The following is a 56,293-nucleotide window of genomic DNA, read 5'->3' as shown; positions in this document are numbered from 1 at the left end:
CCGTGCCGGCGCCCTTCGCCGGGCGTCAGCCGGCCGTCACCCGGTTCACGAAGGCGTCCAGGTTGCCCATCATCCGGTCGACCTGCTCGTCGACGGTCAGGGACTCCTCGTGGCGCCGGCCGCGCAGCTTCGGCTGCCGCTTGCCGCGCGCGTAGAGCGGGCAGGCGAGGTCGGCGCAGATGTACGTCCCCACCGTGTTGCCCTCACGTCCGCGCGGGCCGGCCAGGGGCGCGACCAGCAGGGTCACGCCAGAGGAGGCGTGCGCGGTCAGACAGAGCTGGCACATGCTGGACTTCGTCGCGCTCGTGCGGCCGACGGCCGGCACGCGCAGCGTGATGCCGACCGGCCCCCCGGGGCGCGGCACGACGAGGTGGGCGCGCAGCGGTGCGCCCGGATCGACCCAGCCGAGGAAGTCCAGGTCCTCCCACGGCAGCTCGGCGAAGTCGAGCGGGAGCTTCATCCGGGCCGCGTCACCCTTCGTGCAGTTCACGAAGGACGCGCGGATCTCTTTGTCGGTCAGTGGTTCCACCCGGTCGACCGTACACAAGGGCCGTTGCCCCGGGCATCCGATTATCGGTGCGCGGGGCTGTCGGTGCGCGCCGGCCGGGGCGCGGGCCCGTGGCCCGGCGTGCGCCCGGGCCGGGGCGGGGCGCGGCGGGCGCGGTGGCCCTCAGGCCACCCAGTCCGGCAGCCCGGGGTCGGCGATCCGGGCCGGCGCGCCCTCCAGGGCCGCCGCGAGCCGTTCGGCCGCCGTCTCGTACACCTCGCCCGGCAGGGCGAAGGGGATCCGCAGCCGGTGCTCATGGGTGCCCGGGTCCACCCCGAACCGGGCCCCGCCCTCCACCCGTACGCCGTGTCGCAGGGCGCGCGCCGCGAGCTGCGAGGCGATGGGCCGGCCGAGGTCGATCCAGAGGCACAGCCCGCCCGGCGGCAGCGTCCACTGCCACTCCGGCACGTGCCGGGCGAGGGCCGTCGCCAAGGCCTCCCGGCGCCGCCGCAGCTCCGCCGCCCGGCCCGGGAGCAGCGGGTCGATCCGGTCCATCAGGGCGACGGCCAGCAGCTGGTCGAGGACCGATCCCGCGAGGTCGTGGGTGATCCGCACCCGGGCCAGCTCCGTCACCATGCGCGAGGAGGCCCGTGCCCAGCCGACCCGCAGCCCGCCCCAGCAGCTCTTGCTGAGCGAGCCGACGCTGATGACCTGCTCGCCCGCGCCGGGACCGGCCGAGGCCGCGAAGGGCCGGGGGGCCGGCACGTCCAGGGCGATGTCGGACAGCGTCTCGTCCACCAGCAGCCAGGTCCCGGTGGTCCGCGCCGCCCGGGCGATCTCCCGGCGCTGCTCGTCCGGCATGAGCCGGCCGGTCGGATTGTGGAAGTCGGGGATCAGGTAGGCGAGCCGCGGCGCGGTCTGGCGCAGCGCCGCGTCGATCAGACCGCTGTCCCAGCCGGCGTCGGTCACCGGGACGGGCGTGATGCGCATCCGGTGGCCGCGCATGGCGTCCAGGGCGTTGGTGTACGAGGGGTTCTCGGCCAGCACCCGGTCACCGGGCCCGCCGAGCAGCGCGAGGGCGAGGGCGAGCGCCTGCTGGGCGCCCGTGGTCACGAGGATCTGCTCGGGGCGGGTCGGCAGGCCGCGCGCGGTGTACCGGTCGGCGACGGCCGCCCGCAGCTCGGGCAGCCCGTACGGGTGGTAGCCCTGCGACGCCGCGTACCGGGGCAGTTCGGCGGACGCGGTCGCGAGCGCCTCGGCCAGCAGCCCCGCGGGCGCCTCGGGGGCGGCGAGCGCCAGGTCGATCACGGACTCGCCGTCCCCGTGGATCGCGGCGGGACCGATCGGGGTCTGTCCCTCGGGCAGCGTGGTCCAGGTCCCGGCGCCCTGCCTGCTGTGCGCGTATCCGCTCTCCCGCAGCAGGTCGTAGGCGGCGGTGACGGTCGTCCGGCTCACCGCGAGCGCCCCCGCCAGCTCGCGCTCGGCGGGCAGGCGCATCCGCAGCGCGACCCGCCCGTCGAGCAGCGTCTCCCGGACCGCCCGGGCCAGCTCGCGATAGCCGAAGCGGCCGTGTTCCGGCGGGGTGAGCAGTGCCGCCAGCTGCCGACCGCTCACCGTGCGATCCGACACGGCGACCACGGTGCGGACCACTCGACCCTCTGCCATGCCAATCACTCCTCATTGGCTCTGCTGTCCAGGCCAATAAGGCTACAGACTCCGCGTCAGTGGCCTGGTAGGTCCAGAGGAGAGGGGTGGGGAGCATGTCCGGTGACGTCACCGATCGCGACGAGAGGGCGTGGCAGCGGCGCGCGGAGGAGCGGATCGCGCCGCCGTGGGGCCTCGGACGCCGGCTCCGGCGCCTGCGGGCGGGAATCCGGGCGCTGCGCCGCCGCACGCGGGTGCGCCGCGAGCCGATGCCCGCCGCGGGGCATCGGCTCCGGGACGCCGGACGGCGGATTCCGCAGTGCTGACGCGACCCCACCGCCCCGCCGCCGCATCCCCGACGGGGGAGTGCGAAGGCGGGGGCGGTGGGGTCGTGGGGCCCGGCAGTGCCCTGCCCGGGGTGCTCAGGCCAGGGGGTGAGCACCGGGCGCCGCCGGGGCGGGCGGCGAGCCGATGAGGGCGGGGTCCGACGACGTCGAGCCGGCGGACTGGTTCGCCGGCTGGTCGGCCGACCCGCTCGCGGGCGGGGTGAGGGTGGCCGGCTGCGACTCCGGGCCCGAGGACGGGGCGGACGGCGCCGACGAGGACGGCGTCACCGTGGAGGGCGTCACCGTGGACGGGGTCACGGTGGACGGGGTCGCCGAGGAGCTCGACGTCGAGGGGGCCGGCGAGCTCGTCGAGGTGACCGGCAGGGGGCACGGCGAGGGCGTCACGCCGTTGCTGGGCGTGGGGGTCTGCGTACCCGTGACCGTCACGCACGGCACCGGCGACGTCGAGGGGGACCTCGACGGCTGCGGCGGGGGCGTCGTGTGCTTGTCGTGGTGGCCCGTGTCGCCCGACTGGCGGGCGATCCAGCGGTCGTCGTGCACGTCGTAGATCACGAAGACGTTGATGACCGTCACGGACGGCTTCACGACCACGACGTTGCTGCTCCGGTAGCCCGGCCACGCGGCGCCGACCTGCTTCGGCGCCTTCTGCGCGACCGGCGGGGTCAGCGGATTGCCGCAGGCACAGCGCACCCGGGGCACCCCGTGGTCGTCGACCAGGACCGCCGTGCCCGCCTGGAGCACCGACTGGAACGGCGCGGCGGAGCCGCCGCGGAAGCCGTGGTTGGTCACCCGCGTGTCCACCCGCAGCTGCAAGGGCGTCAGGGAGCGCAGGTAGCCCGGCACTTCGGTGGCCTTGATGCCGATCACCGAGGCGAAGGCGGCGTTCTTGGCGGGCTCCTCCGCGAGGAAGCGGACCTGGGCCTCGACGTCGCAGCTCGCGACGCGGTGCGTACCGCCGTACAGGCCGGGTGCCGAACCCGACACGCTGCGCGTCGCGTTGGCGTCCGTGGCGGTCACGCTGGGCAGCGGGGGCGGCGCGACGCTCTCGCCGCTCGTCCGCGCGGTGGAGCGGGTGAAGGGATCGGGCCCGCTCGCGGAGGTGTTCTGCAGGAACACCTCACCGCCTCCGGAGCCTGCCTGGTTCGCACCGCCGCCGCTGTCGCGCTGGGTGAGCACGACGACGAGCGCGACGGCCGCCACCAGGACCGCGGTCAGCGAGGCCACCTTGGGGACGGAGCGCCACCACGGGCCCTGACCGCCGCCGCCGGCGGCTCCGCCGCCCGATCGGCCGCCGGAGCCGCCGCCTCCGCCGCCACCCCCTCCGCCGCCACCGCGGCCGCCCCCGCCCGAACCGTCGTGCGGAGGGCCGGTGGGTGGTGGGGGCGCGGTCTGGCCGGGGCGCGTGCTGGGACCCGAGAGGGGACCCGAGGGCGGGCCGGTGGGAGGTACCGAGGGCCGGTCGGACGGCGGGTGGGAAGTCACGTTTTTCCCTTTCTTCCGTTCCGCGCCCATTGTGTGCGCGGAACGGGTGTCGCCCGCAAGCGGACCGCACCCGCCGGCATTAGCGTGGGCAGGGTGAGCACTCGGCTCCCCACCCCATCCGGCCGCACCGCGCCCGACGACGCCCCGGGGCATCTCGCCCGCGGCGTCGCGGCCGGTCTCGCCGCCGTCGTCGCCGGTTACCTCGCGATGGGCGTCACCGCCGCCCTCGGCCTGTGGGCCGCGGGCGCGGCCGACCTGCCGGGCGGATCAGGCGCCTTCGTCGCCGTCCTCGCCGCTGTCGTCGTCATGGCCTGCGGCGGACAGGTCGGCCTCTCCGGCGACGCCGGATCCCTCGCGGGCACCCAGGCCGACCTGACCGCCATGCCCCTCACCGTCACCCTGGTGGGCGCACTCGTCACCGGGACCCTCTTCCTGCGTCCGCTGCGCCACCACGCCGTCGCGCGGGTCCGAGACCTCCTCGGACTCGCCGTACCCACGGTCGTGCTCTGGATCGCCGCGCTCGGCGGACTGTGCGCGCTCGCCCGCCACGACTTCCCCGTCAGCCTCGGCGGCGGCACCGAGGAGGCAGGCGACCTGGGCGACCTCTTCAAGGACCTCCTCGACGCCACGAACCCCAGCGTCGGCTTCACCACCGACGTCGCCCCCACGCTCTTCTACGGCCTGCTGTGGATCCTCGGCGTCCTCGTCGTCGCCCTGCTCGTCTCCCGCCGCGCCCCGCTGCCCGCCCGCCTGGTCCGTCACCACCAGGCGGTCCGCCCCGCCGCCTCCGCGCTGCTGCTCCTCGTCCTCGCGTACGTGGCCATCGGCCTCGTCATCGGCCTGGTCGTCGCCGCCACCAAGGGGCACGCCGCCGAGACCTTCGCCGTCCTGCTGCTCGGCCTGCCCAACGTCAGCTGGCTCGCCCTCGTCGTCGGCATCGGCGGCTCCTACGACGGCCGGGTCGACGGCCCGTTCGGGCTGCCCATGCCGGAGATCCTCGACGCGGTGCTGCGCGGCGGCGACGGCAAGCAGCTGAAGACCGTCGACCTGTCCTCGCTCGCCGCCTACGACGGACGCGCCTGGTGGCTGCTGCCGGTCGCGGCCGTGCTCGTCCTCGGCGCCGCGTTCGTCATGGCCACCCGCTCACCGGCCCGGATCCGCCCGTGGCGGCACGCCTTGCACCTCGGGATCGGCTTCGCCGTCACCATGCTGGTGATCACCCCGCTCACCCTCGTCGAGGCCCGCTTCGGCCTGTCGATCCTCGGGATCGGCGACCTGGAGGCGCTCGGCGCCGAGGTCGTGCTCCGCCCGCACGTCTGGCAGACCGTCGGCCTCGCCCTCCTCTGGGGGCTGGTGGCCGGATTCCTCGGCGGACTCCTCGCCACCCGCGTCCGTCGCCGCGGGGAGATCGAGACCCCGCCCGCCGACGTCGAAGCCCCCTGAACGGCCCCGGTCCAGCTCCCTCAACACCGGCCGGTCTCCGTTGCCTGAAGACCGGCCGGTCCCAGCTCCCTCAACGCCGGCCGGTCACAGCTCCCTGAACACCGGCCGTGCCCACGCCGGCGGCTGCGGCGGCGGGCCCTCCGGCCACCGGCCGGTGTCCTCCCGCGGATGCCTTCCGACCCGGGCGCCCCGCTCCAGGACCGCCCGCAGCTCCGCCACGAACTCCAGGCACGTCCCGTACCGCTCCTCCGGAGCCTTCGCGAGAGCCCGCGCGAACACCGCGTCCGCCGCCTCCGGCAGACCCGCCCGCTCCTCCGACAGCGGGGGCGGCGGATCGTACTGGTGCGCCCAGAGCAGCGCCATGTCGTCGTCCCTGCGGAACGGCGGCACCCCGGCCAGCGTCTCGAAGACCACGCACGCCAGGCTGTAGACGTCGCAGCGGCCGTCCACCGGCTTCCCGGAGATCTGCTCGGGCGCCACGTAGTCGAGGGTCCCCACGAACTGTCCCACCGTGGTGAAACCGGTCAGCGACAGGGACTTCTTCGTCAGACCGAAGTCGGTCAGATAGACGTGCTCGGGATGGTCCCGGTCGGTGCCCTCGGCCACCAGGATGTTGCCGGGCTTCACGTCCCGGTGCACCAGGTCGTGCGCGTGCGCCGCGTCCAGGGCCGACGCCACCTGCACCGCGATCCGCCCCGCCGTGACCGGGTCCAGGGGCCCCTCCCGGTCCAGCAGCGCCCGCAGGTCCTGGCCCGGTACGAAGCGCATCGCGATGTACAGCACGCCCTCGGTCTCGCCCGCCTCGAAGACCGGCACGATGTGCGGGTGGTCGATGGCCGCAGCGACCCGCGACTCGTGCGCGAAGCGCTTGCGGAAGGTGTCGTTGCGGGCCAGCTCGGGGGCGAGCAGCTTCAGTGCCACGATCCGGTCCAGTCGCAGGTCACGGGCCCGGTAGACCACCGCCATGCCGCCCCGCCCGATCTCCTCCTCGACGAGGTATCCGGCGATCCGCTTGCCCAGGAGCCCCGAGTCCCGGCCCGCGGGAAGACCGGGGTCCGCGCCGGAGCTGCCCGGGCCCTCGGTCATGCGTCCTCACCCGGCTCGTCGCCGCGTCCGGCCCGCCCCGGGGGGCCCGCCGCCCCGTCCACGACCTGGGTGGCCCCGGGACCCCCCTCCTGCAGCAGCTGGGGCACCACCTGTGTCGGCTCGTGCACCGGCTCCCGGTCGGCGGGCGCGGGCGAGGCCGCCGACGGACGGGCCGAGGCGGCGTAGGTGCTCAGACCGGTGCCGTCGCAGTACACCCACCGCTCGTGCTCCGCGTCGTACAGCCACACCGACTCGCCGTCCACGACCATCCCGACCCGCAGCCCCCGGGTGCGCCGCCGGAACGTCTCGCCGTCCGCCCGGCCCGCCGAGAGCTCCTCGGCGGCCCGCCGGTAGCGGCCCAGGGCGTCCTCCGCGCGGGCGATCAGCGGGCGCGGGTCGGCGGTCCTGGCCAGGGAGCGTCCCGCGGCGGGCGGATCGGCCGGAACGGTCACCAGCAGGCGGGCGTCGACCCAGGCGGACCAGCCGTTCGAGCAGAGCACCTGCCCCCAGTCACCGACCCGGTCGAGCAGCTGCACCGGCAGGAACGCGTCCAGCGGCTCCGTCGGCAGCGCGGGGTCGGGCGCCTCCCACGCGGGCAGGCCCTCGCGCGGCACGACGTGCGTGGGCCGGAAGTCCGGTGCGAAGTCCGGCATGTAGTCGGTGGACACCAAGGGTTCCTACCTCCGCATCACGACCGGCTCGTGCCGGCGCAGCAGCCGGGCCACCACGAGCCCGAGGACGACACTCAGCACCACCAGCATCCCCATGTCGACGAGCCACGCGCTCACCGTGTGGTCCATCAGCGGGTCGGCGGTCTTCTCGCCCGGCACCGTGGCCTGGATGTCGATGGTCGCGCCCATCGCCGCGAACGCCCACCGGGACGGCACCAGCCAGGCCAGCTGCTCCAGCACCGGTGTGCCGCGCACGTTCAGGAGTGCGCCGCAGAACACCACCTGGACGATGGCGAGGAGGACGAGCAGCGGCATCGTCACCTCCTCCTTGCGCACCAGGGCGGAGACGAACAGGCCGAGCATCATGGCCGTGAACGAGAGCAGGGCGACGGCCAGGGTGATCTCCAGCAGCGGCGGCATCAGCACACCCTTGCCGTCGGGCGCCCCGAGCGGGACGCCGATCAGCGCGACCAGGGTGAGGACCACCGCCTGCACGACCGTGATCAGGCCCAGGACGACCACCTTGGACATCAGATACGCCGAACGGGACAGGCCGACGGCTCTCTCCCGCCGGTAGATGGTCCGCTCCTTCACCAGCTCGCGCACCGCGTTGGCCGCGCCCGTCAGCACCCCGCCGACGCACAGGATCAGCAGGACGTTCAGGGTCGACTCGGGATTGAGCCTGCCCTCCGACAGGGCGCGGGCCATCGCACCCATGACGAACGGCAGCGCCACCATGATCGCGAGGAAGGTCCGGTCGGCGGACAGGGCCGCCGCGTACCGCCGGACGAGCGTACGCAGCTGGGCCCACCAGCTCTGCGCCTTCGGCGGCGGCGCCGGCTCGGGCGGGGTCCCCGCCTGGGGCAGGCCCGGGCGCTCCGTCGCCTCGTCGATGTACTGCCGGTGGAAGCGCGAGCCGCGGTACTGGCCCGCCCAGTCCCGGTCGCGGTCGTTCTCGAAGGCCTCGAACGCCTCCGGCCACTGCGGGAAGCCGAAGAAGTCCAGCGTGTCGCCCGGCGGACCGTAGTAGGCCACCCGGCCGCCCGGCGCGAGGACGAGCAGCCGGTCGCACACGTCCAGGCTGAGCACGCTGTGGGTGACGACGATGACGGTGCGCCCGTCGTCGGCCAGTCCGCGCAGCATGTGCATCACGGAGCGGTCCATGCCCGGGTCGAGCCCGGAGGTGGGCTCGTCGAGGAAGAGCAGCGACGGCTTGGTCAGCAGCTCCAGGGCCACGCTCACCCGTTTGCGCTGGCCGCCGGAGAGGCTGTGGATCGGCTGTCCGGCCCGTTCCACCAGACCGAGTTCGCGGATCACCTCGTCCACCCGGGCCCGCCGCTCCTCGGCGGCGGTGTCCTCGGGGAAGCGCAGCTCGGCGGCGTAGCCGAGGGCCCGCCGGACGGTGAGCTGGAGGTGCAGGATGTCGTCCTGCGGGACGAGACCGATGCGCTGGCGCAGCTCGGCGTAGTCCCGGTAGAGGTCGCGGCCGTCGTAGAGGACCGTGCCCCGGTCGGCGGGCCGCTGCCCCGTGAGCGCGCCGAGGAGCGTCGACTTGCCCGCGCCGGACGGGCCCACGACGGCGAGCAGGCACTTCTGCCCCACGGGGAAGGAGACGCCGTCCAGGAGCGTCTTGCGCCCGTGGTCGACGGTGACGGCCAGTTCCTGCACGTCGAGCGAGACCTCGCCGGTGTCGGTGAACTCGACCAGGTTTCCGCCGATGAGGCAGAACGCGCAGTGCCCGATGCCCACGATGTCCTCGGGCCCCACGCGCGCCTCCGTGACGGGGCGCCCGTTGAGGAAGGTGCCGTTGTGGCTGCCGAGGTCGTGGATCCAGTACGTGCCGTCCGGCGCGGCCCGCAGCTCGGCGTGCCGGCGTGAGACGGTCAGGTCGTCGACGACCAGGTCGTTGTCGGCCGCCCGGCCGATCCGGACCGCGTGCGCGGGCAGCGGCCGCACGGAGGTCGGCTGCCGGAAGGTCCCGGTCAGGGCGGGGTACGCGACGGACGACGGACGGGGCGGCGGCGCCGGGGGTGCGGGGGAGCCGAGCCCCGGTGGCACGGGGGAGCCGAAGTCCGGAGGTGCGGCGGAGCCGAGATCTGCGGGGGCGTGGGAGCCGAAGTCCGGCGGTGGTGCGGAGCCGGGGGCCGCGGGGGGCTCGGGAGCGGCGGGCTCGGCGGCCGGACGGTCGACGGCCGCGGGCTCGGCGGCCGGAGGCGAGGGCGGCGGAGGCGCGGGAGCCGCGGCCGCGGGGGGCCGCACGGGCTCGGGCGGCACGGGTTCGGGCGCGGCGGGCGGCAGGGGGCCGGCCGGCTCTCCCCGTACGGGATCCGGCGGCCGGTCCGGCTCCGCCCGTACGGGATCCGGGGGCGCCGAACCGGCGGGCGGGGCGCCCGGGGGCGGCCGGAGCACCGCTCTCGGCCCTTCCGAAGGATGGCCGAAGCGCATGACGGTGCCCTCGCCGACCACGCTCAGGTGCACCCGGCGGTCGTCGGCGTAGGTGCCGTTCGTGCTGTCGGCGTCCTCGAGGGTCCAGTGGTCGCCGTCCGCCCGCAGCACCGCGTGGTGCCAGGACGTCCGGGCGTCGCCGAGGACGAAGTCGCTGGTGGGGTCGCGCCCGATGCGATAGACGCGGCCCGGGTGCACCGGGTTCGCGTCCCCGTCGATCTCGAGGACCAGTTCGGGTGCGGCGGGCGCAACGGGCCGCTCTCCCATGCGTGAATCTTAACGTCGACGGCGGGTCCGTGCCCGGCCGGGCCGCCGGTATCGTGGGCGCCGACCCGCCCCGTGAGGGGCCGCCCACCCGCACCCCGAGGGGGAGCGACCCACCCCGTGGAGGGGACGCGAAGGAGGAGCCGCCCGTGCCGAAAGGTGTCACCAAGCGCCGCCCCCGCACCCGTGCGGCATTGTTGAAGGCGGCCCTGGAGACCTTCGCCGAGCACGGCTTCCACGCCGCGTCGATCGAGCAGATCTGCGAGCGCGCCGGATTCACGCGAGGCGCCTACTACTCGAACTTCGCGAGCAAGGAGGAGCTCTTCCTCGCCCTGTTCGACGAGCACGGCGAGCGGGTCGTGAGCCGCCTCGCCGAGGCGATCGACGCGCTCGCCCCCGCGGAGTGCACCCTGGAGCGGCTGGCCCGGCTCGCCTCGCGCGTCGAGCCGGACGAGCGCGACTGGTACCTGGTCAGTACGGAGTTCACCCTGCACGCCATCCGTGACCCGCAGGCGGCGTGGGTGCTCGCCCGGCACGACGCCCGGCTGCGCGCCGAGATCGCCCGCGGCCTGGAGCTGGTCCTGGACCGGGCGGGCCTCGAACTCACCGTGGACGCCGACCGGTTCGCCCGGCTGATCGTCGCCCTGCGCGAGGGCGGGCTGGGGCAGAGCTACGTCGAGCCGGACGCCCTGCCCCCGGGCAGCCTCGAACGCGACTTCCTGGCACCGCTGTTGGCGGCCTCCACGCGTCCGGTGGGACGGGAGCCGCAGCCGCCGGCTCCCGCACACTCACCGGCTCCGCCTCCCGAGCAGGCTCTCTCCCGGACCCGGCCCCCGTCTCGGTCGAAGAGGCCCGGGTCCGAGGCCGCGATCTGATCCCACAGCGGCCGGGCCTGGAACCAGCCGGCGAGGGACGTCCCGATCCGTCCGTTCAGGCCCCGGGCGCCCCGAACCTGGCCAGCAGATGCCACACCCGCTTCACGTCCTGCCGGTCGTGACGGCCCGACTCGGCCGCCTCCTGCACGATCCGGGGATCCAGCCACCCGTCCACGGCGATCGCGGCGCCCAGCTCCACGAACTCCGGCCCCCGGAAGTCCGGCCGCCGCCGCAACTCCTCGACCGACAGCCGGAAACCGCCGTGCCACTCCACGGGGCACGGCAGCGCGCGGGCCGCGGCCTCCACCTCCGTACCGCGGAAGGACGGGTCCAGGACGAGTGCCTCCACGTCCCGGGCGATCTCCACGGGGCCGTGGACCTGCGCCTCGATGTAGTCGTCGAGCGCGTCCCGGTCGTCGGCCGACGCGAGCGCGATCAGCGCCGCCGCCCGCTCCGCGACGCCGAAGTCGGCCGGCTCCAGGACGCTGTCCGGATAGCAGAAGGTCGTACGGGACAGGGCGGGCGCGGCGAGCCGGAGATGCGCGGACCCGAAGCGGGGCGCCGCCCCGTAGGGCCGGCGGCGGTGGTCGAGCGCGCCGTACACCGGCCGCTCGTGCGCCGGGGCGTCGTCGTACGCACCCCCGAAGATCCGGCTCTCCCAGCGCCACCGGTCGCCGCCCGGGTGGGCGGTGAGCCCGCCGTTGCTGGTGCCGGTGACGAACTGCGAGCGGTAGACGCCCTCCTCGGCGAGCCGTCCGAGGAAGGTGGGATGGAAGTTCAGGGTCACCCGCAGGGCGGGGGCGAGCGGGCCGCCCGTGGACCGGGCGGAGACGTGGGCGAGGGCGCGACGCGATCGGGTCAGGAGTTCCATCGGCGCAGTCTGGCGCAGACAAAGCCCTTGCGGCAGCGGGATTTCGCTGGCTACGGTCGGCGGGAAAGCGCTTGCCCCCGACGAGGACGCACGCGCGCCGGACCAGGGAAGAGCAGGGGCGTACGGCACGTGGCGAGCAGCACGGCGAGGGACGTCCTCGTCTACACCCGTACCACCGGCTATCGCCACGACTCCATCCCCGCCGGCGCCGCCGCCCTGGCCGGGCTCGCCGCCGAGGCCGGATTCGGCGCCGAGGTCTCCGAGGACCCCGCCGTCCTCACCCCGCACCGGCTCGCCCGCTGCGCCGCCGTCGTGCTGCTCTCGACCACCGGCACCGTCCTCACCGACGCGGGCCGCGCCGCCTTCGAGGCGTACGTCCGGGGCGGCGGCGGCCTTCTCGCCGTCCACGCGGCGGCCAACGCCGAACCCGACTGGCCCTTCTACGGCGAGCTCCTCGGCACCCGCTTCGACGGACACCCCGAGCTCCAGCCCGGCGCCGTGTGCGTCGACGCGCCCGACCACCCGGCGACCGCGGCGCTGCCCGGCCGCTGGGAGTGGACCGACGAGTGGTACAACTTCACCGCCAACCCCCGGGCCACCGGCGTCCGGGTGCTGGCCCGCGTCGACGAGCGCAGCTACCGGGGCGGCACCCTGGGCGCCGACCACCCCCTGGTGTGGTGCCGGGACGCCACTCCCGACCGGGGCCGGGTCCTGTTCACCGCGCTCGGCCACGCCCCCGAGGCGTACACTCACCCCGTCTTCCGCGCCCACCTGGCCGGTGCGCTCCGCTGGGTCACGGGCGGCTGAGTCCGGCCGGTGTCACCCCACCGCCCCGCCCCGATTTGCGGGCGGGCCCGGGCCGCGGAAGGTTGACGGTGGGGGCGGAGGCCAGGAGGAGACGACATGGGCATCGCCACCGTGAACCCGGCGACGGGCGAGACGCTGCGCACGTACGAGGCGCACGGGCCGGACGAGGTCGAACGCCGCATCGACGCCGCCCACGAGGCGTTCCGCCAGTACCGCACCACCCCCTTCGCCGATCGCGCCCGGCTGATGCGCGCGGCGGCGGCCCTCCTGGACGAGGACACCGAGGACATCGCCCGCACGATGACCACGGAGATGGGCAAGCCGATCGTGGCGGCCCGCGCCGAGGCCGCCAAGTGCGCCAAGACCATGCGCTGGTACGCCGAGCACGCCGAGGCCCTGCTCGCCGACGAGCACCCCAGCGAGCACGACGTGCAGGACGCGGGCGCCGACCTCGCGCGCGTCCACTACCGGCCGCTCGGCCCGGTCCTCGCGGTGATGCCGTGGAACTTCCCGCTCTGGCAGGTGATCCGCTTCGCCGCGCCCGCGCTCATGGCCGGCAACACCGGCCTGCTCAAGCACGCCTCCAACGTGCCCCAGACCGCTCTCTACCTCGGCGAGCTGTTCCGCCGCGCCGGTTTCCCCGAGGGCTGTTTCCAGACCCTCCTCATCGGCTCCGGCGCCGTCGAGGGCGTGCTGCGCGACCGCCGCGTCGTGGCCGCCACCCTCACGGGCAGCGAGCCGGCCGGCCGCTCGGTGGCCTCGATCGCGGGGGACGAGGTCAAGAAGACCGTCCTGGAGCTCGGCGGCAGCGACCCCTACATCGTCATGCCCTCCGCCGACCTGCCCCGGGCCGTGAAGACCGCCGTCACCGCGCGCGTCCAGAACAACGGGCAGTCCTGCATCGCGGCCAAGCGCTTCATCGTCCACCGGGACGTCTACGACGACTTCGCCGAGCGCTTCACGGCCGCCATGAACGCCCTCGCCGTCGGAGATCCCCTCGACGACGACACCGACGTCGGCCCGCTCGCCACCGAGCAGGGGCGCGCAGACCTGGAGGCCCTGGTCGACGACGCGGTCGACGCCGGCGCGACCGTCCTGTGCGGCGGCGCCCGGCCGCCCGCGTTCCCGCGCGGCTGGTTCTACCAGCCGACCGTCCTCACCGGCATCACCCCGGCCATGCGCATCCACCGGGAGGAGACCTTCGGTCCGGTCGCCACCCTCTATCCGGTGGCCGACATCGAGGAAGCCGTCACCGTCGCCAACGACTCGCCCTTCGGCCTGAGCGCGAACGTCTGGACCCGCAGGGAGGAGGACGTCGCCTTCTTCGTCCGGGACCTGGAGGCCGGCGGCGTCTTCGTCAACGGCATGACCGCCTCTCACCCCGCCCTTCCCTTCGGCGGCGTGAAGCGCTCCGGTTACGGCCGCGAGCTCTCGGGCCACGGCATCCGCGAGTTCTGCAACGCCACCACGGTCTGGCAGCGCGCCTGAGCATCGCCCCCGGAGCGCCGACGACCCCCGGGCGGGCGGGCCGTGAGCCCGCGGCGCCGGGTCCTGGGGCCGTGGCGCCGGTCCCCGGCCCGGAGGCGGCCGGGGCGCCCGGCGGCACGCCCGGGGCGCACGTCAGGCCCTGGTCCAGGCGAGCAGGTCCTCGGCGGACCGGGTGTTGATCACCCGGTCGGCCGGGACCCCGCACTCCTCCGCCCGCGCGCAGCCGAAGATCTGCCACTCCAACTGGCCCGGGGCGTGCGCGTCGGTGTCCACCGCGAAGTGCACCCCGGCGTCCACCGCGAGCCGGAGCAGCCGGCGCGGCGGGTCCAGACGCTCCGGGCGGCTGTTGATCTCGACGGCCGTGCCGGACTCGGCGCAGGCGGCGAAGACGCGTTCGGCGTCGAACTCCGACTCCGGGCGCAGCCGTCCGCCGCTCACCAGGCGGCCCGTGCAGTGACCGAGCACGTCCATCAGGGGATTGCGGACCGCCCGCTCCATGCGGCGGGTCATCGACCGCGCGTCCATGCGCAGCTTCGAGTGCACCGAACCCACCACCAGGTCGAGCCGGTCGAGGAGTTCGGGCTCCTGGTCGAGGGAGCCGTCCTCCAGGATGTCGCACTCGATGCCGGTGAGCAGCCGGAAGGGCGCCCACTCCGCGTTGAGCCCCGCCACGACGTCCAGTTGCTCCCGCAGCCGGTCGGGGGACAGGCCGCGGGCTACCTTTAGGCTCGGTGAGTGGTCCGTCAGGACCGCCCACTCGTGGCCCAGTTGGGCCGCGGTCCGGCCCATGTCCTCGATGGTGCTGCCGCCGTCCGACCAGTCCGAGTGGAGGTGGCAGTCGCCGCGCAGCGCGGCCCGCAGGGCGTCGCCGCCCTGCGCCTGCGGCACCGGGATCTCCCGCTCCAGGCGCTCCAGGTATTCCGGCACCCGCCCGGCCAGGGCCTCGCTCACCACGGCGGCCGTCTTCGGGCCGATGCCCTTCACCTTCTCCAGGGTCCCGCCCGCCGCCCGCCGCGCCACCTCGTCGGCGCCGAGCGCGCTCACCGCGGCCGAGGCCGTACGGAAGGCGCGGACCCGGTAGGTGGGGGCCTGCGAGCGCTCCAGGAGGAACGCGATCCGCTCCAGCGCCGCCACCGGATCCATTCCTGTACCGCCTTTCGCTCTTCCGCTCAGCGCGCCGGCCGGCCCGGATCGCCGAAGTCACCCAGGTCGTCCGGGTCGCCCAGGTCACCCGGGCCGCCCAGGCCGCCCGGGCCGCGCAGGGGCGCCGGCCCGCCGGGGTACGCCGTGCCGCCGCGGGACGCCGTACCGGCAGCCGCGCCGGCGTCGCGGGACGCCGTACCGGCAGCCGCGCCGGCGTCGCGGGACGCCGTTCCTCCCGTGCCGTTCACCGACCCGTTCGACTCGACGGTGCCGATCTCGCACCACACGGCCTTGCCCTCGCCACGTGGCTCCACGCCCCACCGCGAGGCGATGGCGTCCATCAGGAGCAGTCCACGCCCCGAGGTGGCCGCCTCGCCCGGGGTGCGCCGCCGGGGCCAGGCGCTCGACCGGTCCTGGACCGAGAGCCGCACCCGCCGCACCGGCTCCGGCAGCACCTCCAGGGTGAGCACCGCGCCGCCCTCGGTGTGCAGCAGCACGTTGACCAGCAGTTCGCCCGTCAACAGCTCGGCGTCGTCGGCGAGTTCGGGCATACCCCAGTCCACGAGGGCCTGTCCCACCGCCGCCCGCGCGTCGGAGAGCCCCTGGGGATCGGCCTGGTGGATGTACTGGTGGATGCGCGGGGCCCGTGGCGTGCCCGGGTCGGGGCTGCGCCGCAGGACGAGCAGGGCCACGTCGTCGCCCGACCCCCATCGCTCCCACAGCGTCTCCGACAGGTGGTCCGCGAGCGCCTCCGCCTGCGGCGGGCCGCTGCTCACCGCGTCGGCGAGCGCCGCGAGCCCCGTCTCGATGTCCGTGCCCGGCTGTTCGACCAGGCCGTCCGTGCACAGCACGAGCGTCTCGCCGGGCACGAGGTCGAGCCGGGTCTCGGGGAACTCCTCCTCCCCGAAGACCGTCGCGAGTCCCAGCGGCAGACCGCCGCGCAGTTTCGGCCGGCCCACGCGCCCGTCCGTATGGCGGATCAGCGGCCCCAGATGCCCCGCCCGCACCCCGCGCACCGTGCCCCCGGCCAGATCGACCTGGGCGTACGTGCAGGTCGCGAAGCGGTTGGTGTCCAGCTCGGCGAGGAAACGCGAGGCCCGGGCGAGCACCGTCGACGGGGCGTGACCCTCGCCCGCGTACGCCCGCAGCGCGATCCGCAGCTGGCCCATGATCGCGGCGGCGTGCGTGTCGTGCCCCTGGACGTCCCCCACAACGACCCCGACCCGCCCGCGCGGCAGCGGGATCACGTCGTACCAGTCGCCGCCGACCTGCCGCCCGCTCCACGCCGCGTGGTAGCGGACGGCGATCTCGCCCCCGGTGATCACGGGGATCCGCCGCGGCAGCATCGTCGCCTGCAGCCCGGTGGCCAGCTCCCGCTCCTCGTCGAAGAGGATCGCCCGCTGCAGCGACTGCGCGACGATCGCCGCCAGGCCGAGCAGCAGATTGCGCTCGTCCGACTTGAAGGTGCTCGGCCGCCGGTAGAACAGCGCCATCCCGCCGAGCGCGCGGGCCTGCGCGACCAGCGGTAGGTAGCAGGCCGACCTGAACGGCATCCGGCTCACGTAGTCCGTGAGCTGGGGGAAGTCCTGCCCGAGCGTGGGGAACGAGTTCACGAAGCGGGGCCGCCCGCTCAGCACGGCCTCCGCGAGCGGCAGCCCGCGGTCCAGACGGCGGCTGCGGAAGTCGTCGAAGACCTCCATGGACTCACCGCTCAGCGCGATGATGTTGAGGGAGCCGTTCTCCACGAGGCCCAGCGCGAGTCCCTCCGCGCCCAGCCGCGCCAGCCCGCCCGGCCCGGTCAGCGCCGCCGTCACGTCGTCCACGGTCACCGCCCGCGACAGCGCGTGCGTCGTCCGCTCCACGATCGAGGTCTGCACCTCGCGCCGCTTCTCCAGGTCGAGCACGAACGCCGAGTGCGTCACCTCGGTCGTCGCGTCCCGCACGATCCCCACGATCCGGTGCGCCATCCCGCCGTCCCGGCGCAGGATCCGCGCCTGCACGTGCGTCCATTGGGGGGTGCCGTCGGGGCGTTCGCCCCGCACGTGCGCCGTGTACGAGCTCTCGCCGCTCGTGATGGCCTGCCGGATGACCCCTTCGAGCCGCGTCCGCTCCCCGGGGTCGAGTCCGCGCACGAGCGTCGCGGGCCGCCCGTCGAAGTCGCCCGGGGCAAGCCCGAAGACCAGCAGCCCCGCGTCGTCGACATCGATGGTGCCCGTGTCGAGATCCCAGTCGAAGCTGCCGGTGCGGTTCATGGCGAGGCGCTCGGTCGGCCCGATCTCGCCGCCGCGCGTGCTCCGCTCGTCATCGGTCATCCTCCCCATTGTCGAACCGGCACCCCCCGGACGCCATGGCGGCGACACCGCCACACGGGCGATTCGGCAGAATGGGCCGGTGCAGCCGCCCTACCGCATCCTCGGACCCGCCCAGGCCCTTCTCGCCGACGGGGGCGAGGCCGTCCTGGGCGGCGCCCGGCTGCGGGCCCTGCTCACCGCGCTCGCCGCCGCGGGCGGACGTCCGGTCCGCACCGACGCCCTGATCGCCCAGGTGTGGGCCGAGGACACCGCCGACGCCCGCGTGGCGGCCCTCCAGGCGCTCGTGGGCCGGCTCCGCCGTGCCCTCGGGCCCGCCGCGGTCGCCTCCGAACCCGGGGGGTACCGGCTGGCCGCCGCACCCGAGGCCGTCGACCTGTTCCGCTTCGAGGACCTCGCCGAGCAGGGCGCCCGGGAGCTGGCCGCCGGCCGGCCCGGGCAGGCCGCCGGCCTCCTCGACGAGGCCCTCGCCCTGTGGCGCGGCCCCGCCCTGGCCGACCTGCCCGGGCACGACACCGACCCGCTGGCCGTCCGGGCCGAGCAGCGCCGCCTGCGCGCCCGGCGCGACCGGCTCGCCGCCGCGGTCGCCCTCGGCAGGGCCCAGGACGCCCTCGGCCCGCTTGCCGCGCTATGTGCGGAGCACCCCTTGGACGAGCCGCTGCAGGCGCTGCGGATCCGTGCCCTGCGCGCCGCGGGGCGCCCGGCGGAGGGCCTCGACGCGTGCGAGACCGTGCGCCGCGTCCTCGCGGACCGCCTGGGCGCCGAACCAGGTCGCGAACTCCGCACCTTGTACGCGGAGTTGCTGGCCGGCGAGGAGTCGCGAGCCGTCCGCGGGACGCTGCCTGCCCCGCTCACCTCCTTCCTGGGCAGGGACGCGGAACTGTGCGACGTCGCGGCCGAGTTGCGGTCCCAGCGGCTCCTCACCCTCGTCGGTCCCGGCGGCGTGGGCAAGACCCGGCTCGCGCTGGAGGCCGCTGCGGGCGGGGACCTGGAGGCCTGGCTCGTCGAACTCGCCTCGGTGCGCGCCGAGGCCGATGTCCCGGCCGCCGTCCTCACCGGCCTCGGGGCGCGCGAGACGCACCTCTGGGGCGGCACGGCCCTCGCCGACCCGGGCGCCCGCGACGCCGTCACCGCCCTCGTGGAGCACTGCGCACGGCGCCGGATGCTGCTGGTGCTGGACAACTGTGAGCATGTGGTGGGTGCGGCGGCGGAGTTGGTGGAGGTGTTGCTGGCGCGGTGTCCGGGGGTGACGGTGCTGGCGACGAGTCGTGAGCCGTTGGGGGTGCCGGGGGAGGTGGTGCGGCCGTTGGGTCCGTTGCCGTGGGCGACGGCGGTGCGGCTGTTCGGTGAGCGGGGGGCGGCGGCGCGGCCGGGTTTCGACGTGGCGGAGGACGCGGAGGCGGCGGCGGAGATCGTGCGGCGGCTGGACGGTCTGCCGCTGGCGATCGAGCTGGCGGCGGCCCGGTTGCGGATGCTGGGGGTGCGGCAGATCGCGGAGCGGTTGGACGACCGTTTCCGGTTGCTGACGTCGGGGGAGCGGCTGCGGGAGGCGCGGCGCGGCGGACGGCTGCTCGCCCTCGCCTGCGAGGGTGGCGAGGGTGCCACCGCGTTCGAGCGCCCCGAGAGCCGCGCCCGGCTCGACGCGATCATCGCCGCGTACCGCCCCGGCCTCCCGCAGGTCGCGCGCCACCCCGGCACCATGTGGTTCTTCGCGCAGCTGATGACCGGGCGGTTCGGGAGCCTCGACGAGACCCTGGCCGCGCTGGTGGCCGCCGCGCGCGCCCACGGCGACGGCTGGGACCTCGCCTTCGGGCTGCTGCTGCGCGCCAAGCTCCTCGGCGGCCGGGCCCGGGACGCCGAGGAGGCGCTGGCGCTCTTCGAGGCCGCCGGGGACGCCTGGGGGATCGCCGAGTCGCTCGCCGCACGCGGCGAGACCTTCGAACGGGCCGGGCGCACCGCCGAGGCCGCCGCGGACTTCGCCCGGGCCGTGGACGCCGTCGCGCGGCTCGGCGCCCGCTCCCAGATCCCGGTGTTCAAGGCGCTGCTCGCCGCCGTCCGGCTCCGTAACCCCCGCCGTGGCCGACGACCCGGAGGCGCGGGCGGAGGCGGAGCGCCTGCTGGTCGACGCCGCCGAGGAGTCCGGCGAGTCCGGCATCGAGGCGGTGAGCACACCGCGTCTGCTGCTCGCCCAGCACTACGGCAACACCGGCCGCACCTCCCTGGCCCGGGCCCAGCTCGATCTGATGCGGGAGGAGCTCGGCGACCTCACCCCGGGCCTCTTCCACGGCATGCTCGACGGGCTCGGCGGCTGGCTCGACTGCCTGGACGGCGCCTTCGAGGAGGCCGCCGGCCGGCTCGCCCGGGCGGTGGGCGCGATGGAGACTCTGGCCCATCTGGTCGCTCCCTATCTGATCGTCACCCAGCTCGCGGCCGCCGCCTGGGTGCGCGCGGAGACCGGAGAGCCCGAGGAGGGCGCCCGCCTCCTCGGCGCCTACGACGCCCACCGCGGCACCCCGGGCGGCGCGGGCATCCGCCCCCTGACCTCCCGCACCGAGGCCCTGCTGCGCGCCCGGGCCGAGCAGGCCCTGCGCGCCGCCCTCGTCCCGGACGTCCTCACCGCCCGGCACGCCGAGGGCGGCGAGCTCACGGTGCGGGAGGCGGCGGCGCTGGTGCGGGGCTGAGCCCGACGCGACCGCTCCCGCCGGGGTCGGCCGCGAGCGGGTCCGCGCGGCCGGGGCGAGCGCGGTCGCGTGCTGCGGGCCGGTCGCGGACGAGGCGTCCACCAGGGACGCGTCGCCGAGGGTGATCAGGATCACGCGCGGGGTGAGCGGCTGCGCGCCGGTGCCCCGGGACCGGCGCGAGCGGAGGGCGGGCAGGGCCCCGGGGAACGCGGCGGCGCCCGGATGCGGGACGGGGTGCCGGACACGAGAATGGCGAGTGCCTGCAGAAGTCTGCAGAAACAGGAGGCCGCGGCATGAACGGTGACACCGACAAGACGTCCCGGGGGGTCCCGGGGGACATTCCGACGCCCGACCGGCTGCTGCACGCCGGCTCCGAGGGTGAGTACACGGCCGAGGACGTGGTCCTCGCCTCGGGCCGTGACGTGAACCCGAAGAGCCTTGCCTGGGCCGAACGACGCATGGCGGAGAAGGGGCGCGCCTGCATGGACGAGCTGCTCCCCTGAGGGACGCGGGGAACGGGCCCGTACGCCACCGGCCGGCGCACGGGCCTTCCCCATTTGTGGAACACGTTCTACCGTGGCGCCGCACCGCGCGGAGCACCGAGCCACGGGAGACGCCATGCATCTCGAGTACACCCCCGCCCAGCACCGGCTGCGCGCCGAACTGCGTGCGTACTTCGCCGAGCTCGTGCCCGAGGACGTCCACGCCCGGTACGCCGATCCCGCCGCCCAGAAGCGCTTCTACCGCGAGACCGTGCGCCGCCTCGGCGCGGACGGCTGGCTGGGGGTGGGCTGGCCCGAGGAGTACGGAGGGCGCGGTCTCTCGCCGATGGAGCAGTTCATCTTCTTCGACGAGGCCGCACAGGCCGGGGTGCCACTGCCGTTGATGGCGCTCAACACGGTCGGTCCGACGATCATGCAGTTCGGCACCGAGGAGCAGAAGGCGTACTTCCTGCCCAGGATCCTCTCCGGTGAGATCGACTTCGCGATCGGCTACAGCGAGCCCGACGCGGGCACCGACCTGGCCGCCCTGAAGACCCGCGCGGTCCGCGAGGGCGACCAGACCACCGGCCACTACGTCGTGGACGGACAGAAGATCTGGACCACCAACGGCGACACCGCCGACTGGGTCTGGCTCGCGGTCCGCACCGACCCGGCCGCCCCGCCGCACAAGGGCATCACGATGCTGCTCGTGCCGACGACGGACCCGGGCTACTCCTGCACGCTCATCAACACCCTCGCCTCCCACGACACCACCGCGAGCTACTACGAGAACGTCCGCGTGCCCTGTTCCCGCCGGGTCGGTGACGAGAACAGGGGCTGGCGGCTGATCACCAATCAGCTCAACCACGAGCGCGTGACCCTCGCCGCCCACGGCACCATGGCGATCCGCGCCCTCCACGACGTGCAGCGCTGGGCCGCCGACACCAAGCTGGCCGACGGCCGCAGGGTCCTCGACCTCGGCTGGGTCCGTCGCACCCTGGCCCGCACCCACGCCCGCCTGGACGCGATGAAACTCCTCAACTGGCAGATGGTGAACGCCGTCCAGAACGGCACGCTCACCCCGCAGGACGCCTCCGCCGTCAAGGTCTACGGCTCCGAGGCCCGTCGCGACGCCTACGCCTGGCTCATGGAGATCACCGGCGCCGCCGGCGCCCTGAAGGAGGGCTCGGCCGGCGCCGTCCTCCACGGCGACCTCGAACGCGGCTACCGCTCCGCCGTCATCTTCACCTTCGGCGGCGGCAACAACGAGATCCAGCGCGAGATCATCTCCTGGATCGGCCTGGGCATGCCCCGCGTCCGCCGCTGACCGCAGGTGACGCGGCGTCACGCGGCGTGCGAGGGAACGGTCCCGACGTCCGGGGCGCGGTCGGGCGCGGCGGCCTCCCCGGCGTCCTGCCGGCCTCAGGGGAGCGAGGTGCCGCCGGCGCCCGGCCCGCCGGTCCGGTCCCGCTGCCATTGCTCGGCGGCCTGGACCATCGCCTCTCCGACGTGACGGAAGAAGTCGCCGATGTCGTGGAGCCGGGCTCCGGCCGGTGAGTCGGGGCCGAGGGTGCGCGCCCCGGCGTGGGCGAAGTCGGCCAGTGTGCCGTTCTGGCGCGCACTGGCCAGCCAGCCCCGGAACCAGGCGTCCTGGTCGATGACATAGCGTTCACGGCGTCGGCGGGGGTCGCGGTCGCGGCGGATGAGCTCCTGCTGTTCGAGCTGGCCGACGGCCTTGGACACCGAGGCCGGGCTGACCGCCAGGCGCTCGGCGAGCTCGGCGGCGGAGAGGCTGCCGCTGTCGGTGAGATAGAGCGTCGCGAGGACGCGCGCGGTCATGCGGGGCAGCCCGGTACCGACCATGACGGCGGTGAAGCCGTCCTCCAACTCCCTTACGGCGTCCGGGTCATCCTCCCGTACGGCGCCGGGGGCACCCTGCCGTGCCGGTCCGGTGTCGGCGGCCGGGGCCGGGCGCGCCACAGGCCGTTGCCGGCGGGCGCGGTCCCGGGTGGCCGCCTGCGCCCGGTCGGCCCGGTAGGAGTCGGGGCCGCCGTTGCGGCCGACCTCGCGCGTCACGGTGGACAGGGGGCGGTCGATCCGGGTGGCGATCTCCGTGTAGGTCAGGCCGGCGGCCAGTCCCTCGGCGATCCGTTCCCGGTCCTGGTGGGTCAGCCGGCCTCCCGGCACGGGCACCTCCTGTGGCCTGGCCCGCTCGGCGCGGCGGGGCGGTGGGCGATCTCGGGACAGTCTTGCGTTCGCCTGCAGTCATTGCAAGCAGAGGGCGAGGCGCTTTGCGTTCAGCTTCATACTCATTGCAATCTGCGGCTCAACTAGCCGCGATGCCTGCGAGTTTACTGACAATTGACGTTGACGATTTAGTGAATGCAAGTTACGTTCGCTGACAAGTAAACGTTGACCGTCGCGGTCGCGGCCTCGGGGCCGGGCCGTGCCGCACGGAATGGGATCCTCTGATGGCGACCACGCCCGCCCCCGCACGCGTCCCCGGCCGGCACCGGCCCCTGCTGGTCTGCTCGGGCCTCATGGCGTCCCTCGTCCTCGTCTGCGGGGTCGGCCTGGCCGTCGACGACCGACTGCTCCTGGGGGAGCCGGTCTGGTACAAGCCGCTGAAGTTCGCCTTCGCCTTCGGTCTCTACGCCGCCACCCTGTCCTGGCTGCTGCCCCGGCTCGTGAAGGGCAGGCGCCTGGCCCGCTGGTTCGGCACCGTCTTCGCGGTGACCGTGGTCGCCGAGGTCGGCGCGGTCACGGCCCAGGCGGCGCGCGGCACCGTCAGCCACTTCAACGCCGACCGGACCGACCCCGTGACCCTGGCCCTCACCCCGGTCCTCACGTTCGGCGTGATGGTCATCGTGATCGCCCAGCTCGTCATCGGCGTCGCCGTCCTGGTCCAGCGCACCGGCGGCCCGGCCCTCGACCGGGCCGTCCGGGCCGGCACCGGTCTGGCGGTCGTGGGCATGCTCATCCCGGTCTTCTGGATGGTCACCGAGATCAACGAGCGCACGGTCACCGACGCCAACGGTCATGCCGTACCCCTCTACCAGGGGCACGGCATCGGCGACCCCGACGGCAACGGCATGCCGCTGACCCACTGGAGCGTCACCGGCGGCGACTTCCGGGTCCCGCACTTCTTCGCCCTGCACGGCATCCAGGTCCTGCTCGTCCTCGCCGCCGTCCTGGCCGCTCTTGCCGCCCGCCACGCCTGGCTCCGCAGTGAGCGGGTGCAGGCCCGCCTCGTCGGCTCCGCGGCCTTCGGCTACACCGGGCTCGTCGCCGTCGTGACCTGGCAGGCCGGCCGCGGCCAGTCCTTCGCCCACCCCGACGCCGCGACCCTGGCCGCCCTCGCCGCCGTCCTGCTCATCACGGCCGCCACCGTCGCCGTGACGATCGGGACGGCCAGGCGGGCCGCCCGGCTCGCGCCGGCGTGGCCGATGTCCGCTGACCGCTGATCGCGATGCCGCGGGCGTTCTGCCGGGGGAGGGGCGCAGGGGGCCGGCGGGGCGGCCGGGTCGCTCACTCCTCGACGGCCGCCGCGATCCGCAGGGCGGCCTGGAAGGGTGTGAGGTGCGTGGTGTCGACGACCTCGGCCTCCGCGTGCAGCCAGCCGCGGGCCGCCTCCGCGTAGGGCGCGAGGTGGCGGAGCCGGAACGGGGAGTCCGGGCCGAGGACGGTGTCGCCCGCGATGCGTGCGCGCAGGGTGTCCTGGTCGGCGTGGAGGACGAAGTGCCGTACCGGAATGCCGTGGTGGGCGAGCCCCGAGGCGATCTCGCGCCAGTACCGCTCGACCAGGACGGTCATCGGCACCACCAGGGTGCCTCCGGTGTAGTCGAGTACGCGTCGGGCGGTCTCGACCACGAGCGGCCGCCACGGCGGCCAGTTCTGGAAGTTGTCCGTCTCGGGCAGCCCCGGCCTGATGTCCATGAGGGTCTCGCCGACCTTCTCGGCGTCGAAGACCCTTGAATCCGGGATCAGTTGCTGTACGAGCGTGCCGGTCGTCGTCTTGCCGGCGCCATGGGTGCCGTTGAGCCATACGATCATGGGAAGTGACGCTAGCGGTTCGCGGGACCCCTCAGCAGGCGGTGCGCTCGGTCGGTGTCTGCGCCGTCCGCTCGCCGGAGGCCGGAGGGGTCCCGCCGGTGTCGCGGCGGCTCGCGGACCCGGGCCGGCCCGCGACCACTCCGGTCAGGACGAGGACGAGCCCGCACAGCTGCTTAACCGTCAGCGTCTCTCCCGCCACGACGGTGCCGAGCAGGACGCCGGTGACGGGATTGAGCAGCCCGATCAGCCCGATCAGCCCGACGGCCGGCCGGCAGGTGCCGCAGCCCCGTGAACCAGGCGCCGAAGGCCAGGGCGGTGGCGATGGGTCCGTCAGGGGACGACACACGACAGCCCGCCACGGTCTGCCGCGTGGCCGTCCCGCCAGATACCGCTCAGGTCAGGGGAAGGAGCATCGTGGCGGCCAGCGCCAGGGTGCGCTCGTCCTCCACGAACGCGAAGGTCTCCTTCGGGCCGGCCTCCGGCCCTTCGGGCCAGGTCCGGGCGGTCACCACCAGCAGGATCCGGCCCCGTTCCCGGGCGACGGCCGTCCATGCGGCGGACGTGGGCCTGGAGATCTCCAGGCCGGGGAAACCGGTGACGCGGACGTCGATCCCGTCCACCGCGACCTCGAGCGCAGTGCCGTGTATCTCCGGGTTCTCGACCAGCCGGCCCGGCCGCATGCCCCATGCGGCCAGCAGATCGCGCATGGCTGCGCCGGTGGCCGCCCCTCCCAGGGTGCCGTCACCGGGGGAGTAGGCCAGCAGCATGGGGAAGTCGCCCCCGTCGCCCGGGTGCCTGCCGATCCAGGCGGCGGTGACGATCCTGCCCAGCTCGGTGGGGAGTGTGGTGTCGTTCATGGGCAGAGCCTACGGGGGACGTCGTCCCGCCCGGTGCGCCGGGCGGGACGACGCCGAGGGCGGGGCCCGGCGGCTCGGGCGGGTGGGCCGGAGGGGGAATCGTTGCGCCCGGTGAAGGGGCCGGTCCGTGGCGACCGCGTCGGCCCCGCTGCCGTCCGCCCCCCGGGGCGCCCGCCGCCCCCGCTCGTCACCCCCCGGGCCATCCGCCGATGCCCTGGAGGTCGGCCTGTTGGGCGAGGGCGCGGCGGGCCGGGTCGGCGAAGGCGCGCTCCACCGACTCGCGCAGGAGGCTCGACTCCCGCAGGACAGCGGGATGCCGCTCCGGAGGGAGCGCTTCGAGCAGGCCGTCGAGCAGGGCGCGGAGCCTGCGGCAGATCTGGACGGACGTGCCTCCGTAGTCGCGGATCTCGCAGACGGCCAGCTGGAGGTAGGTGTCCCAGGTGCGCCCCGGGAGTACGAGCCGGGCGTTCCCGTGAGCGTCGGCCAGGACGTAGCGACCAGGAAGGCGGGGCGTGCCGACCGTGTGCAGGAACCGTTCGATGTGGTTGATCACCTGCACGGCGGTCGTGGGGTCGTTCACCGCCGGGGACAGCGCTCTGATGGCGATGTCGACGAGGACGCGCAGGGCGAAGGCGGGGTCCTGTTCGATGGTGCGCTCGGCCCCCAGGGCCACGTGACCGGCCACCCGCTCCGGATCCGGCCGGGACCTGCCCCCATGGACCTCGACGAGCACGGCGCCGGGCGGTACGAAGTCCCCGATCAGCCGCGGCACGACGAAGACGCAGTCGTGACGGGCCGCCTCGGCGAGCAGACCGGACACGTCGAAAGCCTGGATGGCGCCGCCGCGTTCGGTACGGACGCGCATCACCGGACCGCCGGACGGGAGAGACCGGTCGCCGCGAGGTGCGGCGCCTCGGACCGCCTCGGCACCCTCGGTGAAGACGGTCTCGCCCAGGTTCGCGACCAGCTCGGCGATGGCCACGGGCCGCAGTCTGTGGGTGAACCGGTTGAGGTACACGAGCAGGAGCACGAGGCTGACGGCCACCGCCGCGCCGGCCAGCGTCACCCCGAGGTCGGGGACCGATCCGGTCTCGACCCGGCGCAGCAGCCCGAAGGAGAACGCGAACGTCCCGGTGAAGGTCGCCAGCACCGCCTTCTGCAGCCGGTCCCGGTACCACAGGCGCATGTAGCGGGGGGAAAGGGTGCCCGTGGCCTGCTGCACCACGAGCACGCCGATGGTGACGACGAATCCGAGCAGGGCCACCATCGCACCCACGATGGCGGTGAGCACGCCGCTCGCCGTCGTGGCGGAGTAGCGCCAGTCGCCGGGCAACTTCGTGCCCTCGGCCAGGAGGGCGAGCTCGGCGAGCAGGATGCCGAGGAGGAGGCCGAGCGTCGGCCCGAACCACAGGCTGGCCATGACGCGCTGGCGCAACCTGAACCGAGCCGCCCAGGACGTCTTGACGCCCATGCCGGGCCTCCTTCACGCGGAGGAGTCAGGTGCTCTTCCGGCACCCGCACGGAGGCTCCCTCGACGGGGTCACCCCACCTCACGGTAGGGCGATCACCGGACCCGCGCAGCGGCAGCACCCTCGTGCCGTCCCCTCGCCAGGACGGGCCGACCGTGCCGTCCTAAGCTGGGCGGGTGCCGTTCGGCCCGTCTCGCTTGCGGCGCGCCGGCGCCCCGAGCGGGCCACCCGGGCTGAAAGGGGCCCTCCATGGACACGTATCCCCTGATCGAGGACCACGGGCTGATCGGTGATCTGCAGACCTCCGCCCTGGTGACGACCGACGCGACGATCGACTGGTTCTGCTGTCCGCGGTTCGACTCGCCCAGTGTCTTCGGTTCCCTGCTCGACCTGCGCAAGGGCGGCCACTTCACCGTCCGGCCGGCCGGGGGCACCTACACCACCAAGCAGCTCTACCATCCGGACACCGCTGTCCTGGTGACGCGCTTCATGACGGAGGCCGGGGCCGGGGAGGTCGTCGACTTCATGCCGGTGACCGGGACGACCGCGACGGACCGGCACCGCATCGTCCGCATGCTCCGCTGCGTGCGCGGCAGCATGACGTTCGAGGGGGAGATCGCTCCGCGCTTCGACTACGGCCGCAAGCCGCACGAACTGCACCTCTCCGAGCACGGCGCCCTGTTCACCTCCGAAGGCCTGGACCTCGCCGTCCACCCCGTCCGTGGGCCGCAGGACGAGCGCCTGCTGAGCATCCTCCCGGGCGCCTCCGACGACGTGCGGTTCTCCCTGAGCCTGCGGGCGGGGCAGCAGCGTGGCCTGGTCCTGGAATCGGCCCCCGAGGGCCCCCCGCACGAGGTCCGCCCGGAGGAGTTCCAGCGGCTCTTCGACGAGACGGTGCGGTACTGGCGTTCGTGGCTGGGGCAGTCGACCTACTCCGGCCGCTGGCGGGAGGCGGTCGAGCGATCGGCCGTGACGCTGAAGCTCATGACCTACGCGCCGACCGGCGCCGTGGTCGCCGCGCCCACCGCGGGGCTGCCCGAGCAGCTGGGCGGGGAGCGCAACTGGGACTACCGGTTCACCTGGATCCGGGACGCCTCGTTCTCGGTGTACGCCCTGCTGGGCCTCGGATTCACGGAAGAGGCGTCCGCGTTCATCAACTGGCTGCACGACCGTGTGAAGCAGGAGGCCGGTCAGGACGACGGCACCGGGCCGCTGAACATCATGTACCGGGTCGACGGCTCCAGTGACCTCGTCGAGGAGACCCTGGACCACTGGGAGGGCTACCGCGGCTCCGCACCGGTCCGCATCGGCAACGGGGCGGCGAACCAGCTCCAGCTGGACATCTACGGCGAGGCGCTCGACAGCATCTACTTCGCGCACGAGCACGGCATGCATCTCGACCACGGGGGCTGGAAGGCGCTGCACACCCTGCTCGACTGGCTGGTCGACCACTGGGACCAGCCCGGCGAAGGGCTCTGGGAGACCCGTGGCGGCCGGAAGGACTTCACCTACGGCCGGGTGATGTCCTGGGTGGCCTTCGACCGTGCGGTGCGGATCGCCTACGACGACGGGCGTCCCGCCGCCGGCGGGCGCTGGGTGGACGCGCGGGACGAGATCTACGGCCAGGTGCTCGACCGGGGCTGGGACCCGCGGAAGCAGGCCTTCGTGCAGCACTACGGCGAGGACGTGCTGGACTCGTCGCTGCTGCGCATGCCGACGGTCGGCTTCATCACTCCGGACGATCCGATGTGGAAGTCCACCCTGGACGCCATGGAGCGCGAGCTGGTGAGCGACAGCCTCGTCTACCGCTACAACCCTGAGGCGTCACCCGACGGGCTGCGCGGCTCCGAGGGCACCTTCTCGCTGTGTACGTTCATGTACGTCGACGCGCTGGCTCGGGCCGGGCGCCTCGACGCCGCCAGGCTGGTCCTGGAGAAGATGCTCACGTACGCCAACCACCTGGGCCTCTACTCCGAGGAAATCGACCTGACGGGGCGCCAGTTGGGCAACTTCCCGCAGGCCTTCACTCACCTGGCCCTGATCGACGCGGCCATCACCCTCGACTCGATGCTCCGGGACGCCCGGAAGTAGCGGGGAGAGACTGCCCCGCGCCCACCACCGCCCCGCGCCCAGCACCGCCCCGCGCGCGTCAGCGCGGGGCGGTGCTGGGCGCGGGCCCGAGCAGGACGACCGTGTCACCCTCCTGGGCCACGGTCTCCTGCCTCTCGGTGACGGGATCCAGCCGGTGGTCGGCCCGCACCACGAAGAGCGTGTCGTGCCCCGGAGGCGGGGGCACCGTGGCCGGCTGCACCAGGAACCGGGCCCCGCGTCGGTAGCGCTCCGCGAGGGCCTTTCGGACCAGGGAGCGGCTGAAGAGGATGTCGCCGCCGGTGTACGGGGCCACCACGCCATGGCTGTCGTGGGGCGGACCCACCCGGTAGACGGGACCCTCGACGTTGTCCTGCATGACGATCGAGGCGAGCGCGTTGAAGTCGTCGTCGTCGGTGGCCAGGAAGACGGCCGTGACACCCTCCAGACGAGCGCCGGGATTGATGGCCGTGGCCAGCAGGTCGCCCTTGGCCAGAGCGAGGCCCGCCCCCTTGATCGCTTCCCGCTGCTCGTCGAGTCCCGCCCACATCAGGACCTCGAGGCCCGCGGACCGCAGGGCCCGTCCCAGATCGACCACCCACGGCTCGCCCCCCACCAGGAGGACGCGCGTGCCCGCCGCCTTGACGACGCCCAGCCGTCTGGCCGCCGGCGCCGCTGTCAGCGCGTACAGGAGAACCGTCCCCACGATCACCAGGAACGTGACGGGCAGGATCTTCGCCGCCCCGGCCACCCCCCGCTGAACCAGACTGGCGGAGAAGGTCGAGGCCGTCGCCGCCGCGACGATGCCGCGTGGGTCCATCCATCCGACGAAGGCGCGCTCCCCCCTGGTGAGGTCGGTGTGCGCCGCGGCGCCGAAGGCCACGAGCGGCCGGACGACCAGGACGAGGATGGCGATCAGCCCGAGGGAGGGAAGAAGCACCGGCACCAGGGACGCCGGGGTGACGGTCGCGGAGATGGAGATGAAGAGCAGACCGATGATCAGCTGGATCAAGGTCTCGAAGAAGGGGCGCCGCGACGGCATGTCGAAGCCGCGCACGTTGGCCGCGGCCAGCCCCGTCACGATCGCGGCGATGAGACCCGTGTCGTCCCGCACGACGTCGCAGCCCGCCGACACGCTGATGACGACGGCGAGTTGAGCCAGTGTTCCCAGTGTCTCACCGAGCCGGAGGGTGCGCAGGGCGAACCACAGCGCCACGGTGCCCACGACGCCGCCCGCCAGTCCGACGGAGAGACTGAGGAGGAACTGCCCCAGCTGGTAGCCCCGACCGATGTCGATCTTGTGCGTCGAGGCGACCGCGTGGAAGGTGAGGGCGCCGAGGATGGCGCCGATCGGGTCGGTCAGCGTCCCTTCCCAGATCAGGATGCGTCGCACCTTGTCGCTCGGCCGCACGTAGTCGAGGATCGGCCCGACGACGGTGGGACCCGAGACGACGAGGATCATCCCGAGCATCGCCGCCACGTGCAGCGGCATGCTGAACATCGCCGGGGCCACGGCCCCGACGACGAGGAAGGTGAGCAGGACGCCGTACACGAGCAGCCGGCCCACGATCCCCCGGGTGTGGTGCGCGAGTTTGCGCAGGTCGAGCCCGAGGCCGGCGTCGTAGAGGATCACCGCGACGGCCAACGACACCAGGGCCGAGAAGTCCGGTCCCAGCAGATGGTCCGGATGGATGAGGTCCGTCGTCGCCCCCGCGGTGAAACCGACGGGAAGCAGGATGATCAGGGCAGGGACGCGGATCTTGTTCGCCAGGATCTGCGAACCGGTGGCGAGCACCACCGTCAGGGCGAGTCCGATGAGGATCTCGTCGTCGGTCACACTGCCTCCTTCCGCGGAGTCCGGGCACGAGGGGGACGGCACGGGCACGAGGGGGACGGCACGGGCACGAGCAGGCGATCAGGTGTCGGGTGCCGTACCGTCACCGGACGGGTGACTCCCTCCGTGCAACTCGGAGTCCGAGAGCTCCTCCAGCTCGCCGTGCGCGTCGAGCCAGTAGAGGAGGACGACGGCCGGCACGACGAGCACCAGGGCCACCAGCGAGACGACCGCCAGCCACGTCAGGGTGGCCGGCGCGCCCGCGGCGTCGGCCACGCTCAGCGAGGTGGGGAGCAGATACGGCCGCTGGGCCATGCCCCAGGCGACGACGGCGGACGCGACCACCGCGACCGCCGTCACGCGCACCCACGTCCCCGGGGTCCTCAGCAGCAGCCAGGCCGTGGCGAGCGCGGCCGCTCCCGCCACGACGGCGAAGAGCAGCCCCAGCCCGTGGGTCAGCCCGTGCCACACGTAGGGGGAGTCCTCGTGGGCGACGAAGCCGGTGACCACGGCCAGGACGGTCAGCACGGCCAGACTGCCCAGTGCCCGCCGCCTGAAGTAGGCGACCAGGTCGGGCGCGTCGAACCTGCGGGCGTCCCCGGTGAGGAACACCGCGCCGAGGAAGGCCGAGGTCGCGATCGCGACCAGGCCGAAGACGAGCGAGGTGGGGCCGGTCCAGACGTCGGCCGAGGCCTCGGTGCCCGGAGTCACGCGCTCCGACGCGACCCCGCCGACTGCGGCGCCCAGGAAGAACGGCGTGACGACCGACGCCACGGCGAAGACGGCACCGTACAGCCGCCGGCCGGCGAGCCGTCGGGAGGGCTTGCGGAGCGCGAAACCGGCGCCGCGCAGGACCAGGCCGACGGCGGCCAGGGCCAGCGGCAGCCACATCGCGGAGAACACCGTCTGGAAGAGGACCGGGAAGCCGGTCCACATCAGGACGAGCACGAAGATCAGCCAGACGTTGTTGACCTCCCACACCGGCGCCATGGCGTGGTCGACCAGCCACCGGGGGCGCCGGCCGCGCTCCGCCCCTCCGGCGGTCAGGTCCCAGAACCCGGCTCCGTAGTCGGTGCCGCCGGCGCAGGCGTACGCGGTCACCGCCAGGAGCAGCACCACGGCGATCAGGTCGGCGGTCACCGGCGGTCACCTCCGGGCCGGTCGGCTCCGCCCCGGGCGGCCGGTACGTCGTCGGGCGGACGCGGCGCTCGGGGGCCGTAGGGGAGGTCGTGCTCCGGGGCCAGGCCCGTCCCGTCGTCCGCCCGCCGCTCGTCGGCGAGCCGCCAGCGCGTGCGCATCTTCAGCAGGATGACGAGGAAGGAGCCGAAGAGGAGCACGTACACCACCATCACCACCCCCAGCATGATCCACAGGCTGGTGGAGCGGGTCGCCGTCACCGCCTCGGCGACCCGCATGTTCTGGTAGACGATCCACGGCTGGCGTCCCACCTCGGTGGCGATCCAGCCGCACTCGACGGCGACGACCGAGGCGACACCGGCGCAGGCCGCGGCGCGGTAGAACCACGCGGAGGCGGGCAGCCGGCGGTGCCGCAGCCAGACGAGTCCGTACCACAGGGCGAGCAGCACCAGCACGGAGCCGATCAGGACCATGATGTCGAAGGCCCAGTGGGCGATGGTGGCCTGAGTGACCGTGGGGCGCTGGTCGGCCGGCACCGAGGTCAGCCCCACGACCTCGGTGTTCGGGCTGAATCCGGCCAGGAACGAGTCGAGCAGGGGGATCTTGATGCCCCCCTTGACGGACCCGTCCTCCTGAAGGCGCCCGAAGAGGTACTCCGGGACCCGGGTGTCGGTCTTCCAGACGATCTCCAGCGCGGCGAACTTCACGGGCTGCTTGTGGAACACCGACCTGGCGATGGAGTCGCCGAGGACGAACTGCACGGGGGCGGCGATCGCGGCGATGGTGAAGGGAACGGCGAAGCCGAGCCGGTGGTAGCGGTCGCGGCGGCCGCGCAGCCAGCCCGTGGCATAGACGCCGGCCACCACGAAGCCCGCGGTGAGGACCATCGCCACGACGAAGTGCCAGTACTGGGGCCCGAACATCGGCGTGAAGATCGCCTTCCAGACGTTCACGTCGACCGGGTCGCCCTCGGAGTCGAGGGAGAAGCCCCGCGGCGTGTTCATCCAGGAGTTGGCGGCCAGGATGCCGAAGGCTCCGAGCAGGGCGGCGAACGGAAGCGGCAGTCCCAGCAGGAAGTGTGTCCGGGGCTTCAGCCGGCGCCATCCGTACAGGTAGATGGCGATGAGCACGGCCTCGAGGAAGAAGGCCCACGCCTCGACACCGAATCCGATGCCGAAGACGTCACCCCACCTGCCCATCATGCCGGGCCAGAGCAGACCGAACTCGAAGGACAGCACCGTGCCGGTGACGATGCCGAGCGCGAACTGCACCGCCATGACGGCCGACCAGCGCCGTGCCAGGAGCAGCGCGGTGGCGTCGTCGCGGCGCAGCCCGCGGTAGTGCATGACCAGCGTGATGAAGGGAAAGGCCACGCCCAGGGGCACCAGGATGATGTGGGAGGCCAGGGTGAAGGCCATGAGTTCCCGGGCCGGAAGGAGCTGGGCCGGGGCATCCGCCAGCAGATGGAGCGAGGTGGGCATGCGTGCCTGCGCCGTTCGTGGTCGTGGAGGGCCGGGAGGGGGTCATCCGCCGGTGGCGAAGCCCGGGAAGAGCGTCATTCCGCCGTCGACGTACACGGTGGTCCCCACCACGTAGTCCATGAGGTCGGAGGCGAGGGCCACCACGGCGTGGGCGATGTCCTCGGGCTCGCCGATCCGGTGGTACGGGATCAGCTTCAGGAGGTCCTCCTGCGCCTGGGGGGTCTCCCAGGCCGAGCGGTTGATCGGCGTCTTGATCGCCCCCGGGGCGACCGCGTTCACCCGGATCTTCTCCGGCGCGAGCTCCTGGGCCAGGGTCTGCATCATCATCTGGACGCCGCCCTTGGACGAGGCGTAGTTCACGTGGCCCGCCCAGGGGATGACCTGGTGCACGGAACTCATGCAGACGATCTTCCCGGCGGACCGGGACACCTCGGGGACGACGCCGCGGCGCCGGAACTCCTTCGTCGCCTCCCGCGCGCACAGGAACTGGCCGGTGAGATTGACGTCGATGACCTTCTGCCACTGGGCGAGGGTCATGTCCGCGACGGCGGCGTCACGCTGCAGTCCCGCGTTGGCGACCAGGATGTCGACGGTCCCGAACTCCTCGACCATCCGGTCCATCATGGCGACGACCTGGTCCTCCCGGGACACGTCGGCCTCGTACGCCGCGGCCCGCACCCCGAACGAGGCGATCTCCCGGGCCACCTCCTCGGCGGCCTCGCGCCCCGCCACGTAGTTCACGACCACATCGGCGCCGGCGCGGCCCAGGCCGATCGCCGTGGCCTTGCCGATGCCCGAATTGGCGCCGGTGACCAGGGCCTTCTGGCCGTGCAGCAGACGCGCCGGGATCACCCCCTGCGGTGCTCCCTCGGTGGAACTCATGCCGTCCTGCCTCCTCGCTGCGCGATGGCGCCCCGCCGGCGTGCGCGCGGCGGGGCATCGTCACGCAACCACCGACGGGGGCGGTCGGCATCTCCCCGGAAACCCCGTTAGCCCGTTGGGCACAGCATTTTCGTCCCGACGGGCCAAGGGTCTGGCGGCCGCCTCAGCCCAGCCGGGCCAGGATGTGGTCGCCCACCCGCAGGGCGTTGGCGATGGCCGTCAGGGACGGGTTGACCGCCCCGATGCTCGGGAAGAAGCTCGTGTCGACGACGTACAGGTTGTCGAGGTCATGGGCCTTGCAGTTGACGTCCAGCGCGGACGAGGCAGGGTCGGTGCCGAAGCGCACCGTGCCCGCCTGGTGCGCCGTCGCGCCGATCGGCATGCCCTTGTGCAGGTAGATGCTGCGGGACAGCAGATGGTGCTCGTGCATGCCCAGGTGCCCCAGCATCTTCTGCAGCTTGTGCCGCAGGCGCTGGAGTCCCTCGATGTTGTTCCTCTCGTCGAGGGCGAGCCGGATGCGTCCGTCACCGTCGAGGGTGACCCGGCTGTCCGCCAGCGGCAGGTCCTCGCCGCAGAGCCAGAAGTCGACGGCGTGATGGGCGAGCACCTCGAACGGCATGTCCGGGGTCACCGCCCCCGCCCACCGAGGAGCCTCGCCGTGGATCTGTTCCGCGTCCGACTTGCCCAGCATCTGGATGCCGCCCAGCGGGAAGTCCCAGTCGTCCGCGCCCAGATACCAGTCGTGCAGGGCCAGGGTCTTCTGGAACCGGGTGTCGTTGGGTTCCCTGGACACCGCCATCAGGGCGAGGTTGTTGTGCCGCATGTAGAACCGGCCGACCACGTCGGAGCTGTTCGCGAGACCACGGGGGTGGTGCTCGTTCGCCGAGGCCAGCAGCAGCGCCGCGGAGTTGACCGCCCCGCAGGAGACGACCACCACGTCGGCCGTGTAGCGGACCTCGGATCCGTCCGGCAGACGTCCGACGACCGCGCTGACACTGCGTCCGCCGGCGTCGGTCTCCAGGCGGACCACCCGCGTGTGCGTGACCATCTCGACGTTCGGGTGCCGGAGGGCCGGCTCGACGCAGATCACCTCGGCGTCGGACTTGGCGCGCACCAGGCACGGGAACCCGTCGACCCGGTCGCAGCGGATGCAGACACTGGAGTGGGTGGCCCGCCCGCCGTCCTCCTGCGTGAGGTTCACCCCGATCGGCAGGTGGAACGGGTGCAGGCCGCGTTTCTCCAGGTCGTCGCTCAACCGCTGGATGCGCGGCTCGTGCTCCACCGGCGGAAAGGCGTACTGCGCGCTCACCGGGCCCTCGCCCGGATCCTCGCCGTGCCGTCCGTGCACCAGGTACAGGTGCTCGGCCTGCGTGTAGTAGGGCTCCAGGTCCTCGTAGCCGATCGGCCAGGCCGGCGAGAGACCGCCGTGGTGCCGGATCTCGCCGAAGTCCTCCGGGCGCAGCCGGAAGAGCGCGGCCCCGTAGAACTTGGTGTTGCCGCCGACGTAGTAGTTGACCTCGGGCGGGAACTCCGTGCCGTCCCTGTCCAGCCAGAACTCCGGGGCCCGGTACCTGCCCTTGACGAACACGGCCGTCGAGTCCCAGTTGTCCCGTTCACGTGGCAGACGACCGCCCCGCTCGACCAGCAGGACGCGTCTGCCCGACGGCGCGAGCCGATGGGCGAGGGTGCCTCCGCCCGCACCGGTGCCGATGACGATGACGTCGTAGTGAGACGCGTCGCCCACGGCGACCACCATCCTTGGGATCACGGCCCCGACCCGGTGTCAGGCACCTGGCACCCCGCCGGCGGGACCGGCGGTCCCGCCCCCGTCGAACGTATCCGCCTTCCCCGGGGCAGGCGACCGGAGCGGCGCCCCGGAGCACGCCACGCTCACAGCACCGCGACCGGGTTCACGGGCGATCCCGTGGCCCCGGCCAGCCGCAGCGGCGCGACCGCGCACAGGAAGCTCCAGCGTCCGGTCTCCGCGCAGACCGGCGCGAGATCCTCGAAGCTCAGGTAGTCCATGAGGTGGATGCCCAGGGCGTGGATGGCCAGGACGTGTACGGGGAAGGCGACGTCCGCCACCGCTCCGGGGGCGGTGTCGTTGTTGCCGTCACCTCCCAGGGCCGCCACCTCGCGGTCGGCGAGGAACTCCACGGCGGTCGGATGCAGACCGGCCCGCGCCTCGGCCGCGTTCCACGGCCCCAGCTCGGTGCGCCGCAGCCGGTGTCCCGTCCGGACGAACAACAGGTCGCCCGGTCCGGCCCGCACCCCCTGCGCGGCCTCGGCGTCCGTCAGGTCGCCCAGGGTCACGTGGTCGCCCGGCTCCAGCCAGCGCACGCCGCGCAGCCGGGGGACGTCCAGCAGGACGCCCCGGCCGACGAGTCCGTCCGCGAGCAGGTCCACGGACAGCGCGCGGGCACCCTCGGGCGTCACGGTGCTCGCGGGCACCCCGCCGTAGAGTCCCCCGTCGAACAGCACGTGGCAGAGGGCGTCGAGATGGCTGTCCGCGTCGCCGTGCACGTTCATGGCGAAACGGTCCGTGGCGAAGCGCAGCGCGTCCGGGCCGGCGTCGTCCGGGCCGGGGCCGGTCATCCGGTGCACGGCGGGCTCGGGGTCGTCCGGGCCCGGCATCGTCTCGATCGGGGCCGCCAGGGAGACCGTGCGCCCGAGCCGCACCTCCGCGGCCGCCGCGGCCACCCGCTCCGGGGTCAGATGGCACAGAGCTCCCGGCCGCCCGTCCACCGCCGCCCGCGCCGCCCGGCTCCGCAGGCGCTCGTAGAGCGCCCGGAAGGCCGGCGCGGTCATGGCGGTCGCCGTCGCCGGCTCGCCCGGCCGGGTCACGCGTACCCCCAGGGGCTCAGACCCCACCGCAGCACATGGGACCCACCCGGCGGCAGCACGGTGAGGTCGGTGCCGCTGCGGAAGGCGTCCGGGGGGCAGGACATCGGCTCCACGGCGACCCCCCGGCGGCGCCGGTCCGCGTCGCCCAGGGTGTCGCCCGTGTACACCTGCACACAGCGGGTCCCCTCGCCGAGCCGCACAGCGACTCCGCGGGTGCCGTCCGGATGCGCCAGCCGGACCACCGCCCACCCGTCGGGGCGGCGGTCGAGCCCGGTGAAGGCGGTGTCCAGGCGCAGACCGCCGAGGGCGCGGCCGGCGCGGAGGTCGTACGGGGTGCCGTCGACGGGCTCGCGGCCGGTCGGCAGGCCCCGGGCGTCGGTGCGCAGCACGTACCGCGCGGGAACGGTCAGCACGGCACTGTCGACGAGCTCGGTGCCGACCGTCACATAGGGGTGCTGGCCCACCCCGTACGGCGCCGGGGCCGTGCCCACGTTGGTGGCGTGGACGGCGGTGCCGAGTCCGTCGGGTCCGAGCCGGTACTCGACCCGGACGTCCAGCAGGAACGGATACCCGGGCTGCGGACACAGCGTCGTCCCGACCGTCACCGCGTCGCCGGTGCGGGCCAGCAGCTTCCACAAGGTCCAGCGCAGCAGGCCGTGGATCGCGTTGTTCCGCTCCACCTCGGTCAGCGGGAGCTGCAGGCTCCTGCCGCCGAACGTGTAGCGGCCGTCGCCCACGCGGTTCGGCCAGGGGACGAGCAGCTGACCGCGCCCGCCCGTGACCGTGGCGCCGGCGGAGAACCCGTCGAGCACCGGCCGTCCGTTCACGGCGTACTCGCGCAGCGCGGCGCCCAGCTGGACGACCACCGCGTGCTGCTTCCCGTGGGACAGCCGCCACGACTCGCCCGAGGGATCGGGCGCCACGGCACCGCCGCCGCCCGCGTCGGCGGGGACGGCCCCGGCCGCATCGGGGCCGTCCGGCCGGCTCCGGGCGCCCGAACGGGGGCCCATCAGCGACAGCACGCCCGTGACGACGGCCTCCGGAGGCTGGTCGACCTCCACCACCAGCGGGTGTTCGTCGGGCATCGGCTCCTCCAGGTCCGCCAACTGGCTCCGCAACAACGCCGACGGGAAGAAGTGGCCGTGCCGCCCGGCCAGCCGGGAGCGCAGCAGTTCGGGCGAGCCGTGCAGATAGACCAGAAGGACGCCCGGGCGTCCCGTCCGCAGGCTGTCGCGATAGGCGCGCTTGAGCGCGGAGCAGGTCACCACGGCGTTCCGGCCGGCCGCGATCGCCTCGTCCATCCACCGGGCGATCGCCGCGAGCCACGGGGCCCGGTCGGCGTCCGTCAGGGCGTGACCGGCGGCCATCTTGGCGCGGTTGGCCTCGGGGTGGAACGCGTCCGCGTCCCGGTACGTCCAGCCCAGGCGCTCGGCGAGGAGCCGGCCCACCGTCGACTTTCCCGATCCGGAGACGCCGACGACGAGCAGCAGGCGCGGCGGTTCCTCCGCCTCTGGCGCGTCTCTCACGTGCGCGGGTCCCGGGTCAGTCGCGCGCCGGCCGGGGCACGGCGGCGCCCCTGGTCGGGGTGGTGACGGTGCCCTTGGCCGCGGGTGGTGACGGTGAGCGCCTTCTCACGGTGCCGGGACGCACCCGCGTCGGTCGTCATGCCAGGCACCTCCATCTCGTCGGGCATCTCGTCCGGCCTGCCCGCCGGGGGCGTCTGCGCCCGACGTCCCGGACACTTCCCATCTGAACCCGGCCGACCCGTCGGCGCACGTCGGCGCACGTCGACGGTCCGACGGCGGTCGCCGCCGGGAGGCAAGACCGCGGTGGAGACCGGCTCGGAGGCTGCTGGGGGGACCTGCGGCGTGGGTGCGGCGGCCGGTCACGCGGAAGGACAGCCGTCCGGGAGGACGGCCGCTCCGGAGGAACCGGCCGCGCAGGACGCGTCCGCACTCCCCGTGCCGCTCCCCGTCAGGAGGACGGCGGCACCCTCTCCGGGCCGCCGACCGGGTTCTCCGCCCCCGCGGACCGCGCCTTCGGGTACGCACCGGTCTTGGCGGCGGCCGCGTGCAGCGCCTTCAGGGCGATCAGGAGGACGCCGATGTCGTCGAGGTAGACCGGGTCCGGGATGAGATCGATCGGCGAGATCGTGTAGACCACGGCGGCCCAGAAGAGGGCCTTGGACTGCAGCGGGACACCGGCGTCCATCAGCAGCCTGCGGGCCTTGAAGACGCGTACGAGCAGAACGGCCGCGCATCCCGCCAAGCCGAGCAGGAGAACCGCGGCCACGATGAGCCAGAGAGTGCCGTCCATGCTGTTCTCCTACCCGTGACGTCTCGTGTCACCGCTCCGGGAGGCGCATCGGCGAGGCGCCACGGCAGGGGAGACCTTCCCCGAGTCTGGACCGGGACCGGCCCCGAGCGGAAGCCGAGGCACCGGGCGGTCACGCGACGTGGTCGAAAGGTCGAGGTCGGACGTCGAGGTCGGACGCGATCGCGAACGCGAGTACGAAGGCGTAGGCAGCGGCGAACGCCGGGGCGCCGGGGTGCGGTGCGCGGTGGCCGCCGGGGCCGGTCATGGGGGTCCGGCGCCCGGGTGCGGTGCGCGGTGGCTGGGGTCCTGTCGCCGGAGGCCGGGGTGCGGAGCCCGGCGGGGTCGCCCGTGCTCGGGACCGACCGGCCCTATCCCGTCCCCTCCGTCCGGTGCGAGCGTGGAAGCAGGCACCCCCCGACCCGGAGGAAGGCGGTGAGCGCGATGGGAACGCCCCTCGTGACGGGACCGCTCGTGACAGGACCCCTGGTGGTGGGGGCCGACGGCTCCGGCCCCGCTCTCGCGGCCGTGGAGTGGGCCGCCGACGAGGCGGCACGGCACGGACTGCCGCTGCGCATCGTCCACGCCTCCCTCTGGGAGCGGTACGAGGGAGTCGAGCCGTCCACGACCGCCGACCGGCCCTCGGGCCAGGTCCTCGCCGAGAACATCGTCGCCTCCGCGACGGAACGCGCCCGGCTCCGTGCACCCGGGGTGGAGGTCACCGCCGACGTCCTCGCGGAGGACGCGGCCGGTGCGCTGCTGCGGGCGGGCTGGGAGGCCGCGCTGCTGGTCGTCGGATCCCGGGGGCGAGGCGACTTCCGCGACCTGCTGCTCGGTTCGGTGGCCCTTGTCGTGGCCGCCCGCGCCCAGTGCCCGGTGGTCGTCGTCCGAGGCGACCCGCAGGGCCTGGCGGCACGCCACGGGCGGGTGCTGCTCGGTGTCGGCGAGCATGACGTCGACTCCGCGGCCGTCCGGTTCGCCTTCCACGAGGCGGCCGTGCGGGGCGCGGAGCTCGACGTCGTACGCGCGTGGCGACGCCCCGCGCCCGGCCCCGGTCATCCGCTCCCGACCGGCGCGCCACGGGTCCACGCCGAGCAGCGGGCGTCCGACCTGCTGGACAAGGCACTCGACCCGGTGGCGGACGACTACCCCGGGGTGAGGCTCCGCAGGAGCACGGTCGAAGGCTCCGCGCACCGTGTGCTGACCGCACGCTCCGACGCCGCCGACCTGCTGGTCGTCGGGGCCCGCCGACGGGACGCGCTCGTCGGTCTGGAGCTCGGCAGAGTCGCCCACCGGGCCCTGCACCACGCCGGGTGCCCGGTCGCGGTCGTGCCCCACCGGCGCGCCCGGACCGCGGCGGGCGAGCCGTGACGAACCGCCCCGGGGAGCGCGACTCCCCGTGCACAGCGGCGGTTCAGGTCGCGACGGGGCCGGCCGGCCCCTCCCCGGTGGTCCCGCCGTGATGCGCCCCCGAGAGGTGTTCCGCCGGGGCACACGGCCGAGGAGGTGTCATGCAGAGCGACAGCGACGGCCACAGCGCCGCCCGGCCTGAGCTCGGCCACGTCGTCGTGGGGATCGACGGGTCGCCCACCGCGCGGACGGCCGCGCTGTGGGCCGCCGCGGAGGCGGACCGCAGGGACCGCCCGCTGCACCTCGTCCACGCCGCAGACACCGACCGCCGCGCCGTCTCCGCCGGCGCCGACACCCTGCGGGCGGTGCGCGAGGCCGGCCGCGATCTGCTCGCGGAGACGGCGGAGACGGTCCACGAGGCCTTCCCCGGACTCCCCGTGACCAGGGAGCTCGGGAGCCGGGAGCCGGTGGCGGGTCTGCGGGCGGCCGCCGGGCACGGCGGCACGATCGTCGTCGGTCACCGGGGCCTCGGCGGCTTCGCCGGTCTCCTGCTCGGCTCCGTCGCCCTCGGCGTGGCGGCCCGCGCCGAGGTGCCGGTGATCGTCGTACGGGGCGAGGCCGAACGCCCCGGCACCGGCTCCGTCACGGCGGCCGTGCAGGACACCGCCGACCTCGGCTGGCTGCTCCTCGCCGCCGCCGAGGCGGACGCGCGCAAGGCCGCGCTCCGGCTGGTGAACGTCTGGAACGTCCTCGGCCACGTCGGCAGCGTGGCCACCATGCTCGACGATCTCGACGGCATCGCCCGGCAGCGCGTGCACGAGACGAAGGAGCTCGCCGACCGGGTGCGCGAGAGCTTTCCCGGCCTCGTCGTCGGCCACCACGTGGAGACCGGCACCAGCGCCCCCGGCCTCCTGATCGAGGCGAGCGCCCGCACCGACCTGCTCGTGACGGGCCGCGGCGGACGCCCGCTCGGCATCGGACCGTCCCTGGGGCGCGTGGCGCACGCCCTGATCCATCACGCGCACTGCCCCGTCGAGATCGTCCCGCAGGTCTTCGCGGGCGCCCACGCGCCCGACGCCTGAGTGCCGTACCGTGAACGAGTCCTCGACGGCGACCCGAGGAAGTGACCATGCCCAGGAAGACCCGCGGCCACGGCGCCCGGCGATTGCAGCAGCAGCCGAAGTCACCGCCACGGTCGACGCCGCAGACGCCGCCCCGGACACCACCGCAGGCCCAGCTGCGGATCCGGCCGACCCGGCGGAACGCCCCCGACGAGGCCGAGCTGCCGGCACGCCCCGTCGCCCCTCCGTTCCCCGCGCACTGGATGAACGGGCCTCCCCGGCGCCCCGTGCACACCGTCCGGGTGTCCGCGGCCTTCCTCTGACGGGGACGGCCGGTCGCCGCCTGCTCGCCGAACGCACCCCCGCGCTCGTTCTCGTCCCTGCGGCGCTCGCGGCCGCCCTCGGCGCAGGGCGCGTTCCTGTCGTCGGACCTCGCCGTCCCGGCGGGCGGGGGCGCGCCCCGGCAGCTCCTCGTCCGTGTGCCCGAGGGCCGTCTTACCGGGCCCCCGTGGCCGGCGGGCCGGTCGGCCTTCTGCACCCAGGCCCATTCGGCCCTGCTCCGGCCGAGCCGTTCCCGGTTGCGGTGCCGCGGGTCCGCGAAACCCTGGAAGAGACCGCGGTCCACCGACCGGGCCGCAGGGCCGGTCGGCCCCGCCCTGTGGACCGACCGGCACATGCGCCGCCGCCGCGCGGCGGCCGAGTCTGATCGTGGAGGACACCCGAACGCACCGAGGGAAAGTGGGTGGGCGCCATGAAGGCAGCCGTCTTCCAGGGACCGGGGCCCGTCGCCTGGCGGGACGTGCCCGACCCCGGCGTCGAGGACCCCGGCGACGCGATCGTGCGCGTCGACGTCGTCACGATCTGCGGGACCGATCTGCACATCCTCAAGGGCGACGTGCCGGAGGTGACGCCGGGCCGGGTGCTCGGACACGAGGCCGTGGGCACGGTGGTCGAGACCGGCCGGGACGTCCGTACCGTACGGCCCGGGGACCGGGTGCTGATCTCCTGCATCTCGGCCTGCGGCCGCTGCCGCTTCTGCCGCGAGGGCCGCTACGGCCAGTGCCGCGGCGGCGGGGGCTGGGTCCTCGGCCACACGATCGACGGCACGCAGGCGGAGTACGTCCGGGTGCCGTTCGCCGATCTGTCCGTGCACCCGCTCCCGAGCTCCGTGGACAGCTTCGACGCCGTCCTCCTCGCGGACATCTTCCCCACCGCCTACGAGGTCGGCGTCCTGAACGGCGGGGTGCGGCCGGCCGACACGGTCGTCGTGGTCGGCGCCGGCCCCGTCGGCCTCGCCGCCGTCGCCACGGCACGCCTCTACAGTCCGGGCCGGACCATCGTCGTCGACCTGGCCGAGTCCCGGCTCGCCGCCGCCCGCACGCTCGGCGCCGACGCCACCGCCACCGTCGGCGAGGGACCGGAGCAGCTCGTCGAGGACCTGACGGAGGGCATGGGCGCCGATGTCGTCATGGAGGCGGTCGGCGTGCCCGAGGCCTTCGAGATGTGCACGCGCATGGTCCGGCCCGGTGGCAGGGTCGCCAACATCGGCGTCCACGGCAAGCCCGCGGTCCTGCACCTGGAAGACCTGTGGATCAAGGACGTCACGATCACCACCGGCCTGGTGGACACCTCCTCCACCCCCATGCTGCTCCGCATGATGGCGGCCGGCCGGCTGCCTGCGGCGGAGCTGGTCACCCACCGCTTCGAGCTCGCGCAGATGGAGGAGGCGTACGACGTGTTCGGCCGCGCGGCCGACACCGGCGCACTGAAGGTCGCGCTCGGCGGCCCGCAGCACACGGCCCTCGCGGCACAGGAGCCCGGATGACCGGATCGCGCGCGGGACCCCGGAACTCCCCGCCGCCCCGGGGTGTCGTCCTCGACACCGACGGCGTGCTGCTGGACTCCGCCGCCGTGCACGCGGCGGCGTGGAAGGCCGCGTTCGACGCCTGCCTCAGCCCGGGCGGGTCGGCGCCCTTCGACCCCGACGCCGACTACCGCCGCTACGTCGACGGGAGGTCGCGCTACGACGGTGCCGCGGCGTTCCTGACCGCCCGCGGCCTCCGCCTCCCCGTGGGCACGCCGGGCGACCCGCCCGGATGCGGCAGCGTCTGGGCCGTCGCGGCGCGCAAGGAGGCCGCCTTCCGGGACGCCCTCGCCGCCCGGCCGGTCCTTCCCTTCGCCGACGCCGCGGTGGCGCTCGGCACCCTGCGCGAACTCCGGGTCCCCTGCGCCGCCGTGTCCGCGTCCCGGCACGCCCGGGCGCTGCTCCGCTCCGCCGGGCTCACCCCCTTCCTCTGCGCCGTCGTGGACGGCGAGGACGCCGCCCGGCTCGGCCTGGCCGGCAAGCCGGACCCCGCGCTCTTCCTTCACGCGGCCGGGCTCCTCGGCGCCCGCCCCGGCGCCACCGCGGTGGTCGAGGACGCCCTCGCCGGGGTCCTCGCCGGGCGCCGCGGCGGTTTCGGCACCGTCGTCGGCGTCGACCGCACCCCGGACGCGCACGGCACCGCCGCACTCCGGGAGCACGGCGCCGACCTCGTCGTCCCCGACCTCACGACGCTGGTGAGGAACCTCTGGGGTGAGCACCGGTGAGCGACGTCTGGACCTGGGGCTACGACCGCTACGAACCGCAGCGCGAACGCCTGGTCGAGGCACTGTGCACGCTCGGCAACGGCCGCTTCGCCACCCGGGGCTCCGCCCCCGAGTGCGCGGCCGACTCCACCCACTACCCGGGCACCTACCTGGCAGGCTGCTACGACCGCCTCGCCTCGGTGGTCTCCGGAGCGCGGGTCGAGAACGAGGACCTGGTCAACCTGCCCGACTGGACGCTGCTGCGCTACCGCTGCCTCCCCGACGACGGACCGCCCGGCGCCTGGCTCACCCCCGACGCGCCGGACCTGCGCCACTACGACGTGCGGCTCGACCTGCGCGGGGGTGTGCTCATCCGGAGCCTCTACTACCAGGACGCCCACGGCCGCGGACTGCGCGTCGTCCACACCCGGATCGTGCACATGGGGGACGCCCGGCTCGCGGCCCAGCGCACCCTGTTCCGCGCCTACGGCTGGAGCGGGGCCGTCGAGGTGCGGTCCGTCCTCGACGGGGCGGTCACCAACGCCGGGGTCGAGCGCTACCGGAACCTGGAGGGGCGCCACCTCGTCGACCACCGGAGCGGGTTCGAACCCGGCGGCGTCGCCCGCCTGACCTGCCGTACGGCCGACCCCGGCCGCCGGATCTGCCTGGCCGTCCGGACCGCCACCCGGCCCGCGCGCCCGGCGCTCGAAACCGCCACCCGGACCGGCACCGTCCAGACCTACCGCCTCCCCATGGGCCGCCGCCGCTCGGCGACCGTCGTGAAGACCCTGGCCCTGCACACCTCGGCGGACCGCCCCGCCGCCGACCCGCTCGCCACGGCGTGCGAGGCCGCCTCGCGGGCCCCGGCCTTCGACCGGCTCCTGTCCGCCCACGTCGCGACCTGGCAACGCCTCTGGGAACAGGGCCGGTTGGACGTCCCCGGTGAGGCGGGACGCATTCTGCGGCTGCACCTCTTCCACCTGCTGCAGACGCTCTCCCCGCACACCGCGGAACTCGACGTGGGCGTCCCCGCCCGTGGCCTGCACGGTGAGGCGTACCGCGGGCACGTCTTCTGGGACGAGCTGTTCGTGCTCCCGTACCTCGACCTCCACTTCCCCGAAGTGGCCCGCTCGCTGCTCCTGTACCGGCACCGCCGCCTCCCCGCGGCCCGTGCCATCGCCCGCGCGGGCGGCGGCGTCGGAGCCAGGTACCCCTGGCAGAGCGCGAGTTCGGGCCGCGAGGAGACCCAGCAGATGCACCTCAACCCGCGCTCCGGGCGCTGGCTGCCCGACCACTCCCGGCTCCAGTGCCACGTGGGCTCGGCCGTCGCGTACAACGTGTGGCGGTACGCGCAGACCACCGGCGACCGCGGCTTCCTGCACGCCGAGGGGGCCGAGACACTCCTGGAGGTCGCCCGCTTCTGGTCCGGGACCGCCCGTTACGACCCGCAGCCCGGGCGCTACCGGATCCGCGGGGTCGTCGGTCCGGACGAATACCACGACGCCTATCCCGGCGCCGCGACCCCGGGCATCGACGACAACGCCTACACGAACGCCACCGCGGCCTGGGTGCTCGCCCGCGGTCTCGACCTGCTCGCCGAACTCCCGGACGCCCGGCGGGCGGAGCTGCGGGAACAGCTGTCGCTCGACGACGCCGAACTCGCCCGCTGGGACGACGTCTCCCGCCGTCTGTACGTGCCCTTCCACCGGGGTGTGGTGAGCCAGTTCGAGGGCTACGGCGAACTGGCGGAACTCGACTGGGAGGGGTACCGCGGCCGGTACGGCGACATCCGCCGCCTCGACCGGATCCTCGAGGCCGAGGGCGACACGGTCAACCGCTACCAGGCGTCGAAACAGGCCGACACCCTGATGCTCGGCTACCTCTTCCGGCCCGACGAGCTCTACGGCCTGTTCGCGCGGCTCGGCTACCGCCTCGACGACGAGGTCTGGCGCGCCACCGTCGCCCACCACCTGCGGCGCACCAGCCACGGCTCCACGCTCAGCAGCCTCGTCCACGGCTGGGTGCTCGCCCGCCAGAAGGGCGCCGACGCCTGGCGTTACTGCGAGGAGGCGCTGCTCGCCGACGTGGCCGACATCCAGGGCGGCACGACCGGCGAGGGCATCCACCTCGGCGCCATGGCCGGCACGATCGACCTCGTCGAACGCGGCATCACCGGCCTGGAGGCCGGACCGGCGGGGCTCCGGGTGGCCCCGGTGCCGCTGGCCGGGATCCCGCGCTTCGCCTTCACCCTGTGCTTCGGCGACCACCGGGGAGTGCGGGTGCGGGTGCTGCCCGGGCGGCTCGCCGTCCGCGTCCCCGCCTCGCCCGGGTCCCCCGCCCCGCTCACCGTGGTCCTCGCGGGGGAGCGGACGTACACCGTCGCACCGGGGCGGGAGCGCTGGTTCCCGCGGTGAGCCGCCACGGCCCCCGCACCGGGGCCCTGTGCCGGGATCCGGCGGTGCAGGGATCCGGTGCCCACAGCTCTCACGGACCGCCGGGGGTCCCCGGGCCCGTGGCCGCGGGCCTCCGCCCACCGCCCTCGCGGCGCGGTGCACCGAGGCCGGGCCCGCGGTGCGCCGGGGTCAGGCGAAGGTGAGCACCTCGGGGACGGGCCGGCGGGGCGTCGCGCGGCCGCGGGGCCCGTAGCCCAGACGGATCACCATGTGCACGTACCCCGTCGTGGACCCCGGGTCCCGGGCCACGGAGCGGAGCTCCGGCCACTCCAGCGGCTGGGAGATCAGCGAGGTGGAGAGCCCGTCGAGGGTCGCACGGAGCAGGACCCGCTGCAGTGCCTGGCCCGCCTTCAGCCACTCCGTCGGCGTGTCCCCGACCGTGCCGAGCAGCACGATCTGCGGGCTCCTCTCGAAGCGGGCCGAGGCCCGGCCGGAGACCGCGCGGTGGGCGCCGAAGTCCCGGACCGGGGCGGTGACGTCGTACTGGCGCGGCCCGAAGGCGTACGCGGGGATCCCCTCGGTCCCGGGGCCCTCGTCGGCCGCCCCGGTCCGGATCCAGGCACCGATCTCCTTCCGCACGGACGCGTCGGCGGATTCGAGCCGCTCCGAGTCGTGCACCAGGTCCAGCACCGTGTCCGCGTGCCAGGCCCCGGGCACCACCAGCCGGCAGCCCTCCAGGAACGCGGCGGACCGCAGCCCGTCGAGGATCTCGGCGGGGACCGGCTCATCGGTGAACGGGAACCGGCTGGTGTGCCGCTCGCGGAGCGCCGGGTGCAGCACCGCCAGCTCGTCGTCGTACGTTCCGACGGCCGGGGGAAGCCGGACGTCGCTCAGGTGCCAGGGATCGCCGGGATCGGGCAGCAGCCGGACGGCGGCGTGCCGCCCCCGGTGCGCGGCGGCCACCCGAAGCCCGAACAGGGCGGCCCCGCAGCCGAGATGGAGTGCGCGGTGGTCCGGGTCCTCGTGCGGCAGGTCCCGCCCGGGGTCGCCGTACAGCTCGACGGTTCCGGTGGCCGCCCGGTGCACGAACCTCCACGGCTGCGCGTTGTGCATCGACGGTGCGGTGACGGCGTCCCCGATCAGCGACGTCACCAGCGTGCGGGTGGGAGCGGTGCCGGACATGGTGCCTCCTCTCTGCCGGGTCGTGACCGAGGGGGTCACCACAGGGGCGCGTGAGCGGTGCGGGCGGGAAGGGTGGGGCGGGTGTCGTCCTCCTGGAACGACAGCCGGTCGACGACGGCGACGACCCCGTCCACGCGGGCGGCGAGGCCGACGAGCATCCTGGCCCGGCTGCGACGCCGGACCCGCCCCTCGACCGTCACCACCCCGTCCAGGACGTGCACCTCCACCGCGTCCCCGGGCATGCCCAGGGCATCGGCCACGATCTCCTCGCAGATGCGTCTGCGAATCTCCGCGTCCGGGCGGAGGAAGACGCGCAGCAGATCGCGCCGGGTCACGATCCCCACCAGGCGCTCCTCCTCGTCCACGACCGGCAGGCGCTCCACGCCCCGGCGGACCATCAACCGCGCCGTGTCCCCGGCGGTCTCCTCGGCGTGGACGGTCACGGCGGGGGCGGACATCAGGTCCTGGGCGGTCCGTGTGCGGCGGGCCAGGAGATCGCTCTCCGAGACCACTCCGACCACGTGATCGTTCTCGTCGACGACGGGCAGTCCGCTGATGTCGTGCTCGGCGAGCAGCTTCGCGACCTCCCTGAACCCCGTCGCGGGGACGGCGGAGACGACTTCGTCGGTCATCAGGTCGGCGACCCTCAGGTGCTTCATCGCCACGCCTCCTCCTCGCCCGTCGTGACCGTGACCCTGCTTCCGTCCCACCACCGTCCAACGCCCGCCCACGGCCCGGGAGGGCCGAACGGTCCCCACCGCACGGACCGACAGGGCCCGCCCTTGGCCTCTGCGGCCCTGCGGCACGGCCGCCGCCGGATGCCACGGTGGCAGAAGCGGGGGGAACCCGGACCGGAGGAGTCCCGGGCACCCGTGAGGAGGAGTCATGGACGGATCCACGGATCGTCCCGGCCTCGGCAGGGTCGTCGTCGGCGTGGACGGCTCACCGTCCGCTCGGGCGGCCCTGCTGTGGGCCGCGCGGGAGGCCGCGCTGCGGGGCAGCGGCCTCTGCGTCGTCCACGCCACGGACACCGACAGCCTGTACCTGTCCGATGCGGAGGGCGCGCGGATACGGCGGGCCGCCCGCGAGCTGCTGGACACGGCGGCCGGGACCGTCGCGGCCATCCACCCGGAACTCACCGTCGTCACCGAACTCGGCACCCAGACGGCCCCCCGCGCCCTGCGCGACGCCGCCGCCCTCAGCGGAACGATCGTCGTCGGCCACCGGGGGCTCGGCGGCTTCTCCTCGCTGCTGCTCGGATCGGTCGGTCTCGAACTCGCGGCCGGTGCCACCACGCCGGTCGTCGTCGTACGCGAGGCCGCGGAGCCCGCCGAGTCCGGCGCCGTGCTCGCGGCCGTCCGGGACGCCGGCGACCTGGGCTGCGCCCGCGCCGCGGCGCGCGAGGCACTGCTGCGCAAGGTGCCCCTGCGGCTCCTGCACGTGTGGGGGACCCTGCCGGCCGGCAGGGTCCGCGCGCTGCTGCCGGGCGGACCCGACGAGGCCGCCCGCGCGCACGTGCACGCGCTGTCCGAGGTCACCGAGCGCATCCGGGAGGAGTTTCCGGAGCTCGCCCTGGACGCCGACGGCGAGAAGGACCACAGCGTCGCCGGTGCGCTCGTCCGGGCGTCGCGCCACGCCGACCTCCTGGTCACCGGCGGACGGCGCGCCCCCGGATACCTCGGCCCGACCCTCGGCAGGACCACCCTCGGGCTGCTCCAGCACGCCCACTGCCCGGTGGAGCTCGTTCCCCGGCACGGAGCCGGCCACGGCGACACGTCCTGATCCGGCGCACGCGAGCGGCGGCGGTCCCCGGCGGAGTGGCTCGGCGGGTACGGCGCAGGCATCCGGACTACCGTGAAAGCGGGCGTGGCGGGTGCCGTCCGCGCGCCCGACGTGACGGCAAGGTCCGCGCCCCGACATCACGGCGGGATCCGGCGGCGGCCGGCCTGGACAGTCGGCGGAGGATGCGATGGCCGGGGAGGACCGGGACGGGCTGGACGACCGGCTGGTGGACCGGGACGGTCCGGCGGACGGGACGGGCCGGGTGGACCGGGAGTATCCGCAGGACCACCAGGAGGACCCGGCGGGCCGGGAGCATCAGGAGGAGCCTGCGGGCCGGATGGAGTCCACGGCGGCGGAGGACTCCGGGGCGGCGGACCCGCGGCCTCCGCGGCTGCGGCTGGACGAGCTGCTGGACGAGCTCCAGGCGCGCATGGACGAGGTCCGGGGCACGAGGGACCGGCTCAACGGGCTCCTGGAAGCCGTCATGGCGGTCGGCCGGGAACTCGACCTGCCGCAGGTGTTGCGGGGGATCGTGGAGGCCGCCGTCACCCTGGTGGACGCCGAGTACGGGGCCCTGGGCGTCATCGGCGACGACAGGACGCTCTCCGAGTTCGTCTCCGTGGGGATCGACGACGAACTGCGGGGCCGGATCGGGGACCTGCCCTCGGGCCACGGCATCCTGGGGGAGCTGATCCGCAACCCGCACCCCTTGCGCCTCACCGAGCTGTCGGAGCACCCCTCCTCGTACGGTTTCCCGCCGCACCACCCGCCGATGCACTCGTTCCTCGGCGTGCCGATCCGCGTCCACGACGAGGTGTTCGGCAATCTCTACCTCACCGAGAAGCGCGGCGGAGCCGACTTCGAGGCCGAGGACGAAGCCGTGGTGACGACCCTCGCCATCGCGGCCGGCATCGCCATCGAGAACGCCCGGCTGTACGAGGAGGGGCGGCTTCGCCAGCGCTGGCTGGCCGCGAGCTACGACTTCACCCGCGCCCTCCTCTCCGGCGCGGCGGAGTCCGAGGTCCTCGACGGGATGCTCGAACAGTCCGTGGACATCGCCGGTGCCGACATGGGCGTCTTCTACCTGGTCGGTCCGGGCGGCGAGCTCCGCGGCTCGCTGGCCCGCGGCGACGGGGCCGACGCCCACCAGGGAGTGGTCCTGTCGAGCATCGCGGGAACCCTTGCCGCGGCCGCCCTCGGCCAGGACGGACCGGTCTCGGTGGCGGACGTCGAGCACGATCAGCGGGTCACCGTCCAGGCCGAGCGGTGGAAGGGCTTCGGACCGGCCGTGGCGGTCACGGTCGGCACCAAGGAGCGGCTGAGCGGCGTCCTGATCCTCGCCCGCCGCCGGGGGCGGCCACCCTTCGCGGGAGCCGAGATCACCGCCCTCCCGGGATTCGCCGGCCAGGCGGCCCTGGCTCTCGAACTGGCCGACCGGCGTCGCGACGCCGAGCAGGTGAGCCTCCTGGAGGACCGCGACCGGATCGCCCGTGACCTGCACGACCTGGCCATCCAACGGCTGTTCGCCACCGGCATCACCCTGCAGAGCGCCCGCCGCTTCGTCGACCACCCGGAAGCGTCGGAACGGCTGACCCGGGCGATCGACGACCTCGACGCCACCATCAAGATCATCAGGTCGAGCATCTTCGGCCTCCGGGAACACGAGTCCTCCGGAGCGGCACCCAAACTCAGGAACCGCATCGTCAAGGCGGCGGACCAGGCGGCCTCGATGCTCGGCTTCGCCCCCGCCCTGCGCATGGAAGGCCTGCTCGACACGGATGTGCCGGCCGAGGTGGCCGACGAGGTCGTCGCGGTCCTCGGCGAGGCCCTCACCAACGTGGCCCGCCATGCCCGGGCCCGCCACGTGGAGGTGGCGGTCGTCGTCGAGGACGGCGCCCTGGCGGTGACGGTGAGCGACGACGGCGTCGGCATCCCGGCGGGCGTGCCCCACAGCGGCCTGCGCAATCTGGCCGAACGGGCCCGACGCCTCGACGGCGACCTGTCGGTCCGCGCCCGTCCCGGAGCGCGGGGCGGGGCAGGGGCTCCCGACCGGCCGGAAACGCCGGGCGGCACGCTGCTCGAATGGCGCGTCCCGCTCCCGCCGGACCCGCGGTGAGCTCCGTGTGTGTGCGGCGAGATGCCCACGACGGGCGGTGGACTCGGGGCCGGGGCCGGGGGCGCAGCCAGGCGCGGCCGGACGCCTGAGCGGCCGGACGCGGGGCGGGCCGCGCGCGACCGATGCCGGGGCCGCGCGCGATGCCCGGCGAGGCCCGCCTGGCGGCTGATGGTTCCCCCTGGCGGCCGGTGGGACCGTCTGGCGGCTGTTGGGATTGGGACTGCATGGCGGCCGGCGGGACCGCCTGACGGCCGCTGGGTCCGCCTGACTGCCGCTGGTCCCCGCCCGACCTCGGGGCGGGGATGGTGACTGCCGATGACACCCGGCGAAGCCTGCGCCGGCTGTGGAGCCCTTCCGGCCCCACCAGGGAGTCTCTCCTGAGGGCTGCAGGGCTGCAGGGCTTGTCCCCCGCCCCTCCGGTGAGCCTCCCGCGCCTCGTCCGACGCCCCGGAGAGCGGTCTACCTCTCCCCGGCCTCGTGCTCGTGGGCCTGCGCGGCGATGACGGCCGCCTGCACCCGCCGTTCCACGCCCAGTTTCCCGAGCAGCCGCGAGATGTGGTTCTTGACCGTCTTCTCCGACAGGTAGAGCCGCTTGGCGATCTGCCGGTTGGTGAGGCCCTCGCCGATCAGGTCGAGCACCGAGCGCTCCCGCTCGGACAGCCCCGCGAGCCGCTCGTCCTCCGGCGGCCCGGCCGGCTCGGGCTCCCGCAACGAGTGCATCAGCCGGGCGGTGGTGGCCGGATCGAGCATCGACTGCCCCGTGGCGACGGTCCGTACCGCCGACACCAGGTCGGAGCCCTTGATCTGCTTGAGCACGTACCCGGCCGCCCCCGCCATGATCGCGTCGATCAGGGCGTCCTCGTCGTCGAACGACGTCAGCATCAGACACGCGAGCCCCGGCATCCGGGAGCGCAGCTCCCGGCACACCGCGATCCCGTCCCCGTCGGGCAGACGCACGTCCAGCACGGCGACGTCCGGCCGCAGCGCGGGCCCCCGGGCCAAAGCCTGGTCCGCCGTCGACGCCTCCCCGACCACCTCCATGTCGGGCTCGTCGTCGATCAGGTCGCGCAGACCCCTGCGGACGACCTCGTGGTCGTCCACGAGGAAGACCCGCGTGGGCGTCTCGGCTGCGGGCAGATCGGTCATGGCGACCCCTGTGCTCGGTGGGTTCCCCCGCCCCTACAAGGATTGTCCGTCAGACGTGGCTTCCAGGGGCGCCCGGAGCGGGGGCGTCGGGCCACGCGCCTGAGTCGCCGACGCCCTCCACCGCCCGCGGCGGGCCGTGATCCGTGCTGCCCGGTGTCCGGCCGGCACACCCACCCGCCACCGGTCCATCGGGGCGACAATCTCTTGTAGGGAGCGTCACGGCCGATCTGCGAACGGGCCGGGCCGACCGGAGCCTGCGCCTCGGGCAACCGCTCCCGGGGAACGGGGCCGTCGGCCGCGGTTCGCTCGGGCGGGGAGTGAGCGGTGGCCCTTCCCGGGCAACCGCCCCATCGCCCCCGGTCTCCCAGTGCCGAGGAGGAACCATGGACAGAGAGATCCCCGCCCGCCCGGAGCTCGGCGCCGTCGCCGTGGGGGTCGACGGATCTCCCTCCGCGCGGACGGCCGCACTGTGGGCCGCCGCCGAGGCGGACCGCCGCGGACGGTCCCTGCACCTGGTGCACGGCGGCGACACCGACCGCCGGGCCCTGTTCGCCGACGCCGGCACGATCCAGGCGGTACGCGAAGCGGGCCGGGACCTGCTCGCGGACACGGCGGAGGCGGTCCACGAGCGCTTCCCCGGCCTCACCGTCACGAGGGAGCTCAGCCGGAGGGAACCGATCGCCGGTCTGCGGGCGGCCGCCGGGCACCGCGGGACGATCGTCGTCGGCCACCGGGGCCTCGGCGGGTTCGCCACCCTCATGCTGGGCTCCGTCGGCCTGGGGGTGGCGGCCCGCGCCGAGGTGCCCGTGATCGTCGTCCGCGGGGAGGCCGAGCGCCCCGAGACGGGCTCGGTGACGGCGGCCGTGCACACCGCAGCGGACCTGGACTGGCTGCTCGTCGCGGCGGCCGAGGCCCAGGCACGCAAGGCGTCGCTGCGCCTCATCAGCGTGTGGAACGTGTTGACCCACGTCGGGAGCATCGCGACCATGCTGGACGATCTCGACGTGATCGCCCGACGGCGGGTGCGCGATGCCAAGGAGCTCGCCGACCGGGTGCGCGAGGTCTACCCCGACCTGATCGTCGCGCACCACGTGGAGACGGGCACCAGCACCCCCGGCATCCTCATCGAGGCCAGCGGCCACACCGACCTGGTCGTCATGGGCCGCGGGCGCCGTCCGCTCGGCATCGGACCCTCCCTCGGGCGCGTCGCCCACGCCCTCATCCACCACGCGCAGTGCCCGGTCGAGATCGTTCCGCCCGCCTTCGCGGCGCTGAACGCGAGGGAGGACGACCGGACGCACGCCGAGAAGGACGAGCAGGGGGACGGCGGCACCGTGGCCGGGCCGGGCAGGGGACCGACACCGCGACGTCGGTGAGGGCGTCAGTGGACGGGGCCCGGCCGGGCCGGGTCCTCGCCGCCCTGGTCGAGACGGAAGGGCGGGTAGGCGTCCGTCATGAGGGTGGCGTAGGCCGCGACGCGGATGACCCAGCGGTTCAGGCCGACGATCAGGGCGAACAGGTCGCGTGGATAGCGGTCGGCGAAGGCGACGGCGAAGCCCGCGACGAGGGTGAGCAGCGCGATCAGGCCGCCGCCCGGCCAGTGCGCACGCACGCCGCCGCTGAAGAAGGCGATCACCAGGTACTGGGGGATGGCGAGCAGCCACCACTTGACCAGGACCAGGCTCCGGGAGAGCCGCTCCGGGTAGACGATGTCGAGCCGGGCCGGGTAGCCGGGCTCGGCCCCGAGGCTGAAGGGCGGGTAGCGGTCGGTGCCGAGCGCGCCGTACGCGTAGAAGGACACGCGCCACGACCAGCGGAGCACGCCGAGGTTGAAGTCGAACAGGGCGCGCGGGAAGCGTTCCGTGAAGAGGATGGCGAAGAAGGCGATCACGGTCACGAAGAAGAACGCGATCCAGAGGAAGACCAGCACGATCCAGTGCGGGATGACCAGGATCCATTTGACCAGCCAGAGCCAGCGGGACAGAGGACTGTCGAGCTGGGCGGTCACCACCACCACGGGCGGGTAGACGGCAGGCTGCGTGTCCATGGGCTTCACTTCCTCGCCGGGTCGGTCGACGTCGGCCCTGTCTCCCCCTCCTCTCTCAGGATGACCCGCTTTCCCGGCCGGGTCCTGACGGGGGCTCGCCAAGTGATCACGAACCCTGTCGGCCGCTCACGAGTCCCGGCGGCCGCTCACGAGCGCCCGCCGGGACCTCACGGGCGCATGCCCCGCTCCTCACGGGTGCCCGCAGGGTTCTTACCGGCGCGAGCGGGGGCGTCACAGGCGCCCCCCCGGTTCTCACGGGCGTGTGCCGGGTTCGCGCGAGCGGCCGTGGTCGGTGGCGTAGGCGCTGAAGACCTGCTCGGGTGTCCCGCCGGTCCGCAGGAAGCGTTCGTCGAGCACGGTGGCAAGGTCCTCCAGCGCCGTGTGCAGCACCGCAGCGGCGAGCCGGACGTCCGGATGGGCGGCCCGGGCCGCCCGGTCCGCCAGGTCGGCGGCGTGGCCGAGCTGCCGGGGCAGGGACGTGGTCTCGTCGCCGTCGAAGAAGTAGTAGGACTCCGCGTACTGCAGGAAGTCGACCGTGATCGTGGCGATGGCCGAGGCCAGGGAGTCGAGGAGCGCGGCGCCCCCGGCGGAGTCGATCACCTGGGCGCCGGCCCGGCTGCGGCGCACGTGGGACAGGCGCAGGGCGAGGGCGCGGCGGCGGGCCAGCGCCGGGTAGATGCCGAGGATCCACGCGACGGTCGCCGACAGCAGGGCGAAGCCGATCAGGGCCTCCATGGGGGCGAGCACCCGCAGCCAGCCCGAGGTCGGCGCGATGTCGCCCAGGCCGAGGGTGGCGAGCGTGACCAGGGAGTAGTAGAGGGCGTCCAGGGGGCCCGCGTGCGCGGCGGGGACGAGCCCGGAGGCGTACGAGAAGTCCTCGGGCATGTGCGGCCAGTAGACGAGAGCCCATCCGACGGCCATGGTCAGCGACCAGAAGGCCACGACGCCCATCATGCCCATGGGACCCGAGAGCCCGGCCGGCCGCCAGGGAGTGCCGCGGAAGGCCGAGAACCGCCACACGGCCCGCATGACCAGCCTGCTCAGTCCGCCGTGCCGGGTGGGGTGCCACAGGGTGTGGAACACGTCCCGGAGGATGAACAGGACCAGCGCGGCTCCGACGAAGGTCAGGAGCCAGGTCGTTCCGGCGCCCACCGCCCGGCTCCCG

Annotated in this window: 49 protein-coding genes and 1 pseudogene (1 of these 50 running past the window's edge); 20 read left to right on the top strand and 30 right to left on the bottom strand. The window is 74.3% G+C overall.

Features of this window, described 5'->3' with window-relative positions; all coding sequences use genetic code 11:
• Window positions 1–25 precede the first annotated feature (25 nt).
• Window positions 26–529, bottom strand: a complete 504-nt coding sequence (locus tag ACGF1Z_RS13600; RefSeq protein WP_393003290.1) for an FBP domain-containing protein — start codon at window positions 527–529, stop codon at window positions 26–28.
• 141 nt (window positions 530–670) lie between these two features.
• Window positions 671–2,152 (bottom strand): PLP-dependent aminotransferase family protein, encoded by a 1,482-nt coding sequence (locus ACGF1Z_RS13595; protein ID WP_393003288.1) that lies wholly within the window; start codon window positions 2,150–2,152, stop codon window positions 671–673.
• Between the two features lie 95 nt (window positions 2,153–2,247).
• Between ACGF1Z_RS13595 and ACGF1Z_RS13590 the strand changes: the two genes are divergently transcribed.
• The gene (locus ACGF1Z_RS13590) at window positions 2,248–2,457 is read left to right on the top strand and encodes a hypothetical protein (RefSeq protein ID WP_393003286.1); all 210 of its coding nucleotides are present in this window, start codon (window positions 2,248–2,250) and stop codon (window positions 2,455–2,457) included.
• Window positions 2,458–2,553: 96 nt separating this feature from the next.
• Here the strand turns inward: ACGF1Z_RS13590 and ACGF1Z_RS13585 are convergent, their stop codons facing one another.
• Window positions 2,554–3,960 carry a DUF6777 domain-containing protein gene (locus tag ACGF1Z_RS13585; RefSeq protein ID WP_393003284.1) on the bottom strand — a complete coding sequence of 469 codons (1,407 nt, stop codon included), beginning with the start codon at window positions 3,958–3,960 and terminating at the stop codon, window positions 2,554–2,556.
• A gap of 93 nt (window positions 3,961–4,053) precedes the next feature.
• Here ACGF1Z_RS13585 and ACGF1Z_RS13580 point away from each other — a divergent pair, with 93 nt between their 5' ends.
• On the top strand, window positions 4,054–5,403 hold the full coding sequence (locus tag ACGF1Z_RS13580) for a streptophobe family protein (RefSeq protein WP_393003282.1): 1,350 nt from the start codon (window positions 4,054–4,056) through the stop codon (window positions 5,401–5,403).
• A gap of 84 nt (window positions 5,404–5,487) precedes the next feature.
• Here ACGF1Z_RS13580 and ACGF1Z_RS13575 read toward each other — a convergent pair whose 3' ends face one another.
• Genes ACGF1Z_RS13575 through ACGF1Z_RS13565 form a run of 3 tightly spaced genes read right to left on the bottom strand, consistent with a single transcriptional unit; the run spans window position 5,488 to window position 9,872 of the window.
• Window positions 5,488–6,489, bottom strand: coding sequence for a serine/threonine-protein kinase (locus ACGF1Z_RS13575; RefSeq protein ID WP_393003280.1), 1,002 nt, complete (start codon window positions 6,487–6,489; stop codon window positions 5,488–5,490).
• On the bottom strand, window positions 6,486–7,157 hold the full coding sequence (locus ACGF1Z_RS13570; RefSeq protein WP_393003278.1) for a hypothetical protein: 672 nt from the start codon (window positions 7,155–7,157) through the stop codon (window positions 6,486–6,488). The genes ACGF1Z_RS13575 and ACGF1Z_RS13570 overlap by 4 nt, the downstream gene beginning before the upstream one ends.
• A 9-nt stretch (window positions 7,158–7,166) precedes the next feature.
• Entirely contained in the window at window positions 7,167–9,872 is a 2,706-nt protein-coding gene (locus ACGF1Z_RS13565; protein ID WP_393003276.1) for an FHA domain-containing protein, read from the bottom strand.
• A 146-nt stretch (window positions 9,873–10,018) separates the two neighbouring features.
• On the opposite strand from ACGF1Z_RS13565, the gene ACGF1Z_RS13560 reads away from it, so the two are divergent.
• Entirely contained in the window at window positions 10,019–10,744 is a 726-nt protein-coding gene (locus ACGF1Z_RS13560) for a TetR/AcrR family transcriptional regulator (RefSeq protein WP_393003274.1), read from the top strand.
• A gap of 55 nt (window positions 10,745–10,799) precedes the next feature.
• Here the strand turns inward: ACGF1Z_RS13560 and ACGF1Z_RS13555 are convergent, their stop codons facing one another.
• The gene (locus ACGF1Z_RS13555) at window positions 10,800–11,615 is read right to left on the bottom strand and encodes a DUF3626 domain-containing protein (RefSeq protein ID WP_393003272.1); all 816 of its coding nucleotides are present in this window, start codon (window positions 11,613–11,615) and stop codon (window positions 10,800–10,802) included.
• Between the two features lie 129 nt (window positions 11,616–11,744).
• Here ACGF1Z_RS13555 and ACGF1Z_RS13550 point away from each other — a divergent pair, with 129 nt between their 5' ends.
• Complete coding sequence (locus ACGF1Z_RS13550; protein ID WP_393003270.1) at window positions 11,745–12,422, top strand: ThuA domain-containing protein; 678 nt, start codon at window positions 11,745–11,747, stop codon at window positions 12,420–12,422.
• Window positions 12,423–12,518: 96 nt separating this feature from the next.
• Window positions 12,519–13,910 carry an NADP-dependent succinic semialdehyde dehydrogenase gene (locus ACGF1Z_RS13545; RefSeq protein ID WP_393003268.1) on the top strand — a complete coding sequence of 464 codons (1,392 nt, stop codon included), beginning with the start codon at window positions 12,519–12,521 and terminating at the stop codon, window positions 13,908–13,910.
• Between the two features lie 132 nt (window positions 13,911–14,042).
• On the opposite strand, the gene ACGF1Z_RS13540 is transcribed toward ACGF1Z_RS13545, so the two are convergent.
• Together ACGF1Z_RS13540 and ACGF1Z_RS13535 are read right to left on the bottom strand one after the other, a co-directional pair.
• Window positions 14,043–15,053 carry a PHP domain-containing protein gene (locus ACGF1Z_RS13540; RefSeq protein ID WP_393003266.1) on the bottom strand — a complete coding sequence of 337 codons (1,011 nt, stop codon included), beginning with the start codon at window positions 15,051–15,053 and terminating at the stop codon, window positions 14,043–14,045.
• A gap of 26 nt (window positions 15,054–15,079) precedes the next feature.
• A complete protein-coding gene (locus ACGF1Z_RS13535; RefSeq protein ID WP_393003264.1) occupies window positions 15,080–17,365 on the bottom strand; it encodes a SpoIIE family protein phosphatase in 2,286 nt (761 codons plus the stop codon).
• Here ACGF1Z_RS13535 and ACGF1Z_RS13530 point away from each other — a divergent pair.
• Window positions 17,259–18,107: pseudogene (locus tag ACGF1Z_RS13530) on the top strand (BTAD domain-containing putative transcriptional regulator); the annotation flags it as partial. The gene ACGF1Z_RS13535 and the pseudogene ACGF1Z_RS13530 sit on opposite strands and share 107 nt — an antisense overlap.
• Here ACGF1Z_RS13530 and ACGF1Z_RS13525 read toward each other — a convergent pair.
• Entirely contained in the window at window positions 17,991–18,554 is a 564-nt protein-coding gene (locus ACGF1Z_RS13525) for a hypothetical protein (protein WP_393003262.1), read from the bottom strand. The pseudogene ACGF1Z_RS13530 and the gene ACGF1Z_RS13525 sit on opposite strands and share 117 nt — an antisense overlap.
• An 883-nt stretch (window positions 18,555–19,437) precedes the next feature.
• Between ACGF1Z_RS13525 and ACGF1Z_RS13520 the strand changes: the two genes are divergently transcribed.
• From ACGF1Z_RS13520 to ACGF1Z_RS13510, 3 genes are all read left to right on the top strand, one after another.
• Window positions 19,438–20,043, top strand: a complete 606-nt coding sequence (locus ACGF1Z_RS13520; RefSeq protein ID WP_393003260.1) for a hypothetical protein — start codon at window positions 19,438–19,440, stop codon at window positions 20,041–20,043.
• A gap of 293 nt (window positions 20,044–20,336) precedes the next feature.
• Window positions 20,337–20,546: a hypothetical protein gene (locus ACGF1Z_RS13515; RefSeq protein WP_393003258.1), complete on the top strand. Its 210-nt coding sequence runs from the start codon at window positions 20,337–20,339 to the stop codon at window positions 20,544–20,546.
• Window positions 20,547–20,661: 115 nt separating this feature from the next.
• Window positions 20,662–21,852, top strand: a complete 1,191-nt coding sequence (locus tag ACGF1Z_RS13510; protein ID WP_393003256.1) for an acyl-CoA dehydrogenase family protein — start codon at window positions 20,662–20,664, stop codon at window positions 21,850–21,852.
• A gap of 95 nt (window positions 21,853–21,947) precedes the next feature.
• On the opposite strand, the gene ACGF1Z_RS13505 is transcribed toward ACGF1Z_RS13510, so the two are convergent.
• Window positions 21,948–22,712, bottom strand: a complete 765-nt coding sequence (locus tag ACGF1Z_RS13505; protein ID WP_393003254.1) for a MarR family transcriptional regulator — start codon at window positions 22,710–22,712, stop codon at window positions 21,948–21,950.
• Window positions 22,713–22,996: 284 nt separating this feature from the next.
• On the opposite strand from ACGF1Z_RS13505, the gene ACGF1Z_RS13500 reads away from it, so the two are divergent.
• Entirely contained in the window at window positions 22,997–23,989 is a 993-nt protein-coding gene (locus ACGF1Z_RS13500) for a hypothetical protein (protein WP_393003252.1), read from the top strand.
• A 64-nt stretch (window positions 23,990–24,053) separates the two neighbouring features.
• Here ACGF1Z_RS13500 and ACGF1Z_RS13495 read toward each other — a convergent pair whose 3' ends face one another.
• From ACGF1Z_RS13495 to ACGF1Z_RS13480, 4 genes are all read right to left on the bottom strand, one after another.
• On the bottom strand, window positions 24,054–24,578 hold the full coding sequence (locus ACGF1Z_RS13495) for an AAA family ATPase (protein ID WP_393003250.1): 525 nt from the start codon (window positions 24,576–24,578) through the stop codon (window positions 24,054–24,056).
• A gap of 31 nt (window positions 24,579–24,609) precedes the next feature.
• Window positions 24,610–24,924, bottom strand: coding sequence for a DMT family transporter (locus tag ACGF1Z_RS13490; protein ID WP_393003248.1), 315 nt, complete (start codon window positions 24,922–24,924; stop codon window positions 24,610–24,612).
• A gap of 46 nt (window positions 24,925–24,970) precedes the next feature.
• The gene (locus ACGF1Z_RS13485) at window positions 24,971–25,435 is read right to left on the bottom strand and encodes a DUF5949 family protein (protein WP_393003246.1); all 465 of its coding nucleotides are present in this window, start codon (window positions 25,433–25,435) and stop codon (window positions 24,971–24,973) included.
• Window positions 25,436–25,622: 187 nt separating this feature from the next.
• The gene (locus ACGF1Z_RS13480) at window positions 25,623–26,906 is read right to left on the bottom strand and encodes a DUF2254 domain-containing protein (protein ID WP_393003244.1); all 1,284 of its coding nucleotides are present in this window, start codon (window positions 26,904–26,906) and stop codon (window positions 25,623–25,625) included.
• Between the two features lie 247 nt (window positions 26,907–27,153).
• Between ACGF1Z_RS13480 and ACGF1Z_RS13475 the strand changes: the two genes are divergently transcribed.
• Window positions 27,154–28,995, top strand: coding sequence for a glycoside hydrolase family 15 protein (locus ACGF1Z_RS13475; RefSeq protein ID WP_393003242.1), 1,842 nt, complete (start codon window positions 27,154–27,156; stop codon window positions 28,993–28,995).
• 58 nt (window positions 28,996–29,053) lie between these two features.
• Here the strand turns inward: ACGF1Z_RS13475 and ACGF1Z_RS13470 are convergent, their stop codons facing one another.
• The 9 genes from ACGF1Z_RS13470 to ACGF1Z_RS13430 all read right to left on the bottom strand — a co-directional run bounded on the left by ACGF1Z_RS13470 (window position 29,054) and on the right by ACGF1Z_RS13430 (window position 39,486).
• On the bottom strand, window positions 29,054–30,829 hold the full coding sequence (locus ACGF1Z_RS13470) for a cation:proton antiporter (RefSeq protein WP_393003240.1): 1,776 nt from the start codon (window positions 30,827–30,829) through the stop codon (window positions 29,054–29,056).
• Window positions 30,830–30,907: 78 nt separating this feature from the next.
• Window positions 30,908–31,966, bottom strand: a complete 1,059-nt coding sequence (locus tag ACGF1Z_RS13465) for a cytochrome d ubiquinol oxidase subunit II (protein ID WP_393003238.1) — start codon at window positions 31,964–31,966, stop codon at window positions 30,908–30,910.
• Complete coding sequence (locus tag ACGF1Z_RS13460; RefSeq protein ID WP_393003236.1) at window positions 31,963–33,444, bottom strand: cytochrome ubiquinol oxidase subunit I; 1,482 nt, start codon at window positions 33,442–33,444, stop codon at window positions 31,963–31,965. Before ACGF1Z_RS13460 ends, ACGF1Z_RS13465 begins: the two co-directional genes overlap by 4 nt.
• 42 nt (window positions 33,445–33,486) lie before the next feature.
• Window positions 33,487–34,326: an SDR family oxidoreductase gene (locus ACGF1Z_RS13455; protein ID WP_393003234.1), complete on the bottom strand. Its 840-nt coding sequence runs from the start codon at window positions 34,324–34,326 to the stop codon at window positions 33,487–33,489.
• A 163-nt stretch (window positions 34,327–34,489) separates the two neighbouring features.
• Window positions 34,490–36,082 carry a GMC oxidoreductase gene (locus ACGF1Z_RS13450; protein WP_393003232.1) on the bottom strand — a complete coding sequence of 531 codons (1,593 nt, stop codon included), beginning with the start codon at window positions 36,080–36,082 and terminating at the stop codon, window positions 34,490–34,492.
• Between the two features lie 134 nt (window positions 36,083–36,216).
• Window positions 36,217–37,134, bottom strand: a complete 918-nt coding sequence (locus tag ACGF1Z_RS13445) for a cyclase family protein (protein ID WP_393004169.1) — start codon at window positions 37,132–37,134, stop codon at window positions 36,217–36,219.
• A 32-nt stretch (window positions 37,135–37,166) separates the two neighbouring features.
• Entirely contained in the window at window positions 37,167–38,696 is a 1,530-nt protein-coding gene (locus tag ACGF1Z_RS13440) for a gluconokinase, GntK/IdnK-type (RefSeq protein WP_393003230.1), read from the bottom strand.
• Window positions 38,693–38,836 carry a hypothetical protein gene (locus ACGF1Z_RS13435; protein ID WP_393003228.1) on the bottom strand — a complete coding sequence of 48 codons (144 nt, stop codon included), beginning with the start codon at window positions 38,834–38,836 and terminating at the stop codon, window positions 38,693–38,695. Before ACGF1Z_RS13435 ends, ACGF1Z_RS13440 begins: the two co-directional genes overlap by 4 nt.
• 308 nt (window positions 38,837–39,144) lie before the next feature.
• Complete coding sequence (locus ACGF1Z_RS13430) at window positions 39,145–39,486, bottom strand: YkvA family protein (protein WP_393003226.1); 342 nt, start codon at window positions 39,484–39,486, stop codon at window positions 39,145–39,147.
• Window positions 39,487–39,927: 441 nt separating this feature from the next.
• Between ACGF1Z_RS13430 and ACGF1Z_RS13425 the strand changes: the two genes are divergently transcribed.
• The 6 genes from ACGF1Z_RS13425 to ACGF1Z_RS13400 all read left to right on the top strand — a co-directional run bounded on the left by ACGF1Z_RS13425 (window position 39,928) and on the right by ACGF1Z_RS13400 (window position 46,876).
• Window positions 39,928–40,854: a universal stress protein gene (locus tag ACGF1Z_RS13425; protein ID WP_393003224.1), complete on the top strand. Its 927-nt coding sequence runs from the start codon at window positions 39,928–39,930 to the stop codon at window positions 40,852–40,854.
• Between the two features lie 140 nt (window positions 40,855–40,994).
• Entirely contained in the window at window positions 40,995–41,915 is a 921-nt protein-coding gene (locus ACGF1Z_RS13420; protein ID WP_393003222.1) for a universal stress protein, read from the top strand.
• Window positions 41,916–41,962: 47 nt separating this feature from the next.
• The gene (locus ACGF1Z_RS13415) at window positions 41,963–42,217 is read left to right on the top strand and encodes a hypothetical protein (protein ID WP_393003220.1); all 255 of its coding nucleotides are present in this window, start codon (window positions 41,963–41,965) and stop codon (window positions 42,215–42,217) included.
• 428 nt (window positions 42,218–42,645) lie between these two features.
• On the top strand, window positions 42,646–43,719 hold the full coding sequence (locus ACGF1Z_RS13410) for an alcohol dehydrogenase catalytic domain-containing protein (protein WP_393004167.1): 1,074 nt from the start codon (window positions 42,646–42,648) through the stop codon (window positions 43,717–43,719).
• Window positions 43,716–44,483 carry an HAD family hydrolase gene (locus ACGF1Z_RS13405; protein WP_393003218.1) on the top strand — a complete coding sequence of 256 codons (768 nt, stop codon included), beginning with the start codon at window positions 43,716–43,718 and terminating at the stop codon, window positions 44,481–44,483. Before ACGF1Z_RS13410 ends, ACGF1Z_RS13405 begins: the two co-directional genes overlap by 4 nt.
• Window positions 44,480–46,876 (top strand): glycoside hydrolase family 65 protein, encoded by a 2,397-nt coding sequence (locus ACGF1Z_RS13400; RefSeq protein WP_393003216.1) that lies wholly within the window; start codon window positions 44,480–44,482, stop codon window positions 46,874–46,876. The genes ACGF1Z_RS13405 and ACGF1Z_RS13400 overlap by 4 nt, the downstream gene beginning before the upstream one ends.
• 168 nt (window positions 46,877–47,044) lie before the next feature.
• Here ACGF1Z_RS13400 and ACGF1Z_RS13395 read toward each other — a convergent pair whose 3' ends face one another.
• The gene (locus ACGF1Z_RS13395; RefSeq protein ID WP_393003214.1) at window positions 47,045–48,037 is read right to left on the bottom strand and encodes an Acg family FMN-binding oxidoreductase; all 993 of its coding nucleotides are present in this window, start codon (window positions 48,035–48,037) and stop codon (window positions 47,045–47,047) included.
• A gap of 35 nt (window positions 48,038–48,072) precedes the next feature.
• Window positions 48,073–48,696, bottom strand: coding sequence for a CBS domain-containing protein (locus tag ACGF1Z_RS13390; RefSeq protein ID WP_393003212.1), 624 nt, complete (start codon window positions 48,694–48,696; stop codon window positions 48,073–48,075).
• 226 nt (window positions 48,697–48,922) lie between these two features.
• Here ACGF1Z_RS13390 and ACGF1Z_RS13385 point away from each other — a divergent pair, with 226 nt between their 5' ends.
• Together ACGF1Z_RS13385 and ACGF1Z_RS13380 are read left to right on the top strand one after the other, a co-directional pair.
• Complete coding sequence (locus ACGF1Z_RS13385; RefSeq protein ID WP_393003210.1) at window positions 48,923–49,819, top strand: universal stress protein; 897 nt, start codon at window positions 48,923–48,925, stop codon at window positions 49,817–49,819.
• A gap of 337 nt (window positions 49,820–50,156) precedes the next feature.
• The gene (locus ACGF1Z_RS13380) at window positions 50,157–51,935 is read left to right on the top strand and encodes a GAF domain-containing protein (protein WP_393004165.1); all 1,779 of its coding nucleotides are present in this window, start codon (window positions 50,157–50,159) and stop codon (window positions 51,933–51,935) included.
• A gap of 459 nt (window positions 51,936–52,394) precedes the next feature.
• Here the strand turns inward: ACGF1Z_RS13380 and ACGF1Z_RS13375 are convergent, their stop codons facing one another.
• A complete protein-coding gene (locus ACGF1Z_RS13375) occupies window positions 52,395–53,081 on the bottom strand; it encodes a response regulator (protein WP_393003208.1) in 687 nt (228 codons plus the stop codon).
• 383 nt (window positions 53,082–53,464) lie between these two features.
• Here ACGF1Z_RS13375 and ACGF1Z_RS13370 point away from each other — a divergent pair, with 383 nt between their 5' ends.
• A complete protein-coding gene (locus ACGF1Z_RS13370; RefSeq protein ID WP_393003206.1) occupies window positions 53,465–54,457 on the top strand; it encodes a universal stress protein in 993 nt (330 codons plus the stop codon).
• Window positions 54,458–54,462: 5 nt separating this feature from the next.
• Here ACGF1Z_RS13370 and ACGF1Z_RS13365 read toward each other — a convergent pair whose 3' ends face one another.
• From ACGF1Z_RS13365 to ACGF1Z_RS13355, 3 genes are all read right to left on the bottom strand, one after another.
• Window positions 54,463–55,128: a DUF4389 domain-containing protein gene (locus ACGF1Z_RS13365; RefSeq protein ID WP_393003204.1), complete on the bottom strand. Its 666-nt coding sequence runs from the start codon at window positions 55,126–55,128 to the stop codon at window positions 54,463–54,465.
• 252 nt (window positions 55,129–55,380) lie between these two features.
• Window positions 55,381–56,280, bottom strand: a complete 900-nt coding sequence (locus ACGF1Z_RS13360; RefSeq protein ID WP_393003202.1) for a potassium channel family protein — start codon at window positions 56,278–56,280, stop codon at window positions 55,381–55,383.
• Window positions 56,253–56,293: the 3' portion of a nicotinate phosphoribosyltransferase gene (locus ACGF1Z_RS13355; protein WP_393003200.1), read on the bottom strand. Its footprint extends 1,318 nt past the window's final position; 41 of the gene's 1,359 nt are visible here — the last part of the coding sequence; its start codon lies beyond the right edge, outside the window — the gene reads right to left on this strand; the stop codon is at window positions 56,253–56,255. The genes ACGF1Z_RS13360 and ACGF1Z_RS13355 overlap by 28 nt, the downstream gene beginning before the upstream one ends.

It is taken from the genome of Streptomyces sp. NPDC048018, from assembly GCF_043202995.1.
GTDB lineage: Bacteria > Actinomycetota > Actinomycetes > Streptomycetales > Streptomycetaceae > Streptomyces.
The sequence above is the reverse complement of the archived record's forward strand: the minus strand, read 5'-3'. Positions and strand labels throughout refer to the sequence as shown.

Coding starts and splice junctions, on each gene's coding strand:
- ACGF1Z_RS13370 (WP_393003206.1), top strand. CDS start 53,465: ATGGACAGAGAGATCCCCGCCCGCCCGGAGCTCGGCGCCGTCGCCGTG.
- ACGF1Z_RS13420 (WP_393003222.1), top strand. CDS start 40,995: ATGCAGAGCGACAGCGACGGCCACAGCGCCGCCCGGCCTGAGCTCGGC.
- ACGF1Z_RS13410 (WP_393004167.1), top strand. CDS start 42,646: ATGAAGGCAGCCGTCTTCCAGGGACCGGGGCCCGTCGCCTGGCGGGAC.
- ACGF1Z_RS13535 (WP_393003264.1), bottom strand. CDS start 17,365: ATGACCGATGACGAGCGGAGCACGCGCGGCGGCGAGATCGGGCCGACC.
- ACGF1Z_RS13540 (WP_393003266.1), bottom strand. CDS start 15,053: ATGGATCCGGTGGCGGCGCTGGAGCGGATCGCGTTCCTCCTGGAGCGC.
- ACGF1Z_RS13395 (WP_393003214.1), bottom strand. CDS start 48,037: ATGTCCGGCACCGCTCCCACCCGCACGCTGGTGACGTCGCTGATCGGG.
- ACGF1Z_RS13575 (WP_393003280.1), bottom strand. CDS start 6,489: ATGACCGAGGGCCCGGGCAGCTCCGGCGCGGACCCCGGTCTTCCCGCG.
- ACGF1Z_RS13555 (WP_393003272.1), bottom strand. CDS start 11,615: ATGGAACTCCTGACCCGATCGCGTCGCGCCCTCGCCCACGTCTCCGCC.
- ACGF1Z_RS13450 (WP_393003232.1), bottom strand. CDS start 36,082: ATGGTGGTCGCCGTGGGCGACGCGTCTCACTACGACGTCATCGTCATC.
- ACGF1Z_RS13590 (WP_393003286.1), top strand. CDS start 2,248: ATGTCCGGTGACGTCACCGATCGCGACGAGAGGGCGTGGCAGCGGCGC.
- ACGF1Z_RS13565 (WP_393003276.1), bottom strand. CDS start 9,872: ATGGGAGAGCGGCCCGTTGCGCCCGCCGCACCCGAACTGGTCCTCGAG.
- ACGF1Z_RS13495 (WP_393003250.1), bottom strand. CDS start 24,578: ATGATCGTATGGCTCAACGGCACCCATGGCGCCGGCAAGACGACGACC.
- ACGF1Z_RS13460 (WP_393003236.1), bottom strand. CDS start 33,444: ATGCCCACCTCGCTCCATCTGCTGGCGGATGCCCCGGCCCAGCTCCTT.
- ACGF1Z_RS13435 (WP_393003228.1), bottom strand. CDS start 38,836: ATGACGACCGACGCGGGTGCGTCCCGGCACCGTGAGAAGGCGCTCACC.
- ACGF1Z_RS13480 (WP_393003244.1), bottom strand. CDS start 26,906: ATGGGCGTCAAGACGTCCTGGGCGGCTCGGTTCAGGTTGCGCCAGCGC.
- ACGF1Z_RS13515 (WP_393003258.1), top strand. CDS start 20,337: ATGAACGGTGACACCGACAAGACGTCCCGGGGGGTCCCGGGGGACATT.
- ACGF1Z_RS13415 (WP_393003220.1), top strand. CDS start 41,963: ATGCCCAGGAAGACCCGCGGCCACGGCGCCCGGCGATTGCAGCAGCAG.
- ACGF1Z_RS13390 (WP_393003212.1), bottom strand. CDS start 48,696: ATGAAGCACCTGAGGGTCGCCGACCTGATGACCGACGAAGTCGTCTCC.
- ACGF1Z_RS13405 (WP_393003218.1), top strand. CDS start 43,716: ATGACCGGATCGCGCGCGGGACCCCGGAACTCCCCGCCGCCCCGGGGT.
- ACGF1Z_RS13375 (WP_393003208.1), bottom strand. CDS start 53,081: ATGACCGATCTGCCCGCAGCCGAGACGCCCACGCGGGTCTTCCTCGTG.
- ACGF1Z_RS13445 (WP_393004169.1), bottom strand. CDS start 37,134: ATGACCGCGCCGGCCTTCCGGGCGCTCTACGAGCGCCTGCGGAGCCGG.
- ACGF1Z_RS13455 (WP_393003234.1), bottom strand. CDS start 34,326: ATGAGTTCCACCGAGGGAGCACCGCAGGGGGTGATCCCGGCGCGTCTG.
- ACGF1Z_RS13500 (WP_393003252.1), top strand. CDS start 22,997: ATGGCGACCACGCCCGCCCCCGCACGCGTCCCCGGCCGGCACCGGCCC.
- ACGF1Z_RS13430 (WP_393003226.1), bottom strand. CDS start 39,486: ATGGACGGCACTCTCTGGCTCATCGTGGCCGCGGTTCTCCTGCTCGGC.
- ACGF1Z_RS13545 (WP_393003268.1), top strand. CDS start 12,519: ATGGGCATCGCCACCGTGAACCCGGCGACGGGCGAGACGCTGCGCACG.
- ACGF1Z_RS13380 (WP_393004165.1), top strand. CDS start 50,157: ATGGAGTCCACGGCGGCGGAGGACTCCGGGGCGGCGGACCCGCGGCCT.
- ACGF1Z_RS13365 (WP_393003204.1), bottom strand. CDS start 55,128: ATGGACACGCAGCCTGCCGTCTACCCGCCCGTGGTGGTGGTGACCGCC.
- ACGF1Z_RS13595 (WP_393003288.1), bottom strand. CDS start 2,152: ATGGCAGAGGGTCGAGTGGTCCGCACCGTGGTCGCCGTGTCGGATCGC.
- ACGF1Z_RS13425 (WP_393003224.1), top strand. CDS start 39,928: ATGGGAACGCCCCTCGTGACGGGACCGCTCGTGACAGGACCCCTGGTG.
- ACGF1Z_RS13525 (WP_393003262.1), bottom strand. CDS start 18,554: ATGCTCACAGTTGTCCAGCACCAGCAGCATCCGGCGCCGTGCGCAGTG.
- ACGF1Z_RS13475 (WP_393003242.1), top strand. CDS start 27,154: ATGGACACGTATCCCCTGATCGAGGACCACGGGCTGATCGGTGATCTG.
- ACGF1Z_RS13510 (WP_393003256.1), top strand. CDS start 20,662: ATGCATCTCGAGTACACCCCCGCCCAGCACCGGCTGCGCGCCGAACTG.
- ACGF1Z_RS13385 (WP_393003210.1), top strand. CDS start 48,923: ATGGACGGATCCACGGATCGTCCCGGCCTCGGCAGGGTCGTCGTCGGC.
- ACGF1Z_RS13485 (WP_393003246.1), bottom strand. CDS start 25,435: ATGAACGACACCACACTCCCCACCGAGCTGGGCAGGATCGTCACCGCC.